Annotated in this window: 36 protein-coding genes (1 of these 36 running past the window's edge); 15 read left to right on the top strand and 21 right to left on the bottom strand. The window is 52.4% G+C overall.

Annotation, left to right across the window (positions count from 1 at the left end; translation table 11 throughout):
* The 4 genes in view from EI42_RS19820 to EI42_RS19805 are tightly spaced (at most 25 nt apart) and all read left to right on the top strand, a layout consistent with a single transcriptional unit that may run on beyond the window.
* Window positions 1-1,263, top strand: partial view of a type I polyketide synthase gene (locus EI42_RS19820; RefSeq protein ID WP_111324377.1) — the 3' end only. 3,405 nt of this gene lie to the left of the window's left edge; the window shows 1,263 of its 4,668 coding nt (coding positions 3,406-4,668); the start codon falls outside the window, past its left edge; its stop codon occupies window positions 1,261-1,263.
* A complete protein-coding gene (locus tag EI42_RS19815; protein ID WP_111324376.1) occupies window positions 1,256-11,947 on the top strand; it encodes a non-ribosomal peptide synthetase in 10,692 nt (3,563 codons plus the stop codon). Before EI42_RS19820 ends, EI42_RS19815 begins: the two co-directional genes overlap by 8 nt.
* Window positions 11,947-20,988 carry a non-ribosomal peptide synthetase gene (locus EI42_RS19810; protein WP_111324375.1) on the top strand — a complete coding sequence of 3,014 codons (9,042 nt, stop codon included), beginning with the start codon at window positions 11,947-11,949 and terminating at the stop codon, window positions 20,986-20,988. The genes EI42_RS19815 and EI42_RS19810 overlap by 1 nt, the downstream gene beginning before the upstream one ends.
* A gap of 25 nt (window positions 20,989-21,013) precedes the next feature.
* Entirely contained in the window at window positions 21,014-27,373 is a 6,360-nt protein-coding gene (locus tag EI42_RS19805) for a type I polyketide synthase (protein ID WP_111324374.1), read from the top strand.
* A 1,006-nt stretch (window positions 27,374-28,379) separates the two neighbouring features.
* On the opposite strand, the gene EI42_RS19795 is transcribed toward EI42_RS19805, so the two are convergent.
* The 5 genes from EI42_RS19795 to EI42_RS19775 form a co-directional block, all read right to left on the bottom strand.
* On the bottom strand, window positions 28,380-29,405 hold the full coding sequence (locus EI42_RS19795) for a zinc-dependent alcohol dehydrogenase family protein (RefSeq protein WP_111324372.1): 1,026 nt from the start codon (window positions 29,403-29,405) through the stop codon (window positions 28,380-28,382).
* A 56-nt stretch (window positions 29,406-29,461) separates the two neighbouring features.
* Window positions 29,462-29,788: a carboxymuconolactone decarboxylase family protein gene (locus EI42_RS19790; RefSeq protein ID WP_111324371.1), complete on the bottom strand. Its 327-nt coding sequence runs from the start codon at window positions 29,786-29,788 to the stop codon at window positions 29,462-29,464.
* A 308-nt stretch (window positions 29,789-30,096) separates the two neighbouring features.
* Entirely contained in the window at window positions 30,097-31,080 is a 984-nt protein-coding gene (locus tag EI42_RS19785; protein ID WP_111324370.1) for an aldo/keto reductase, read from the bottom strand.
* 27 nt (window positions 31,081-31,107) lie between these two features.
* The gene (locus tag EI42_RS19780; RefSeq protein ID WP_111324369.1) at window positions 31,108-31,491 is read right to left on the bottom strand and encodes a DUF2255 family protein; all 384 of its coding nucleotides are present in this window, start codon (window positions 31,489-31,491) and stop codon (window positions 31,108-31,110) included.
* 198 nt (window positions 31,492-31,689) lie between these two features.
* Entirely contained in the window at window positions 31,690-32,091 is a 402-nt protein-coding gene (locus EI42_RS19775; RefSeq protein ID WP_111324368.1) for a (R)-mandelonitrile lyase, read from the bottom strand.
* Between the two features lie 172 nt (window positions 32,092-32,263).
* Between EI42_RS19775 and EI42_RS19770 the strand changes: the two genes are divergently transcribed.
* Window positions 32,264-33,202 (top strand): AraC family transcriptional regulator, encoded by a 939-nt coding sequence (locus EI42_RS19770; RefSeq protein WP_111324367.1) that lies wholly within the window; start codon window positions 32,264-32,266, stop codon window positions 33,200-33,202.
* Between the two features lie 204 nt (window positions 33,203-33,406).
* On the opposite strand, the gene EI42_RS19765 is transcribed toward EI42_RS19770, so the two are convergent.
* Window positions 33,407-33,769 (bottom strand): hypothetical protein, encoded by a 363-nt coding sequence (locus tag EI42_RS19765; RefSeq protein WP_137686432.1) that lies wholly within the window; start codon window positions 33,767-33,769, stop codon window positions 33,407-33,409.
* A 623-nt stretch (window positions 33,770-34,392) separates the two neighbouring features.
* Between EI42_RS19765 and EI42_RS19760 the strand changes: the two genes are divergently transcribed.
* A complete protein-coding gene (locus tag EI42_RS19760) occupies window positions 34,393-36,171 on the top strand; it encodes a cation:proton antiporter (RefSeq protein ID WP_111324365.1) in 1,779 nt (592 codons plus the stop codon).
* Window positions 36,172-36,373: 202 nt separating this feature from the next.
* Here EI42_RS19760 and EI42_RS19755 read toward each other — a convergent pair whose 3' ends face one another.
* The 4 genes from EI42_RS19755 to EI42_RS19740 form a co-directional block, all read right to left on the bottom strand.
* Window positions 36,374-36,880, bottom strand: coding sequence for a DinB family protein (locus EI42_RS19755; protein WP_111324364.1), 507 nt, complete (start codon window positions 36,878-36,880; stop codon window positions 36,374-36,376).
* 132 nt (window positions 36,881-37,012) lie between these two features.
* Window positions 37,013-38,461 carry a DHA2 family efflux MFS transporter permease subunit gene (locus EI42_RS19750; RefSeq protein WP_111324363.1) on the bottom strand — a complete coding sequence of 483 codons (1,449 nt, stop codon included), beginning with the start codon at window positions 38,459-38,461 and terminating at the stop codon, window positions 37,013-37,015.
* Between the two features lie 185 nt (window positions 38,462-38,646).
* Window positions 38,647-39,192 carry a VOC family protein gene (locus tag EI42_RS32665; protein WP_170142764.1) on the bottom strand — a complete coding sequence of 182 codons (546 nt, stop codon included), beginning with the start codon at window positions 39,190-39,192 and terminating at the stop codon, window positions 38,647-38,649.
* A gap of 368 nt (window positions 39,193-39,560) precedes the next feature.
* Window positions 39,561-40,400: a class I SAM-dependent methyltransferase gene (locus tag EI42_RS19740; protein ID WP_111324362.1), complete on the bottom strand. Its 840-nt coding sequence runs from the start codon at window positions 40,398-40,400 to the stop codon at window positions 39,561-39,563.
* A gap of 461 nt (window positions 40,401-40,861) precedes the next feature.
* Between EI42_RS19740 and EI42_RS19735 the strand changes: the two genes are divergently transcribed.
* Window positions 40,862-41,527, top strand: coding sequence for a TetR/AcrR family transcriptional regulator (locus EI42_RS19735; RefSeq protein WP_111324361.1), 666 nt, complete (start codon window positions 40,862-40,864; stop codon window positions 41,525-41,527).
* A 187-nt stretch (window positions 41,528-41,714) separates the two neighbouring features.
* A complete protein-coding gene (locus tag EI42_RS19730; RefSeq protein ID WP_111324360.1) occupies window positions 41,715-42,518 on the top strand; it encodes an alpha/beta fold hydrolase in 804 nt (267 codons plus the stop codon).
* A 456-nt stretch (window positions 42,519-42,974) separates the two neighbouring features.
* Here the strand turns inward: EI42_RS19730 and EI42_RS19725 are convergent, their stop codons facing one another.
* The 6 genes from EI42_RS19725 to EI42_RS19700 all read right to left on the bottom strand — a co-directional run bounded on the left by EI42_RS19725 (window position 42,975) and on the right by EI42_RS19700 (window position 45,266).
* Window positions 42,975-43,502 (bottom strand): helix-turn-helix domain-containing protein, encoded by a 528-nt coding sequence (locus EI42_RS19725; protein ID WP_111324359.1) that lies wholly within the window; start codon window positions 43,500-43,502, stop codon window positions 42,975-42,977.
* Entirely contained in the window at window positions 43,495-43,875 is a 381-nt protein-coding gene (locus EI42_RS19720) for a hypothetical protein (RefSeq protein ID WP_111324358.1), read from the bottom strand. The genes EI42_RS19725 and EI42_RS19720 overlap by 8 nt, the downstream gene beginning before the upstream one ends.
* Window positions 43,875-44,375: a hypothetical protein gene (locus EI42_RS19715; RefSeq protein ID WP_111324357.1), complete on the bottom strand. Its 501-nt coding sequence runs from the start codon at window positions 44,373-44,375 to the stop codon at window positions 43,875-43,877. Before EI42_RS19715 ends, EI42_RS19720 begins: the two co-directional genes overlap by 1 nt.
* Window positions 44,372-44,659, bottom strand: coding sequence for a hypothetical protein (locus EI42_RS19710; protein WP_111324356.1), 288 nt, complete (start codon window positions 44,657-44,659; stop codon window positions 44,372-44,374). The genes EI42_RS19715 and EI42_RS19710 overlap by 4 nt, the downstream gene beginning before the upstream one ends.
* A gap of 117 nt (window positions 44,660-44,776) precedes the next feature.
* Window positions 44,777-45,022: a hypothetical protein gene (locus tag EI42_RS19705; protein WP_111324355.1), complete on the bottom strand. Its 246-nt coding sequence runs from the start codon at window positions 45,020-45,022 to the stop codon at window positions 44,777-44,779.
* Complete coding sequence (locus tag EI42_RS19700) at window positions 44,991-45,266, bottom strand: hypothetical protein (RefSeq protein WP_146505384.1); 276 nt, start codon at window positions 45,264-45,266, stop codon at window positions 44,991-44,993. The genes EI42_RS19705 and EI42_RS19700 overlap by 32 nt, the downstream gene beginning before the upstream one ends.
* Before the next feature lie 616 nt (window positions 45,267-45,882).
* Between EI42_RS19700 and EI42_RS19695 the strand changes: the two genes are divergently transcribed.
* From EI42_RS19695 to EI42_RS19675, 5 genes are all read left to right on the top strand, one after another.
* A complete protein-coding gene (locus tag EI42_RS19695) occupies window positions 45,883-47,868 on the top strand; it encodes an AfsR/SARP family transcriptional regulator (protein ID WP_111324353.1) in 1,986 nt (661 codons plus the stop codon).
* Between the two features lie 70 nt (window positions 47,869-47,938).
* On the top strand, window positions 47,939-48,949 hold the full coding sequence (locus EI42_RS19690; RefSeq protein ID WP_211326263.1) for a hypothetical protein: 1,011 nt from the start codon (window positions 47,939-47,941) through the stop codon (window positions 48,947-48,949).
* Window positions 48,950-49,106: 157 nt separating this feature from the next.
* Window positions 49,107-49,568: an NUDIX domain-containing protein gene (locus EI42_RS19685; protein ID WP_111324351.1), complete on the top strand. Its 462-nt coding sequence runs from the start codon at window positions 49,107-49,109 to the stop codon at window positions 49,566-49,568.
* Between the two features lie 245 nt (window positions 49,569-49,813).
* On the top strand, window positions 49,814-50,419 hold the full coding sequence (locus EI42_RS19680) for a CYTH domain-containing protein (protein ID WP_111324350.1): 606 nt from the start codon (window positions 49,814-49,816) through the stop codon (window positions 50,417-50,419).
* Window positions 50,420-50,579: 160 nt separating this feature from the next.
* Entirely contained in the window at window positions 50,580-51,911 is a 1,332-nt protein-coding gene (locus EI42_RS19675) for a helix-turn-helix transcriptional regulator (protein WP_146505382.1), read from the top strand.
* Between the two features lie 99 nt (window positions 51,912-52,010).
* Here EI42_RS19675 and EI42_RS32660 read toward each other — a convergent pair whose 3' ends face one another.
* The 5 genes from EI42_RS32660 to EI42_RS19655 all read right to left on the bottom strand — a co-directional run bounded on the left by EI42_RS32660 (window position 52,011) and on the right by EI42_RS19655 (window position 56,448).
* On the bottom strand, window positions 52,011-52,187 hold the full coding sequence (locus tag EI42_RS32660) for a hypothetical protein (RefSeq protein ID WP_211326261.1): 177 nt from the start codon (window positions 52,185-52,187) through the stop codon (window positions 52,011-52,013).
* 29 nt (window positions 52,188-52,216) lie between these two features.
* Window positions 52,217-53,467, bottom strand: a complete 1,251-nt coding sequence (locus EI42_RS19670; RefSeq protein WP_111324348.1) for a GAF domain-containing sensor histidine kinase — start codon at window positions 53,465-53,467, stop codon at window positions 52,217-52,219.
* A gap of 514 nt (window positions 53,468-53,981) precedes the next feature.
* Window positions 53,982-54,296: a cupin domain-containing protein gene (locus tag EI42_RS19665; RefSeq protein ID WP_111324347.1), complete on the bottom strand. Its 315-nt coding sequence runs from the start codon at window positions 54,294-54,296 to the stop codon at window positions 53,982-53,984.
* A 72-nt stretch (window positions 54,297-54,368) separates the two neighbouring features.
* Window positions 54,369-54,779 (bottom strand): NUDIX hydrolase, encoded by a 411-nt coding sequence (locus EI42_RS19660; RefSeq protein ID WP_111324346.1) that lies wholly within the window; start codon window positions 54,777-54,779, stop codon window positions 54,369-54,371.
* A gap of 37 nt (window positions 54,780-54,816) precedes the next feature.
* Window positions 54,817-56,448 (bottom strand): AfsR/SARP family transcriptional regulator, encoded by a 1,632-nt coding sequence (locus tag EI42_RS19655; RefSeq protein ID WP_170142762.1) that lies wholly within the window; start codon window positions 56,446-56,448, stop codon window positions 54,817-54,819.
* A gap of 489 nt (window positions 56,449-56,937) precedes the next feature.
* On the opposite strand from EI42_RS19655, the gene EI42_RS34435 reads away from it, so the two are divergent.
* Together EI42_RS34435 and EI42_RS19650 are read left to right on the top strand one after the other, a co-directional pair.
* Window positions 56,938-57,066, top strand: a complete 129-nt coding sequence (locus EI42_RS34435; RefSeq protein WP_281279032.1) for a hypothetical protein — start codon at window positions 56,938-56,940, stop codon at window positions 57,064-57,066.
* 227 nt (window positions 57,067-57,293) lie between these two features.
* A partial coding sequence (locus EI42_RS19650) for a hypothetical protein (protein ID WP_146505380.1) occupies window positions 57,294-57,671 on the top strand: 378 nt, incomplete at its 3' end.

The following is a 57,671-nucleotide window of genomic DNA, read 5'->3' as shown; positions in this document are numbered from 1 at the left end:
GTCAGCAGGCTACGGCCCTATAGCGAGATGCAGCGAGTATCCCTTTCTATCAAAGAACAGAGTGCGTATCTTGTTGCTGGCGGTCTCGGAGGTCTGGGATTAGTGATCGCCGACTGGCTTGTACAGCAGGGAGCACGTCATCTGATTCTGGTAGGGAGGCATGCCCCCGGTGATGACGCGCAGGCGGTTGTTCAAAAACTGCGAAAGGCAGGAGCAGAGCCGCTTGTCTTACAGGCCGATATCACAAATGCAGACGATGTTCGCAGCATTCTCACTACCCTTGAGCAAAAGAAACTTGATCTCAAAGGCGTGATTCACGCTGCCGCTCAGTTAGATGATGCTATTGCGGTTCATACAACTCCTGCGCGGCTCTGGAAGGTGATGGCCCCTAAAATCCAGGGTGCCTGGAACCTGCACCTGAATACAACTCAGTATGCGCTGGATTTCTTTATCCTCTTCTCATCGGTTGCCTCGCTGTTGGGCTCCGCAGGCCAGGGAAGCTATGCAGCAGCAAACGCGTTTCTTGATGCCTTTGCCCATTATCGACGCGCTCAGGGGCTACCAGCTATCGTGATTAACTGGGGTCCCTGGGATACAGTAGGGCAGGTAACAAAGCGGGAAAACCTCGAAACCCAACTGGCGGAACGAGGATTAAAGAGTCTGAAACCGGCCCAGGGATGTGCCATTATTTCCTATCTCCTGGGGCAAGCTCATACACAGGTTGCCGCTATGCATCTCGACATACCACGGTTCCAGACTTTCTACGCCTATCTGTCCCGTTCGTCTCTGCTGGCTGATATCCTGCCGCAGAAAAAAACCGAAGCTGATCAATCGGTGCGCTCACAGATTCTGGCTTTAGATGCATCACAACAGGTACAGGCCATTGAACGAGAACTCAGTTCAATCATCATGGCAAAGACCAAACTGTCCAGTGACGACGTGACGCCACAAAGAACGCTTCTGGATCTGGGGCTAGATTCCCTGACGGCACTTGATATTCAACATACAGTACAAGAACGCCTGGGAGTACGCGTTCCGCTTGTATCCTGGCTCAACAATACAGGGATCGGAACACTGGCAATCCAGATTCAGCAGAGATTACTTGAAGAGACAGCTACAGCGGACACAACAGCTCAGCAAGCTCTCTCATCTCCCGAACAAATAGATGAGCTTCTGGCAAATATAGACTCGCTCTCGGTAGAAGAAATGGACGCCGCCCTGAACAGCTTGTTGCAGCAGAAGAAAGGCGAAAGCTATGAATGACTCTCCCAAGCCACTAACCAATCTTTCTCTCGATGAAAAGCGCCTCTTGCTAAGACGTCTTCTGGAAGAAAAGAAACGGGAGCAAGCAGCGACAGAATTTCATCCGCTCTCCTATGGACAACAGGCGCTCTGGTCCCTGTATCAGTTGGAGCCAGGCAGCACGGCTTATACTATCTTCTGCGCATTGCAATTCACGGCACCGGTGAATAAAACGGCCTTACATCAGGCACTTGAAGCAATCATAACCCGTCACGCCATTCTAAGGACAACCTATGTTGTCAGGGATGGTATCCCCTATCAGCAGATCCATCCTATGCTCAAACCGGCTCTGGAGACCCATTCAGTTGCTTATGTCACGCCGGCATTCCTACGCGAACAGGCAAGTAATCCGTTCGATCTGGAGAAGGGGCCTGTGCTACGCCTGCATCTTTACCACAGCCTTCAGACAGAGCAGGACGTCCTTCTTCTCGTGTTCCACCATATCGCTATTGATCTCTGGTCCCTTGAACTGGTCATACAGGACCTGGAGACAGCATATAAGGCTCTCTCAAGTGGCAGGCAGCCAGCTTTTGCACCGGTCAGAATGTCGTATCTGGACTATACGTATAGACAGCGCAAGCGTATGAGCGAAACGCCCGGGAAGCGGCTAGGAGCATACTGGACCCGGCAACTCCAGGGCGCTCCCCCTGTGTTACAACTGCCTCTTGATTCTCCTCGCCCTCCGATGCAGACCTATCAGGGCGCACGCTACAGCTTCACCCTTGATGCCCATATGACACAACACCTGCGCGAACTGGCAAAAACCGAGAAAACGACCCTCTACACCTTGCTTCTGACAGCCTTTGCGACGTTACTCTATCGGTACACCAATCAAAAAGATATCCTCATTGGCTCCCCGACAGCCGGGCGCGACGAAGCCGAATTAGCAGGGGTCATCGGCTATCTGGTCAATCCTGTGGTCCTGCGAGCGCAATTTTCAGAACATATGGAATTTCGCACCCTTCTCTCTCAGATGCGCGTGACAGTGGCCCAGGCCCTTGAGCATGGAGAATACCCCTTCCCCCTGCTGGTCAAACAACTTCAGATTACAAGAGATCCGGGCCGATCTCCGCTCTTTCAGGTCGCGTTTTCCCTGGAGAAAGAACAGCAAAGAGCAGAGCATGACGCCGCTTTTCATATCCTGTCCGGTGAACAACTGGGAGCCGAGTTTGACCTGACTCTTCAGATCTTTGAGGGTGACGAACATATTACAGCCTGCTGGCGCTACAACAGTGATCTTTTCAGAGAAGCCACGATGGCACGTATGGCAGGCCACTTCCAGGAACTCCTGAAAGCGATATGTGCTTCTCCAAACGCACTGCTGGACTCATATCCGCTGTTGTCCGCCGCAGAGCAGCAACGGATGCTTCGGGATTGGAACAAGACAACATTACCCTATCCCGAAGCGCTCTGTATGCATCATCTCTTTGAGCAACAGGTTGAGCAAACACCGCAGGCTACCGCTCTGATTTGTGGCACAACGCGCCTGACCTACCAGCAATTGAATCAGAGAGCGAATCAACTGGCCCGTTTACTACAGCATCACGGAGTGGGTCCCGAGGTTCCGGTTGGTATCTATCTTCCTCGCACAGAAGATATTGTTGTAGCACTTCTGGCAACCTTGAAAGCGGGCGGCACCTATATTCCTCTCGATCCGGCATACCCTGCTGAACGGATCAGATTTATTCTTCAGGACAGTCGGGCCTCAATAGTGCTGACCAGAAGTGAGCTTGCCCCCATATTCCAGCAGGGGTGTACGCTTATCCGCCTCGATGAAAGACGTGAGCGCTCTCTTCCTATGGAAAACCTGACGGTATCGCTCTCGCCCGAATCGCTCGCGTACAGCATCTATACATCCGGTTCCACCGGGCTTCCGAAAGGAGTTGCGCTGGAACATCGGAATGCAGTCGCTTTCCTTACCTGGGTTTGCCATGCCTTCTCAAAGGAGGATCTGGCAGGCGTTGCAGTCTCAACCTCTATCTGTTTTGATCTCTCTATCTTTGAGATCTTTGCTCCGCTCAGTTGCGGAGGTGCAGCAATCCTGACTGAAAATGCCCTGCAAATTCCAGATGCGGCAGCCCGTGACGAGATCACGCTGATAAATACAGTCCCCTCGGCAATCGCCGCCTTAGTTCAACAGGGTCTGACTCTGGAACGACTACGCATCATTAACCTTGCCGGCGAACCATTGCAGGCCCGGCTCGTCGATCAACTGTATAAAGAGCTGGCGGTTCAGCAGGTAAACGATCTCTATGGCCCTTCGGAATGTACAACATACAGCACCTATACCCTGCGCCGTCAGGGCAAACCACCAACAATTGGGCGCCCGATCTCGAATACGCGCATCTATATTCTCAACGAGCAGCTTCAGGCTGTCCCACCGGGCGTCGTGGGCGAACTCTATATTGGAGGAGCGGGTGTGTCAAGGGGCTATCTCCATCGCCCCGAACTTACAGCGGAACGCTTTCTCCCCGATCCCTACAACGACGGCAAAGAAGGAGCGCGGATGTATCGAACCGGCGATCTGGCGCGCTTTACTGTTGATGGCGAGATCGAGTTTCTGGGACGAGCAGATCTGCAAATCAAGATCAGAGGGTATCGTATCGAACTTGAAGAGATAGAGCATCACCTGTCTACCTTCCCTGGACTCAAGGAAGGGGTCGTCATGGTGAAGGAGCTGGCAGGCGGCAAGCAGCTTGTAGCCTATGTTGTGCCGGAAACGGGTCAGCCACTCGCATCCTCTGACATACGAGCGCACCTGCTTCAATACCTGCCCGATTATATGATTCCGGCCCTCTTTATTCAGCTTCAGGCCCTCCCCCTGACCGCCAATGGGAAAATTGATCGGCAGGCCTTGCCAGAGCCCGAGGCCCACGAATCCGAAAAGCTGTATACGGCCCCGCGAACAAAGAATGAGCAGATACTTGCGGAGATCTGGGCCGAAGTGCTCGGAGTTGAGCGAGTCGGGATCAATGAAACCTTCTTTGAACTGGGAGGTGATTCTATCCTGAGTATGCAGGTCGTCTCGAAGGCGCGCAGCAAAGGACTCCATTTTACTTCGAGGGACATCTTCCGCTACAAAACCATCGCAGAGCTGGCAGTCCATACCAGTGATACGCACATGCTGCAGGCTGAACAGGGCGTTGTGGTGGGACGGGTCCCGCTGACGCCTATTGGCCACTGGTTCTTTGAGCAGCACTTTACCAATCCCCATCACTGGAATCAGGCCCTTTTGCTTCAAGCCAGACAGCCCCTTGATAACAAGAGATTACAAAAAGCCGTGGCCTGCCTTCAAGAGCATCATGATGCGCTTCGCCTGCGCTTCCAGCTTACCGCAAATGGGTGGGAACAAAGCATAGCTGAGGCAAAAGGATTACATGCACCCTATGCCTATGTAGATCTATCCCCTCTCCCCGCTGCTCAACAGGAGAGCATTATGCAGCAGGTGATGGATCAGCTACAAACAAGTATCAATCTGGAAAACGGGCCTCTCTTCTGGGTTGTGCTCTTCCATTTTGGTGAGGGGCAACCTGATAAGCTGTTCTTTACCGCCCATCATCTGGCTGTTGATGGCGTTTCCTGGCGAATTCTGCTTGAGGATATACAAACAGCATACAGCCAGTCTGGTACGGGCACCACACCTTCATTGCCAGCAAAGACAACCTCGCTGAAACAGTGGGCGGAGCGTCTCCAGATCTACGCGCAAGACGCACCGCATGTACCCGAGAATCAGTACTGGTTTGCACAGGTTGGGAACAACCATAGTCATCCACTATTACCGATAGCGCATCCAGGTGGGAGCAATACCGAGGGAGATGCACACACCGTTTCTGTAGCGCTCTCAACCGCTGTAACTCACCACCTGCTTCATACATTGCCTCGGCGCTACCGTATACAACCCGAAGAAGTGCAGATTACAGCGCTTGCTCTGGCTCTGTCCGCTTCTGCTGGCCGAGAGACTATTGTGCTGGACCTTGAGGGGCATGGAAGAGAACACCTGTTTGATGAATGTGATCTCGCTCGAACGGTAGGCTGGTTTACCTCTTTGTATCCTGTCCACCTCTCACTTTCAGAGCGGACACCGGTTCAGGCCCTCAAGCAGGTGAGAGCGCAATTGCAGAAGATCCCTCAGCGCGGTATGACCTATGGCATCTTACGGTATCTCAGCGGCGAAAAGCAGCTTGCACAGCTATCGACTTCCGAAGTTCTCTTTAACTACCTGGGACATTTTGACCTCGCCACCGATACGAATGCCCTTTTTGAGACGGCGCTTTCCTTCCCGGGAAACCTGCGCAGCCCCGATGCCAGAAGAAGCCATATACTGGAAATCAACACCATGCTTCTTCAAGGGCAACTGCATATTCACTGGACATGTAGCAAGCACCAGTTCAGCCATGATGTGATAGCACAACTTGCCCGGGACATGCTTCATTTTATAGAACAGATCGTGTCAGAGCATAGCACGTTCCAAAACATCTATACTCTTGCCGATTTCCCCCTGATCGATCTGAGTCAGCAGCAGCTTGATCATCTCGTGTACAGACTTCAACAGGGCGGGCACGAGCTCGCTGAGTATGCTATTGAAGAGCTTCTTCCCCTTTCTCCATCGCTTCAAGGCATGCTCCTTTCTTCGCTGACAGAGGAAACGGATAAATATAGAGAGCAATTTGTCTGCACGCTGCATGGCTCACTTTCCATAGAGCAATTGCAGCACCGCTGGCACGAGCTTGTGAGCCTGCACGCGGCGCTCCGTTCAAGCTTCGTTTGGGATCCCGCCCCTTTACAGGTTATATGGAGTGATAGGCCTGCATCTCAGAAAGAGCTTCAGTTCTATAACTGGCTCTCACTTCCATCTGCACAGCAGGACGAAGCCCTCCAAAAAGTGCTGGCAACGGAAAGAGAGCGCTGCAACCTGAGTATTGGTCCCTTGATTACCCTGACGCTCTGCCAGTTGGATGAAGCAGCTTTCAAGCTCGTTCTGACCTACCATCACCTTGTTCTTGATGGTTGGAGCCTCTCTTTGTTACTTGATGCTCTGTTTGCTCCTGCCCTTCCCACACAATCCGCTCCTTATAATATATATATGCGTTGGTTGCAAAAACAGGACCTGACAGCCGCCGAACATTTCTGGCGCTCACAACTGGCCCATTTTACACAGCCGACCTGTCTTGGCGTTGAAGCAACTACTCATTGTTACGCAGAACAAACTATACAACTGGATGCCGAAGGAACACACCGGTTACAAACAACATTACAGCGGCAGCATATCACCCTGAACACGCTCTTCCAGGGACTCTGGGCGCTCCTTCTGGCCCATTATCTGGACCGAGATGACATCGCGTTTGGGGTCACAACTGCCGGGCGCCCCGCGGAGATCGCAGGTATCGAAACCATCATCGGTTGTTTTATCAATACGATACTGCTTCGTCTCAATGTCCAGCACAAGCAAGATTTCTGGTCGTGGCTGGCCGAGATACAGGAATCCTTTGCGGAGACACAGCAATTTCAGTATTGCTCAGCAGGTCAGATCCACCAATGGAGCGACGTTCCAGCGACAAAGGCGCTCTATGATAGCATTCTTGTCTTTGAAAATTATCCGCTGGGTGAACGCCACATTACGAGCCGCAACCTCACCCTTCATCTACGAGATGCCTTCTACCAGGGCGCACGTACCGAATACGCTTTGACGCTTATGATCCTGCCCGGCTCGGCACTGCGTGTTCGCGCTATCTATGACAGAGAACGCCTTGATGAAGCCTTTGTAGAACATATCCTTCAGCAATTGACCATGCTGCTGCGCTCTATCGCAGATCGGGGACAGGTTCAGGATCTCTTCTCGCTTCTTCCCGCTGAAACGAGAGGCAGTCGCAAGGTCGTTGTCGCGCATACAGAAAAAGCAGAGGTAGCAACACCACAAACACAGACAGAACGGCGGCTGGCCACAATCTGGCAACAGACGCTTGGTCTGGAAATGGTCGATACCCGGAGCAACTTTTTTATGCTTGGCGGTCATTCCTTGCTGGCAACCGCTCTCATCGACCGCATACAGGATGAGTTTCAAGTGAGCCTGTCTCTGACAAAGCTCTTTGCTGCTCCGACTATTGTAGAACAGGCACAAGAAATTGATTTGCTTCTACGCAGTCAACAGGCCGACAATAGCGTGAACTTGCCCGAGCTTGTACCAGCGCCACAGGAGCGCTTCCAGCCCTTTCCGCTCACTGATGTGCAGTACGCGTACTGGGTTGGACAAAATAATATGTTTGCTCTTGGTAATACAGCAGCGCACCTCTATGCGGAAGTCGATGCGCCAGACCTCGATCTTGAATTGTTCCAACGCTGCTGGCAACGGCTGATTGAGCGGCATGAAATGTTGCGGATGATTGTTACCGAAGATGGACAACAACGCATTCTGGCAGACGTTCCATCCTATAAGATCCAGACTGTGGACCTGCGCGACCATCCAGATCGCGACAGCGAACTGAAGCGTATTCGCGAGGAAATGGCTCATCATATTCTGCCTGCCGAACGTTGGCCACTGTTTGACATCCGAGCGTCTCTGCTGAACGACCATTGTACGCGGCTGCATTTTAGCTTTGACCTGCTGATTTGTGACGCCTTTAGCCTGCAAATTATCAGTCGCGAACTGACACAGTTGTATCAGCATCCGGAGAGCGAACTTCCAGCGCTTGATCTCTCATTCCGTGACTACATTTTGCATGAAAGGGCTCTCCGTTCACTACCGGTATATACACAATCCCTGGCATACTGGCGACAACGGCTCTCCTCACTGCCACCTGCTCCCGTCTTACCTCTGGTAAAGCAGCCCGAGGAGATCGAGCGCCCTCGCTTCCAGCGTCGCAGCACACGCATGAGCCGCACCAATTGGCAGCGCCTCAAAACCTATGCAATGGAAGAGGGACTGACTCCTTCTACACTCCTGCTGGCAGCCTTTGCCAGAACGCTTGCCAGTTGGTGCAATGAAGATCATTTCACGCTGAACCTGACCATCTTTCATCGACTCCCCCTTCACCCACAGGTGAATGAGGTACTTGGAGACTTTACCTCGCTCATTTTGCTAGAGGTCGCACCACAGGAACAGCTCTCCTTCTTGAAATGGGCCAAACAGCTCCAATTGCAGCTCTGGCAAGATCTGGACAATCGCTATGTAAGCGGGGTACAAGTGCTACGTGAACTTGCACAGAAGCAGCAGGAAAGTGGCACTCTCTTCATGCCCGTCGTCTTTACCAGCGTTCTACCACCAACATCCGATACAACAATTGAACCCTGGTTAGGAAAACTGGGAACGCTCACATATAGCATCTCCCAGACACCTCAAGTCTGGCTGGATCATCAGGTAACAGAAGAAAATGGCGAGCTTGTGCTGCTCTGGGATGCCGTAGAAGAGCTTTTCCCACCGGGCCTCCTGGACGATATGTTCAGCTCGTATTGCACCCTTTTACAGACGCTAGGGCAAGCACGCGAAAGCTGGAACAGAAGGACGCCACACACGCTGCTTCCCTTACCACAGCAGGAGATGATTACATCTATCAATACCATCGCCGAACAGCCAGAAAAGGTCCTGTTACATACCCCCTTCCTGCAACAGGTGAGGAAGAGGCCAGAACACGTCTCCTTGATTACAGCTCAACGGAGCTTTTCCTACCTCGATCTCTATACACATGCATATCAGCTCAGCCAACAGCTCAAGCAGCACCAGGTCAGGCCCAATACGCTTATAGCTATTGTCATGGAAAAAGGATGGGAACAGATTGTTGCTACACTGGGCGTTCTCTTTGCAGGAGCCGCTTATCTCCCTATAGATGCGCGGCAGCCTCAGGAGCGGATCCACTATATGCTTGAACACGGAGATGTCCCGGTCGTCCTGACACAGCCACAATTCAAGGATCGGCTATCCTGGCCCGAACAGGTCCATGTGCTTGCTATCACCGATGATCTGGTACAGGCTCCGGTCGCCTGCCAGGAACATGCTGAACAGGAGCCCGAAGATATAGCCTATGTCATTTATACCTCTGGTTCTACCGGTCACCCCAAAGGTGTTGTGATTGATCATCAGGCAGCAATGAATACGATCCTGGATATCAACAGGCGCTTTCAGGTCACGGAACAGGACCGAGTATTCGCGCTCTCTTCACTCAGCTTTGATCTCTCGGTCTATGACATCTTCGGCGCGTTGGCAGCCGGAGCAACCATTGTTCTGCCCCAAGCGACAGAGACACGTGACCCGGCGGCCTGGTGTCGGGCTATTCAGCAGCATCGAGTGACGATCTGGAATTCTGTGCCCGCGCTGATGAGCATGCTGGTTGAGTATGCCCAGGGAAGTGCATACAGCCTGCCACAAACGATCCGCCTTGTGCTGCTCAGTGGCGACTGGATTCCCCTGTCATTGCCTGAACAGATCACGGCCCTGTTTTCCGAAGCCAGTGTTATCAGCCTGGGAGGCGCCACTGAAGCCTCAATCTGGTCTATCTACTACCCGATTACAAGCATCCAGCCAGAATGGAAGAGCATTCCTTATGGGAAGCCACTTACCAATCAGCAGTTTTACGTTTTCAACAAAGCATTCGAGCTTTGCCCCACCTGGGTTCCCGGACAGCTTTATATCGGTGGTCATGGACTGGCTCAGGGATACTGGCGTGACTCGCAAAAAACACATGCCAGTTTCATTCGCCACCCTGTAACCGGGGAACGACTCTACAAAACCGGCGATCTGGGACGCTATCTACCAGATGGCAATATAGAGTTTCTCGGACGTGAAGATTTTCAGGTGAAAGTAGGTGGATATCGCATCGAACCCGGTGAGATCGAAGCAGCTTTAGTTCAGCTCCCCGAAATTGACTCGGCTATTGTCACTGCTGTTGGTGAGCAGTTTGAGCACAAGCGGCTGCTGGCATATGTTATTCCCGCACAGCAGGCAACGGGGAGCGCTTTCGATTGGAACCAGCTTCAGGCTTGCTGGCAGGAACATATACACACCTTCTCTATTCCCTCAGTGACACCAGAGGTCATTGAGACAGAACAAAAACTGGAAGAGGTCCTTGTTCTGGCAGTCTGTAAAGCACTTCGAGATATGGGGGTCTATCATACTGCGGCTGAAAGCTATACGCTTGATGAGCTGATGGAGGTCTGTAAGATCCATCCCCGGTACCGAAAATGGTTGACAAGAAACATGGCTCTTCTCACAAAGAGGGGCCTCCTGGTACAGACTCGTGAGCGCTTTGAGGCCAGAGAACCGCTACCGGCAACCGATATTACCGAAGTCTGGCACCAGTACCATGAGACGGCAGCAAAGGTAACAAATCAGGCGCTGCTACAACTTGGCTGGCTGGAGCACGTTTCCGAAACTCCGCCACCGACTGTAACCAGGCTGAGTGCAATCTTGCGAGAAGATGTCCATTCAGCAGAGATCTACGTCTCTTCAGAGACAGTGGCAAGCTACCGCTTCTTCCACTACTGTAATCTACTTGCCAGGCAAATCACTGCCGATCTGGTACAACACTATCCCGCGCCTCGCAAACTGCGCGTCCTGGAGGTGGGAGCCGGCTTCGGCACAACTACAGAATATATTCTACCGGCATTTCCAGCGGAAAGAACGAATTTTGTCTTTACAGATATCTCACGATACTTTCTGCAAGAAGCCCGTACGAAATTTGCCCATTACCCGTTTATGACCTATGACATTCTCAATATTGAGGAGAATCCACAGGCGCAGGGCTACGATCTGCATAGCTTCGATCTGATCATTGCTTCCAGCGTCTTGCATGCAACAGCCCGCATAGAACAATCCCTTGCGCATATTCGTTCGCTGCTTGCGCCAAATGGTCTGCTGCTCCTTCTCGAAGAAACAGCCTTCCACCCCTCTTTTGATCTGGCAATGGGCTTGCAGCAAGGCTTTGATCGTTTTGAAGATACCGAAATACGGTGGCCTCATCCGCTCCTTTCACGGGCACAATGGGCAGAGATCCTGAAGAAGCAGGGCTTCCAGACATCGATCAACCTGCATCAGCCAGGCTCAATTACAGATTACTTCGGGCTGGATCTCATTCTTGCTCAGGGTCCAAATACCGTAAGGACGTTACAGAGCGAGCATATACTTGAGAGCTTGCGCAAGCGCCTGCCTGAGTATATGCTTCCGACTTCAATTATTCCGTTAGAACGCTTTCCTCTCACGGCGAATGGCAAAGTTGATCGAAAAAGGCTTCCATTACCTGCTCAGCCAGCGAGACAGCAGGAAGTGAGCGAAGCAGTTCCCCGGTCTTGCTCGCCTACAGAGGCCCGGCTTATCGAGATATGGTGCGATTTGCTCGATCTGGAGAGAGTGGCCCTTGACGCAAACTTCTTTCAGCTTGGCGGCGACTCTTTACTTGCAACGCGACTCCTTTCACGTATTCGATCAGTCTTTGATCTGGAACTCCCGCTGCAAAGCATTTTCAGTAATCCGACCATTTCCATGCTGGCTACGAAGCTGGATCAACAGAAGAAGGAGAAAAACGTTCCTTCCTCATCTATTACAACGCTGGCGTCACAAACCAGAAATGACTTGCTCAAACAGATAGATCAGCTCTCGGCTGATGAAGTGCGCTCTTTGCTCAAACAAATGTTAACAGCGAAGGAGGAGAACGAGTAATGGCCCACGAGCAGCAGAATTTTATTGAAATGTTAAGCGGAGAAGAGCAGCGCCAGCTTCTGGTAAAGCTGTTGCAGGAACAGCAGCAAGGAGTGCAGTCTTTTGAGCTTTCCTTTGCGCAGCAGCGACTCTGGTTCATTCACCAATTGCTTCCACAGAGCCCCGCCTATAATGTACCAATGGGCATCCGCCTCTGTGGAGCGCTTGACAGAGCGAGACTGCAAAAGAGTCTTGATCTTATCATAGAGCGACACGCAACCCTGCGTACACGCTTCATCGAGGAAAACGGGCAGCCCCGTCAGTTGCTGCAACCCGCAGAATCTCTTGAGCTTCACTACGAAGACTTCAGCGAGACAGAGGGGCTTTCTTCCGCCCTGGTACAGAAACGTATTCTCCAGGAAGTACATCGCCCTTTTGATTTGCAGCAAGGCCCGCTTCTTCGTGGCAGCCTCTATCGCTTCGGAGAAGAAGAGCACTTCCTGTTGCTCACCATGCACCATATCATCTCAGATGGCTGGTCCCTGCGCGTCATCGAGAAGGAATTAGGCACGCTCTACGAAGCGCTAGGGCGACAGGAAGAGCCTCTTCCGCTTCAAAAGCTCCCCATCCAGTATGTTGATTTCGCTTACTGGCAACGACAGCAACTTCAGGAAGAGGCGTTAACAGAGCATCTGGCTTACTGGCGTGAACAGTTACAGGACCTACAACCGCTCTCTCTACCGACCGATTATCCCCGGCCAGCCCTACCGGGATATCAGGGGAAGCGGGTCCGTATCCAGATCCCATTACATTTGACCCAACAACTGGAAGCCCTGGGACAGCGAGAGGAAGCGACTCTTTTTATGTCTCTCCTCACTGTCTTCCAGATTCTCCTGTCTCGCTATACAGGCCAGCTTGATATTGCGGTTGGCTCGCCCATTGCCAATCGAACGCGTCAGGAGATCGAAGGACTGGTCGGCTTTTTTGTGAACAGCCTGGTTTTACGCACAAAACTGGATGAGCAGGCTTCTTTTCTGGATCTATTACGCCTTGTCAGAGACATCACGCTGGATGCATATGCGCACCAGGATCTCCCATTTGAACGTCTGGTAGAGGAGCTACAACCGGAACGCGCCTTGAACCGAAATCCGCTCTTTCAGATCGTTTTCGCGCTTCAAAGCACCCAGATGGAGACTATTCAGCTTACAGACTTACGCCTGGAGCCGCTGGTAATCGACAATGAAGTGACTCGCTTTGATCTTGAATTCCATATCGGTCGTACTGCGCACGGGCTGGAAGGTGTCTTCATCTACAATACCGACCTCTTCGCCGAAGCCACCATTGAGCGTATGGTCCATCACTATACCAATCTCCTGGAGGAGATCGTCCAGCACCCTCAACAGCCGCTTCAGCATATGCGCATGTTAAGCGACAGCGAATATCAGCAACTGATCTTTCAGTGGAGCCAGTCAGCCTCTACAGGAGACGCCTGGCAGAGCGTGATAGAACAAATTGAGACTCAGGCCGTTCAGCGTCCCGATGCCCTGGCTGTGGAGCAAGGGACGCTTCGGCTGACATATCACGAGCTGAACAAGCAGGCAAACCAGCTAGCGCACTTCTTGCGAGCAGCGGGCATCACCACAGAGAGCCGGATTGGTGTGCTTCTTGAGCGTACTCCCGGGCTTCTCGTTGCCTTGACCGGTATCCTCAAAGCAGGCGGCGCCTATATTCCGCTCGACCCCGAGGCACCAGAGGCGCGAAATCGGCAACTGCTTCAGGAAGCCGAGCCTGACCTTCTCCTGACCCAGCAACATATCTCTTGTCGCTATCTTGAACAGAGCGATACTCACATTGTCGTGCTGGATAGCCAGGAAACACAGGCGGCCCTTGCGCAGATGCCCGTAGATAATCTTTGCCTCTCGCTCGAGCCGGAGACGATTGCATATACGATCTATACTTCTGGCTCGACAGGGAAGCCAAATGGCGTGCAGATTTCACACGGGAGCCTGTTCAACCTTGTTTGCTGGCATTGTCGCAGCTTCGCCGTCACCTCGGATGATCGCACAACGTTGCTGGCAGGCCTGGGATTCGATGCCTCGGTCTGGGAACTCTGGCCGTACCTCTGCCGTGGGGCAAGCTTCCACCTGCCGCCAGATAACGATACTCGCCTTGATCCCTCCACCTTACAACGCTGGTTACAGCAACAACACATCAGCATCTGTTTTGTGCCAACTCCTCTCGCCGAGCAAATCCTCCAGTTACCCTGGGAGCCAAACACGGCCCTTCGGCTTATGCTCACCGGCGGAGATCGCTTACACTCGATCTCTCTGGCGCAGATACCCTTCACTCTGGTGAACAACTATGGTCCAACAGAGAATACAGTTGTCACGACCTCGACGCCTGTCAGTCCTGCCGAGATAGAGCGAGAGATCCTGCCTCCGATAGGCCGCCCTATTGATAACGTTCGCATCTACATTCTGGATAGCGAATTGAGGCCCGTGCCAGTCGGGGTCATCGGGGAATTGTATTGCAGTGGAAAAGGGTTAGCACGGGGCTACCTGCATAGACCCGACCTGACCGCCGAAAAGTTCCTCCCAGACCCTTTCTCAACTGAACCCGGCGCACGCATGTACCGAACAGGTGATCTGGTTCGCTATCGCTCAGATGGGCAGATCGAGTTTAGAGGAAGGCACGATTTTCAGGTAAAGATTCGAGGGTTTCGTATCGAGTTAGGAGAGATCGAAGCGACATTGCGTTTGCAGCCGGGAGTCAGAGAGTGCAGCGTGCAGGCATATGAAGGCCCCGGAAATGAGAAACGCCTGATCGCATATGTTGTTCCCGAGAAGGTAGCAGGAGATGCACAGCAGCACCTCTACCAGCAGGAATTAGTGGAACAATGGCAGGATCTCTATGACGAAACCTATCTTCAAAAGTTGCCAGAGCAGGAAAATGACTTTAATATTATCGGCTGGAACAGTAGCTACACAGGTGAGCCTCTGCCAGCCGAGGAGATGCGCGAGTGGCGCGACAGCACTCTACAGCAGCTCCGAAATCTGCATCCAAGCCGTGTCCTTGAAATCGGGTGCGGAACTGGCCTGCTTCTCTTGCAACTGGCAGGAGAATGCGAGCGCTACGTTGGTACTGACTTCTCCAGGGTCTCATTGCAGCAGGTCAGCGCGCTGGTCCAAGAACGCCACTGGTCGCATGTAAGCCTGCTTCAGCGCCGTGCCGACGAGGAGATAGGATTGAATGATGAGCGCTTCGACCTTGTGATTCTCAATTCTGTTATTCAGTACTTCCCGGACGTTGAGTACCTGCTTCAGGTCTTGAAACAGGCCGTACAACGCCTGTCACCCGGTGGCGTGCTCTTCATTGGCGATGTGCGTGACCTGCGCTTGCTGGAGGTATTCCGCGCCGAAGTTCGGCTTCTGAATGCGGATGCCAGTGCAACAATCGGAGAGCTTCTACAACAGGTTCAACGAGATGTGCGACAGGAAGAAGAGTTCTTACTTCATCCACAATTTTTTGAATGTTTGCCTGCATACCTGTCTCGCATCCACGAGGTCACTATTCGTGTGAAAAAGGGGAAGGCGCACAACGAATTAACGAAATATCGCTACGACGTTCTGCTGAGACTCGACCAACAGGAAGAGATACCCCCGGAGCGAGAAGAACTCTCCTGGCAGAGTGATTGGACACCTGAACAGCTCCGATCGCGCTTGCAGCAAGCCTCTGCACCACTGCTGGTCGTTAAAAACGTCCCCAATGGCCATGTACAGCAGCCTCTACAACAATGGCATAGGCTCAACGAAGCAGAAACATCCCTGACTGTTGGCGAGTTTCGGGCACAGGTCAGCAAGGCTGATACCATAGATCCCGAGGTGTTCCGGTCGCTTGCGCACGATCTCTCCTATGTTTGCGATATTCGGCATACCGGCGTAGCTGACACCCTTGAACTGCTCTTCGCGAAGGAAAATACCCCTGAAGCCGTCGCTCTTCTCAGCGGCAAAGGATCTAGAACCGGCACCCGGTCCGCAGAGTTTCCGCTGAACTGGTCACGCTTCGCGAACAATCCTTTACGGCGTAAGCAGGAAGCGTTGCTTGAGCAGCAAATTCGCGCCTTCCTGAGCGAGCGCTTGCCTGAATATATGCGACCCACCTCAATCATGCAAATAGATACACTTCCTCTCACGGCACATGGGAAGGTTGATCGGAAACGTCTGCCCGTCCCGACGGATTATCCGGCAAATACACAGGGGATATGGGTATCACCACGAACAGAGCTTGAAACGCGTCTTGCTCAGATCTGGGCGGAGGTTCTGGGAGTCAGGCGGCTCAGCATCAAAGACAACTTCTTTGAACTTGGAGGGCACTCGCTGCTTGGCACACAACTTATGACCCGGATTCGCAGCAACTTACAACTGGAACTTCCCTTAAAGCTTCTCTTTGAAGCACCAACAGTTGAAGCGATGGCGGCCAGGCTGGAACAGTATACACAGGAACACTATGAAGCCATTCCCATCTTGAACGAGCGCGAACGTCCCCTTCAGCTTTCTTTTGCCCAACAGAGATTATGGTTTCTGGACCAGCTCGCTCCCGGCAATCCCTTTTATAATGTCCCTATTGCCTTGAAGTTAACCGGTCCCCTGCATCACACAGCTCTGGAACAGAGCATTCGCGAGATATTGCGCCGTCATGAGAGTCTACGTACCGTCTTTCGCGTCTATCAAGGGGAACCACATCAGGTGATCCTTTCGCCAGATACGCTACCAGAACAGCTTCTCCCGCTCATAGATCTTACTTCGTTTTCTCCTGAGGAACAGGCAGAGAGAAGCCGCCAACTGGCAATAGAGGAGGCTCAACGCCATATTGATCTTGCCCGGGACTTGATGTTGAGGGCCGTTCTGTTGCGTCTTGCTCCAGAAAGTCACATTCTTTTGCTCACGCTACATCATATCGCCGCCGATGGCTGGTCCATGCAGGTACTGAGCCGCGAGCTAAGCGCTTGCTACACGGCCTTCTTGAAAGGGGAAACGCCATCATTACCGCCACTTCCCGTGCAGTATGCAGATTTTGCACTCTGGCAACGGCAGCGGCTAACCGAGGATGAGCTTGAGAAACACCTTGCGTACTGGACAAAACAACTGGAAAAGCTCCCCTTCTTCGAGATCCCGACGGACTTCCCGCGATCGCGCACTGAGAGTTTTCGCGGGGCACAGATGCACTTTTCTATTCCTGCCTCCCTTGTTGCCCGCCTTCAGACGCTCAGCCAGAAGGAAGGAGTCACCCTGTTCATGACGCTGCTGACGGCTTTTCAAACCTTGCTCATGCGTCATAGCAGGCAACAAGACATTGTAGTCGGTTCTCCTATCGCAAATCGCCGTCAGGTTGAGCTAGAGCAGCTCATTGGCTTTTTTGTCAATACGCTGGTCCTACGTGTTGACCTGTCCGGGAACCCGTCGTTTCTAGAGGCATTGCACAGAGTGCGTGAGGTCACGCTTGGAGCATATGAACATCAGGATTTGCCGTTTGAGCGACTGGTAGAAGAGCTGCAGCCAGAACGAAATCTGGCCTATAATCCGCTCTGTCAGATCCTTTTCCAGCTTGTTAATACGGCTAGCACCTCTGTCTCCTTACCCGGTATCATTGTTGAATCGATCTGGGAGGATAATAAGACAGCAAAGTTTGACGTACAGCTCTCCTGCGTTCACCAGGGTGAGGATCTGTTCTGTATCTGGGAATATAACACCGACCTGTTCCATGCAGATACTATTGAGCGGTTAACGAAACATTTCTTGCGCCTTCTCACAGAAATCGTTGCCAACCCCCAACAGCGCATTCAGAAGATAGCCTTACTTGAGGAAGATGAGCTGCAACAGCTCTTAGTCACCTGGAATAGGACCCGGCTGGATTACCCACAGGACCAATGTATTCACCAGTTCTTCGAGAGACAGGCCGAGCAAACGCCTGAGGCCCTCGCCCTTGCATATGAGGGACACAATATTCCGTATCAGGTCTTGCAGCAGCGTACGAACCAGCTTGCCCACTACCTTCAGCGGCAGGGAGTACAAAGTGAGAGCCCGGTTGGTATCTGTTTTGACCGGAGTCCAGAACTTATTATCGCAATGCTGGCAATTTTGAAGGCAGGTGGTGCATATATTCCGCTTGATCCTGCCTATCCACCGGAACGTCTGGCGTTTATGATCCAGGATGCAGGCATCTCCATCCTGCTGACGCACTCCAGACTGGTCGGGCTCTTTGCACAATCACAGCTTCCCTCGGTGCTGACGCTGGATACACTTGATGCAACCCTGGCAGAGGAATCAGTTCAACCACCGTCCACAGATGTACAGCCGGACTCGCTCGCCTATATCATCTACACATCGGGATCTACAGGCGCGCCGAAAGGGGTGATGATATCCCATCGCAGCCTGCTGAATCTTGTTCGATGGCATCAACACGCATTTCAAGTTACCTGTCATGATCGGGCAACACTGGTCGCAGGCGTCGCCTTCGATGCCTCAACCTGGGAAATCTGGCCGTATCTGCTCGCGGGAGCCAGTCTGCACATTCCCCCACAAGACCTCCCCAAGGATGCAATACGGCTTCAGCGCTGGCTTATTGAGCACTCAATCACCATCAGCTTTCTCCCAACGCTCCTGGCAGAAGCCATATTGCCGCTCTCATGGCCTTCTGATAGTGCCCTTCGTTTGCTCCTGACCGGCGGCGACAAGTTAAACCATTATCCAGCCCCTTCCCTTCCGTTTCTGCTGATGAATAACTATGGTCCGACAGAGAACGCAGTTGTGACCACATCTGGCAGAGTACTTCCCGAAGAGGCAAATGCAGGCGCTCCCCATATAGGTCGCCCTATCTCTAATACCAGGGTATATGTGCTTGATGAGGAGCTACAGCCTGTTCCGCCCGGCGCTCCGGGAGAACTCTTTATTGGTGGGCAGAGTTTGGCGCGTGGCTATTTCCACCACCCGGACCTGACCGCCGAACGCTTTATCCCCGACCCATTCAGCAACAAGCCCGGAGAGCGATTGTATAGCACCGGAGATCTGGTCCGTTATCGCGCAGATGGCAACATAGAATTCCTCGGGCGACGGGATTTTCAGGTCAAACTACGAGGCTTTCGGATCGAGCTTGAAGAGATTGAAGCGGTTCTTAGACAGCATGAGGGCGTACAGGAAGCCGCTGTTGTTTTACCCGGAAAGACCGCCGAAGAAAAACGTCTGGTTGCCTGCGTTGTTCCCCGCCAGGAAATGCTTTCCTCTTCAACAGGCATGGCGGGAGAACATGTTTCCTCCTGGCAGCACTTCTATGAAGAGTTGTATCACGTACGTGAGGAACTGGCTGATCCTACCTTCAACCGGATCGGATGGATCAGCAACTATACCGGGCTTCCCTTTTCCGAGGAAGAAATGCGAAGTTGGCTTGAAGACACCATCCATGAGATACGTCGTTTACAGCCACGTCGTATTCTTGAGATAGGTTGCGGAACTGGTATGCTGCTTTTTAAGCTGGCCCCGGCGTGTGAGGTGTATTATGGAAGCGACTTCTCAGCCCAATCATTGGCTTATATTGAGCAAACGCTGAAAGAGCTAGATACCCCTCTCCCCCAGGTACATCTGTGGCAACGTTATGCCGACGACTTTCGTAACTGGGAGAACGACTTCTTTGATGTTATTATCCTCAATTCGGTCGTTCAATACTTTCCCGATGTCCATTACCTTCTGCGCGTCTTGCACGGAGCAATCGAGCGGCTGGCACCAGGAGGAGCGATCTTCCTGGGTGATGTCAGAAGCCTTCCGCTCCTGGAAATGTTCCAGCTAGCAGTACAGCTTGAACAGGCACCAGACAGCATTACAAAAGAACAACTACAGCAAAGGGTGATGCATGATCGCCACCTGGAAGAGGAGCTTGTCATTGATCCTGCCCTGTTTGTTGCTCTGGCACAACAGCATCCGCGACTCAAGCAGGCACACATCTTTCCCAAGCGTGGGCCACAGCACAATGAGCTCACCCAGTTCCGTTATCAGGTGGTCTTGTACGCCGATCAGCCAGCAAAAGAGCCTCCCCTTTCCTGCCCCTGGCTTGCCTGGGAAACAGGAATGCTCGCGCACCTGCACACACTGCTGACAGAGCAAAGACCGACGGTGATCGGCATTGAGCATATTCCAAATGCACGCCTGGATCATCTGTTAGCCGCGCAGCAGTGGCTCGAAGCGCCCAATAAGACAAGCACTCTGGAAACCTGGCGACAAATGCCTGTCCAGGCACAAGGTATAGAGCTTCAAGAGCTTGAGGAGATAGCGAAAGCAACAGGATATGCTGCCTTTTTCAGTTGGGCCAGGCAGGAAGAGCGAGGCTGCTATGATGCCCTGTTTGTTCGTCGTGATCAGGCTATATCGGAACAGACCATTCTTGCTGCATTCCCTCGTCCATCCCTTCAAGCGAACTGGCATGACTATGCCAATCAGCCGCTCGAAAAGAAAACAGAGCGTCACCTTCTCACACGACTGCGTAGCTATCTTCAGAAACGGCTGCCCGAATACATGGTGCCCGCTCGTATCATGTTTCTTGATGCCTTACCACTCACGCCAAACGGCAAACTTGATCGAAATGCGCTGACCGAACTGGCCTCACTCGATACTTCGGCGACAAAGGAGAAACAGCAGGCAGCACCTCGTACGCCTGTGGAGCAGACACTTGCCGATATCTGGTGTCAGGTGTTAAAGCTGGAACGGATCGGCATTCATGAGAATTTCTTTGAGCTGGGCGGCCACTCGCTCCTTGCCACACAGGTTGTCTCGCGTATTAACAACGTCTTTCAGATGGAGCTTCCCTTACGGGCGCTCTTTGAAACGCCAACAATCGCGGAAATGGCGCAGTATGTTACTGGTCATCAGCAAACAACTGCACCACAGAACACGCTACAGGGAGAAGATACCTTCAGTTCAGAAGATGCAGACCAACTCCTGGAACAGTTGGATGAGTTGCCAGAAGATGCCCTTGATGAACTGCTCAATACCCTGTTACACAACGACGAGAAATAATAAGCCATAGAAAGGGAGGAGAAAGATGGAGCCTGTAGCAATTGTCGGGATTGGATGTCGGTACCCGGGGAGGGCCAATAACCCCTCTTCTTTATGGCAACTTCTGATACATGGCAAGGATGCAATTTCACAAATCCCGGTTACGCGCTTTGAAACGCGGGGATTGTATCATCCCCAACCCGGGACCGCTGGCAAGATTGCATCTGATAAAGGTGGCTTTCTTGAGGATATTGATCTGTTTGATGCCAATGCCTTTCACATCACACCTCGTGAGGCCCCTTTCATTGATCCACAACAGCGTCTCCTCCTGGAACTTGCCCGGGAGGCGCTGGACGATGCGGGACAGGTCATCAATGATCAGAAGGTAGGGGTCTATGTCGGGATATGGACAGGTGACTATGAGGATCAGATGTTTGCGGCAACCTCTGATATCAACCTCTATATTACGACCGGGGGAGGGCGTTACGCAGCCGCAGGCCGTATCTCCTATGCGCTGAACTTACAGGGACCCAGTATGGCTATCGATACCGCCTGCTCTTCTTCGCTGGTCGCAGTTCATCTAGCCTGTCAGGCGTTGCGTAACGGTGAGTGTGCAATGGCACTTGCGGGCGGAGTCAATGTAATCTTGCAGCCACATATTACCATCGGCTATTCTCGTTCCAGAATGCTCTCACCTGATGGACACTGTAAGTTTGGTGACGCGAGAGCAGATGGGTATGTGCGGAGCGAGGGTGCGGGTATGGTGCTGCTTAAACCCCTTTCGGCTGCGCTTGCAGACAGAGATGACATCTATGCCGTGATACTGGGCAGTGCCATAAACAACGATGGACAACGCGGTCACTCACTGGTTGCTCCCGGAGTCCAGGCGCAGCAGGAGTTATTACGTGAAGCCTATCGTGCAGCAGGGGTCTCTCCTGCCGAAGTCCAATATGTGGAGGCACACGGCACCGGGACAAGCGTTGGCGATGCGACCGAGTTACAGGCCCTGGGCCTGTTTCTGGCCGATGGCCGCAAGCCAGAACAGCCCTGTTATATCGGCTCCATCAAGACAAATATCGGCCACACTGAAGCCGCTTCCGGAATCGCAGGCATTATCAAAGCAGCGCTCAGTCTGAAGCATGGAATCATTCCACCCAGTTTGCACCATCAACAGCCAACTTCTGCCCTTCCCTGGGAAGATTTGCCACTTCGCATTTCAACATCGCCCATCCCATGGACGGGACAGCGTCGCATCGCGGGCGTCAACTCTTTTGGCGTGACCGGTACAAATGCACATGCGGTTCTGGCAGAAGCACCTGTTTCCCCACCGATAGAGCAGCGGTCTCGACGGTTCTTTTTACCCGTCACCGCACATTCCTCGCAGGCTGTTTCAGAGGTTGCAAGGCAGTGGGCGCAATGGCTAACGGAGGATACCGCGCTCTCCCTCGCTGATTTCTGTTATACAGCAAGCCGGAGAAGGACACAGCATGCTTATCGCCAACTGATCACCGGAACCACAAAGGAAGATGTGATCTCAGCTCTGCTTGAGCTTGCCCAACAGCCTCTTGAGCAGGATGAACAGACTACACCCTCTGGAATTGTTTTTGTCTTTCCCGGCCAGGGAGGACAATGGCCCGGCATGGCGCGTTATCTGCTGGAAACAGAGCCAGTATTTAAGCAAGCAATGGAAGCATGCGAGCCTTTTATCCAGAAATACAGCCACTTCTCGCTGTTGGCTGAATGCCTGGCACCGCCAGAACAGCCCACGTCTCAGGCGATCGATATTGTTCAGCCAACTCTTTTCGCGCTAGAATACGCTCTGGCTGCCCTCTGGCGTTCCTGGGGCATCGAGCCAACCGCTGTTATCGGCCATAGCATGGGCGAAGTCGCAGCGGCCTGCTGTAGCAACATTCTGACGCTGGATGACGCTGCCCGAATTATCTGTTTACGGAGCCAGCTGCTCCGCCGAATCAGCGGCAAAGGGGCAATGGCCTTGATCGAAGTCGGCATAGAGCGAGCGCGGCAGGCCTTACAGGGCTATGAAGACCTTGTGGCAATTGCAGCCAGCAACAGCCCAAGCACAACGATACTCTCCGGTGATACAGCGGCACTCAATACCATTGTTCAACAGCTTCAGCAGAAAGGCGTCTTCTGCCGGTTTATCAAGGTAGACGCAGCCTCACATAGTCCACAGGTCGATAGTCTCCGGGAGGACTTGCGGCAAATGCTTGCCCCGCTTCGGCCACGTTCAGCTCAGATCCCTTTCTATTCAACCGTGACAGGAAACCGCTGCCTCGGCTCTGAACTCGATGCAGATTACTGGGTTCACAATCTAAGAAATCCGGTACTCTTTGCGCAGACCGTTCAGAGCTTGAACCAGGTTGAGAACACCATCTTCATTGAAATCAGTCCCCATCCTGTTCTGCTTACCTCGTTGAGGGAAACAACAGGCACCTCTCACACAAGTATCCCCTCTTTCTATCGCGAGAACCCAACAGCGCTCTACCGGTCATTGGGCACACTTTACAGCATGGGCTGCCAGCTCAACTGGCAACAGCTCTATCCCGAGGCAGGGAATCATGTTCACCTCCCGCCCTATCCCTGGCAGCGTCAGCGCTTCTGGTTCAGTGATGTTCTGCCCGCGTCCAATGCATCTATGCAGCAGAGCCATAAACAACATGGTTTGCTCGGTCAGCATTTTGAGGGAGCGCTTCCAGCCAGAAGCCACTACTGGGACATTCCGGTTTCGCCCGAGTTTCCCATCTATCTGCGGGATCATCGGGTACGAGAGAAGGCACTACTACCAGCAACGTTCTATCTGACGCTTGTGATGGAAGCATTAGCCTCATTATCGCAGGCAACACCATATAGCATAGAGCAGATGGAGATCAAAGAAGCGCTCCTGCTATCTGAGGCAGTGACGCGCTCTCTTCAATTGTTGCTGTTACCCACAGGCGAGAAGTGCTATAGCTTTAAGCTTCTCAGTTGTCGGAAGGGTGAGGAAAGAGCGCAATGGGTTTGCCATGTACAGGGAAACATCCGTGTCACAGTACAACATAGCTCCTCATCTGAGCCTTTCACACCACAACGCTCTCATCCGCAGCCAGCAGAAAAACTCTACGATCTTCTACAGAAACATCAGCTCTTCTACGGGCCTGCTTTCCAGACAGTAAAACAGTACTGGCAAGGTGAGCGGTCTACTCTCGCGGAGCTTCACGTTGTCGAGGAGTCACAAACCGCTTCTCCTCACCCGGCCTTACTCGATGCAGGGTTGCAGCTCGCAGTTGCAAGCTTCCTGAAAGCTTCTGATGACGCCACATATCTCCCTGTGAGCTTTGAGCACATACACATCTATCGGACCGATAGTCTACCGCATTGGTGCCGGGTACACTCCAGCAACCATACAAACCATGCCGCCCGCCACGATGGGGCCACCTCTGATACGGAGAAAGGCGATATTACGTTCTATGATGTCCACCGGCAACCGCTCCTTGAAATGAAAAATGTCAGCTTCCAGCGAATTCAAGGGATGCAGAAACATATTCCTCTGGGGTTGCTGTATAATCTTGAGTGGCACCCGTTTACACCCTCTCCTCCTTCAGCGTTGCCTGCCGGGAAGTGGCTGCTTCTGGCAGATAACAGCGCAGTGAGTAGACAACTGTGTACACATCTGGAAGCACAGGGAGAACAGTGCCATATTGTATCGCTGACAGAACACCTCCAGCTTGCAGGTGAGAACCCCGCCGCCTACCGGGATCTCCTGGCAGAGTTCGTTACTCAGGAGCAATGGAGTGGCATTATTCACGCCTGTATCGATGCTTCAGACGAAACAACACAGAGTAGCTACCTGAGTCTCCTTTTCCTGATTCAAGCATTGCATACGCTTTCTCTGGCATCCACACCCCGTCTCTGGGTTTTATCGCAAGGCGTTCCTCTTCTGCCATCAGATTCCGGAAACGCCCTGGCTCAGGCATGCACCTGGGGTTTGACCCGCACGATTCGCCTGGAGTACCCGAATTTACGGGCCAGCCTTATTGATCTCGGCAACAATGCAAAGCTTGAGCTATGCAGCAATCTTCTCCTCTTCAATGCCTCTGAGGATGAATACGCTATTCGCGAGGATACAGTATATGTGCCACGCCTTCAACTAAGCGCAAATACAGCCAGCCCACAGCAACCCATCAGAGCAGATGGACGTCCATTTATGCTCGTTCAGACCAAAGAGGGAACGCTTGACGGGTTAGCGTTGCACGAAACCCGCCGACAGAAGCCGGGCCCGCAGGAAGTAGAAATTGAAGTGCTGGTTGCAGGGCTGAATTTCCGCGACGTGCTAAAGGCTCTTGGTCTGTATCCCGATACCGGGGCCCATACCCTGGGTGATGAATGTGTAGGACGAGTTGTCGCAGTTGGAGAGCATGTAACCGAGATTCAACCCGGTGACGAGGTGCTGGCTGTAGCCAAACATTGTTTCGGTACACATGCACTCGCTGATGCGCGGCTTGTCATTCCCAAACCCGCCCATCTTCTCCCGGAAGAAGCGGCTACCCTACCTGTCGCCTTTATTACAGCCTTCTATGCGTTAAACGTGCTTGCCAGACTCCAGGCAGATGAGCGTATCCTGATTCATTCAGCAGCGGGAGGCGTAGGATTAGCAGCCGTTCAACTCGCACAGTTAGCGGGAGCAGAGATCCTCGCGACTGCCAGTAGTGCTGAAAAGCACTCCTACCTGCAATCACTGGGTATTCGTCATATCCTGGATTCTCGCTCCCTTTCTTTCGTCAACGAGGTAAGGGAGATAACAGGTGGTCAGGGGGTAGACGTTGTATTCAATTCTCTGGCCGGAGATTTTCTTTCTGCCAGCCTCTCGCTCCTTGCTCCAAATGGACGTTTTCTCGAACTGGGCAAGCGCGATGTGTATCAGGACATGAACCTGAACTTGAGCACTCTGAAGGAGAACAAGGCATTTTTTGTTGTCGATATGGAACGGCTCTGGCGCGAAAAGCCCCTTTCTGTCCGTTCGCTCTTGCTGGAACTGAAGCGGCTCGTTGAGGAAAAGCAATTGCATCCTTTGCCTTATCGTGCTATACCCATCAGTCGGGCTACCGATGGCTTCCGCGAAATGGCCCGGGGAAAGCATATCGGCAAATTTGTGCTCACTTTCCAGAATAAAGATGTTATGATCAGCCCGCTCCCACAGAAACTGTTCCGGGCAGATGCCAGCTACTTAATCACGGGAGGCACCGGAGGACTGGGCCTGGCCTTTGCTTCCTGGATGCTCAAAGAGGGGGCACGCACCATTATTCTGGCCAGTAGAAGTGCCGCACAGACAGAAGTACCAGCAGCGCTTCTAACCGAGGCCGAAGCTGTAGGTGGGCGGATTCAGCCCATTCAGACCGATATCACGGTCGAGAAGGAAGTTAGCGCACTCTTCCAGCAGATACAACAACATGCGCCACCACTACGTGGCATAATCCATGCTGCCGGTTTACTTGAGGATCAGACGCTCTCTGGCCTGACCCCTGACCATTTCACTCATGTGATGGGTCCGAAAGTAGCGGGGAGCTGGTTACTTCATCAGCAGACCCACCATCTGACATTAGATTTCTTCGTACTCTGTTCTTCAGTAACCTCTGTTCTGGGTTCTCCCGGTCAGGGGAACTATACAGCAGCAAATAGCTTTCTTGACGCTCTGGCTCATTACAGAAGGGCTCGTGGTTTACCTGCACTCTCCATCAACTGGGGCCCCTGGGCCCACATTGGTCTGGCAGCCGCGGAAAAGAGACGGGGCGAAAGGCTTGCGCAGCAGGGACTTGGAAGTATCCTCCCCGAGGAAGGATTGCAAATCTTGAGGTATCTGCTCGAGCAAAAACCGATCCAGGCCATTGTTATGCCTCTCGATGTGCAGAAATGGGACAGCGGCCATCATCACCCTCTTTTCCAGTTGCTTTTGAGCCAGGGCAAGCAACCAGATCCGGAAGAGCCAGGAGTGCGAGACGTCCTGTTAGCCTCTACAGGGGCGCGAGCCGTCCATATTCTGGAAACACTTATTCGTGAGCAGGTCACGAAGATTCTTCATCTGGATGGGAACCGGCTCGGTAGAGCAGTTTCGTTACGTACGCTTGGGATTGACTCGCTTATGGCACTTGAACTCAAGAATAGTCTGGCAGATATACTGCACCTTCCCCTGCCAGGAACACTCATTTTCAATTATCCGACCATTGCATCACTGGCGCAACACCTGCATACTCTTCTGCTGGCAGAAAAGGAAGCGACGCCTTCACCATCAGAAGGGAGTGTGAAGCCAGAGGAACAGAGCCCCTCAACAATAGATGAGGAGCAGATCAGCCACCTCTCAGATGAGGAGGTAGAAACACTCCTACTTCAGGAGCTAGCTGACCTTGAATAGCGTTCCCGCTCCAGAGAAAAGGTGCTCTTGAGATTACAGGCTATCTCTTCCTTGACGCTCACATCCGAATCGGGACCAAAGCGCACAGGGACCTCTTGCCGGCAGTGTTCCTGTGCGCATCACTTCGTGATCGAGCCTCCTGCCCTTACCCGGCGGCTCAAAGAAAAAGCCCGAATATCATTCAAAAGCAGATCTGATGTGTATGGGCCACAAACGATGTCCAATGCCTTCAGTCATCCAGCGTGATACCGCTCTGTTATCATCCAGACCAGCAGAGCCAATAAGCAACCCTGTCTATTTACCTGTTTTTCCGGTATCTCGCTTCCGTTTCGCGTTCATAGCCAGATGATGGGCGCCCTGGCCTTTCCACGATATGCAGCCGTACCAGACACACAGGAACACCTCGAAAATGATCTTCAAAAACGGGCTAAAAAGCCTCTGCCTTCAGGAAGGGGGATACCAACAATCGCTAAAAGCGAGACAACGACAAGAAGCGGTGGGCTGCTCATCTATTCTGAAAACCGGAAGAAGGAGACAGCCCCCACTGGTTCCCGAAGAGACGCACGCAAAATCAGCCCGTCCCGCTTCCCAGAGCAGTATATGGATGAAGGGGACTTACTCTTTCGCCTATCTGGAGTCTATCGCGAAGAGCAAAGAACAGCATTGGAGTCAGCAGATTCCTACCTATCGCAGCAACACCTACACTCACTTCCTCGGTGCTGAGCAGCAAGACGGGAGCCTCGTCTGTTGCTCAGTCTCATCGTGACGGCCTCCCTGCGATAGGCGTACGCCCGTTTTTCGCTGTTCCTCTCTCTGATGCACATTCAGCGATCGGCCAATCCCATGATCCGGGAATAGAGCGCGATCAATGTAGCTCCTCATACGAGAGAGAGCGCGCGATGAAGATCCATCTCCATTGTTAGTGGTAACAGCAACCGGGGAAACAGGTAGGCGTACGCCAATCACGACCAGGATATGTACGAAAACGATAGCCAGTGCGTCGGCGTCACGGCCAGAGCAGCGCCTTGATGGCTCGACGCTCGTCCATCGCACGGTAAGCCTCAGCAACTTGCGCCAGAGGCAACTGCATATCAAACACCTTGCCGGGATTGATTTGCCTCTTCCAGATTCGGTCAATGAGGTCCGGCAGGAAGCGGCGCACCGGAGCTGGGCCACCATGCAGATGGATCTCTGAGAAGAACAACTCATCTCCATCCAGCTTTACATCATGGGAGACGCCGACATATCCAACAGAGCCCCCGGGCCGCGTGGAGCGGATCGCTTGCAGCATCGCCTCCTGTGTGCCCACCGCCTCGATGACAGAATGTGCACCGAGTCCGTCGGTAAGTTCCTTGATCTTCTCCACACCCGCATCACCACGTTCAGTGACGATCTCGGTCGCGCCGAACTCGCGGGCCAGCTCCTGGCGTTTCGGATGGCGACTCATCGCAATGATCCGCTCAGCGCCCAACTGTTTGGACGCGAGCACGGCAAGCAACCCGACAGCTCCATCACCAATGACCACCACGGTCTTACCCGGCCCCACATCGGCGGCAACGGCTCCAAACCAACCGGTCCCGAGCACGTCGGAGGCGGCCAGCAGTGATGGGATCAAGTTCTCATCAGGCCTGCCCGGCGTGGCAACCAGGGTGCCATCAGCCAGCGGAATACGGGCCAGCTCGGCTTGTGTGCCGATCGTCTGCGACACGAACTCGCCATGGACACAGCGAGACTGATAGCCCGCCCTGCAAATCTCGCAGGTGTTGTCGGAGGTAGCAAACGAGCCAACAACGAAATCACCTGCCTTGATGTTTTTGACCTCGGAACCAACGTCCTCGACAACACCAACGTACTCGTGCCCCATTGGCTGAGGCTGGCTAAACGGCTCAAGACCACGATAGGGCCACAGATCGGACCCACACACGCAGGTCGCTACTATCCGGATAATTGCATCTGTTGGTTCGATGATCTTCGGGTCTTCGCGCTCCTCGAAGCGCACATCCCGAGGACCATAAAGCAACGTTCCTCGCATGACACATCTCCTCCATAAACGACGCTCATCAGCACAGGGTGGGGATAAGCGTCCAGTTAGCTGCTACGAAAGACCTTCCTGGCAACAGCCATCGCAGACATGGCTTTGGGCCAGCCAGCATAGAAGGCAAGGTGAGTGATGACCTCGATGAGTTCCTGTTCACTCGCACCGTTCTCTATCGCAAGTCCAAGATGGTGGACGAGTTGCTCTGTGCTTCCGCTGGTCACCAGGCTTGCGACTGTAATGAGGCTACGATCTCTCGGTGAAAGTTCCCGACGCTTCCAGACCTGCCCGAACAAAACCCCGTCCGTGTACTCCACCAGAGCAGGCGCAAAATCCCCGAACATCTTTTCGGCGCCCGAAGGTTCCTTATTTGCTGTCATTATCCTTTTATCCTTTCTGCTTCATCAGTCGATTTACTCATGCTTTTGAGTATAGCTCTACGCGGGAGAGCAGGATTGGAGATGGAGTGTTTCGCCCTCTGCTCACACCAGATGCTCCCTGGCCGCTTCTCCTCAAGAGGGCCTCAGCACCGCCAGTCACCGCACAATGCCAGACCTATCGCTTGCCCGCGGTAGACTCTTCCTTCTGAAGTCCAGTCGTTATCTTCTCCATAGTAAGCCATTAAAAAACCCTCTACGACTCACGTACCGCCCATGAAAAAGGTAACGATTAGACTGGTGTTTCTGTTCTATTGATGACCGACGATAGAATGCGGCACATACGGATCTTCCAGAAAGGCAACCTCTTCCCCGCTCAGGTGGACATCGAGCGCTCCAACGGCATCCTCCAGATGTGAGATCCTGGTTGCTCCGATGATCGGGGCCGTTACTGGCTGTTTCTGCAATAACCAGGCAAGCGCAATATGCACGCGCGGAACCCCCCGTTTCTCCGCGATGTCTGCCACCCGCGAAACAACCTGTTGATCGGTTTGGGCGGTCGCATCGTACTTGCTTTTCGCGATCTGATCGGTTTGGGAACGAAGCGTACTTGTCCCCGACCAATCACGTGTCAACCTGCCAGACGCCAGAGGGCTATACGGGATCACTCCAATCTTTTCCTCGCGGCACAGCGGCAGCATTTCTCGCTCCTCTTCACGGTAGATGAGGTTGAGGTGATTCTGCATCGAGACGAAGCGAGTCCACCCATGCTTCTCGGCAACATACAGTGCTTTCTGGAACTGCCAGGCGAACATAGCAGAAGCTCCGATATAGCGAGCTTTACCAGCCTTCACCACGTCATGTAGCGCTTCCATCGTCTCCTCAATGGGAGTCTGGTAATCCCAGCGATGAATCTGGTAGAGGTCTACATAATCGGTTCCAAGTCGTTTGAGGCTGTGATCAATCTCGCTGAGAATTGCCTTGCGCGACAGTCCGGCACCATTGGGACCGTCATGCATTTTGCCGTGTACTTTGGTGGCAATGACGACCTCATCCCGATTGGCGAAATCCTTCAAGGCGCGCCCTAGAATCTCCTCACTTCTGCCGATCGAATAGACGTTCGCCGTATCGAAAAAATTGATCCCCAATTCCAGGGCTTTCCTGATAATCGGCCTGCTCTGTTCTTCATCCAGCACCCACTGATGCAGCCACCGGTTTGCGTCCCCGAACCCCATGCACCCCAGGCAGATACGCGACACATCTAACCCGGTATTGCCAAGCTTCGTGTATTCCATATATGCACTTCCTCTCATTCTGCTTCTTTACACAGACGGCATCAATCTCAATGTGGTCTCACGCGCTTGTGGAGCAACCATCGGGTCAACATAGGTCGCACTGTAGCGCCTGTATTTCGCTTGATACGCTACATCTATCGCAGTATTAAGTTTCTTATCACGGCTCGCATCTATACATATCACATTCTTTGTGACGCCCCCAGCCTCAACCCGCCCCTCGGGCCGCCGCTGGAGGTGACGGAACCAGGCTGTTTCACGCCCCCGATACGCCCGCACATACAGATCACCACCCACTCGAACGACCCAGATAGTGACGGGCTTTCTCAATGTTCCATCCTGCTTGAAAGTCGCGAGTTGCAGTTCATCCGCCGCACCAATGTGTTCAAGCTCTTCGGGTATCCAGTTTGTCATAGCAGAACCTCCTTCCGGACACAATAACATCTTTATCAATTGGGGCTCCTCTCATACTGCTTCTCCTTCAGAATGCCCGCTACACGGTACTGGCGAGCATCACCCCCTTTGCTACAGAGGCCCCATCCATTGCGAACAGCCAGGAGAGCAGGCGAGAGAAGCGATCGCCGGGAGCTTCTCATATGGCAGATCCTACCTCTACGCTTCGCCCCGATATTGCTCGTCGCTTACCGGTTCCATCCACTCAACCGTTTTGCCGTCGAGCCGCTCCTGAATAGCGATATGTGTCATGGCGGTCGTAGGTGCAGCCCCATGCCAATGTTTCTCTCCCGGTGGAAACCAGATCACGTCTCCCGGATGAATCTCTTCAATCGGCCCCCCCTCGCGTTGTACCCGACCGGAGCCAGCCGTCACAATCAGCGTCTGACCGAGTGGATGCGTATGCCAGGCCGTTCGCGCACCGGGCTCGAAGGTCACACTGGCCCCGGATACACGTGCCGGATTGGGAGCCTCGAAAAGGGGATCAAGGCGAACCACGCCAGTAAAGTATTCAGCCGGCCCTTTGCCAGATGGTTGCGAGCCGCTTCGTTTGATCTCCATATGTTCCATTCTCCTTCTTGAAGAAAAGTCCAGCTTCTGTGATCCCGGTGGATCCTCTCACTGATTAGTATAGACAGCCTGAAGCAGAGAGTGATAGAATAATTCTTGAAAATGATTGGCTGATTCTCCAAAATGGTCAAACGACAGGGCAAACACCAGAAAAGAGGCAGCAATGACAGTGATCATGAACCGGCAGGAAGAACGCGAGGCGATCATCCTGCAAGCCTATCGCGAGGAACTGGTTGAGCGGATCGAGCGCGTCATCAGTTCTGATGGATCCGTCCAACCACTTCAAGGTCTCCACCTGTACCGGCACTCTGTGCCTCTCGAGCGTGTGTACAGCGTCGTTGATCCGTCGGTGTGTGTGGTTGCTCAGGGAAGCAAAGAATTCCTCCTCGGTGAGAGCCGTTACCGATACGACCCTTTTCACTATCTTCTCGCAACGGTTGAGCTGCCCAGTATCGGCCAGATCCTCGAAGCCTCGAAAGAGCGGCCATTTCTCGGTCTCCGCCTCTCTCTTGATCCCGCTATGGTCAGTTCGGTCTTGCTCGAAGCGGGTTACGTCCCTTCAAGTAAGCCTTCAGGAGTCAGAGCCATTGATGTCAGTGTCCTGGATACGAAGCTGCTGGAAGCGACCCTGCGTCTCACCAGGCTTCTGGACACTCCCGCCGAAGCACCTGTTCTCCAGCCGCTGATCATGCGAGAAATCGTCTATCGGCTCCTGATCGGAGAACAGGGGAGCCGGCTTCGCTACCTGGTAACAACTCTGGGAGAGGGAGCTTCTCCCATCGCGAGAGCGGTTAAGTGGCTCCATCAAAACTTTGACCAACCATTGCGTGTTGAAGAGCTTGCCCACGAACTGGGCATGAGCGTTTCGGGATTTCACCAGCACTTCAAAGCTGTCACTGCGCTGAGCCCCCTGCAATTCCAGAAGCGGCTGCGGCTACAAGAGGCACGACGGCTCATGCTTTCAGAAGATCTCGACGCTGCCAGCGCGGCCTATCGTGTAGGCTACCGGGATCCATCCCACTTCAATCGAGAATACAAAAGCCTCTTCGGAGTGCCTCCAAGGCGCGACGTGCAGCGGCTACGAGAAGCAACCCTCCCTTAAACGTCCCGAGGAGCGGAAAAGCTTCACCTAACGCATCAGTTTCCTATACAATCCGGCATGGCCTCAAGTGCCGATGCTGTGGTCTCGTTTACATGAAATCGTCCCCTATGTCCGTAAGGGCCTCCACTCAAACGCCATCAGGAACGGGACATTCCCGAAGAGCAGCAGAAGGCTCCAGCCAAGCGACACGATAAAACACAGCAGTCAGGGAGCAAAGGGCACTAGTGGCACCATATACTGTAGCGCCACGACAGGATAACTCACCCGAACGTTCCAGAGAGCGCAGAATGTCAGCAACACAACCGCCACTACACTCAAAAAAGGGGACGCTCGTCTCAAACCTCGATAGAAGCGCTCTTCCTCCTCCGGATGGTGTGCATAAGCAAAGCAGAGGCTGACCAGCATGCCCAGAGCAAAATCTTCCCAGAACTTGCCCTCCACGCCAAAGAATAGAGCTCGAATCACCTGTAATCCTATTGAAGTGGTTGCCTCTTCCTGCGTAAACTGTTTTCCCGCAAACCGAATCAGCAGTCCCACAACAATAATCTCGATGCAAGCAATGATCACTCCAATAAGGCACCCGCGAACTATACAATATGTCAAGCTGATCAGCGCATGCCTCTTGCGATGAAGGGGAGCAAGAGAGAACTGTCCTTCAATGGCCAATGTCCAGAAAGGAACATTGATGTGCTGGAAGGTCGCTTGAACAAGCGTCCCGGAATTGACCATCCCTTCGTAACAAAGAGGAGTCCATCCGATACCCACAGCGAGAGCACCGGCACGCTCAGCGATACAGTACCCCTGTCACGTTCCGCGTCGTCTTCTTCTCACTCTTCTTCCCGACGAGACACATCCCATTATTCCTGGCACTCCTTCTTTGTCCACCCCCATATAATGGAAGCAGACTGAGAATCTGGAGGCCCGAAAAAGCAGCGAGTTTCTTCCCTCCCCGCCGCTCCTGTGATCGAGGGAGAGAGAGAACATGGTCCAGTGCTCTTAATAATTGTTATTCTCTGATAATAACATCAGACAGTTCATTACCGCCATTTCAGAAAATACATTCTTTCAATATGCTTCACACTCTAAGACTGGCCAGGTGGTCAACATGCTGCCATTACACCAATATCTATATGGGTAGCCTGTGTGCATAAAGAAAGTGCATTTCCAACGATCGAAGGGGGTTCTCGTCTATGCATGAATTTCCTATCCTTACCAACATCACCGTAGCTCTTCTTATTGCCCTTATAGGAGGATGCATCGCGCGTCTTATCAAACTCCCGCCAATCGTTGGCTATTTGCTGGCAGGGGTCATTATCGGCCCGTTCACGCCGGGCTTTGTTGGTGACATTCACACAATTCAGGAACTGGCAGAACTTGGCGTTATTTTCCTTCTGTTCGGGGTGGGCCTGCATTTCTCTCTTGAAGACTTATGGGCGGTGCGCGACATCGCGATCTGGGGCGCCCTGTTCCAGATGATATTATCAACATTCATGGTCCTGGGGCTAACCACGCTCTGGGGTTGGAGCTGGCCGGCAGGCCTGGTAATTGGCCTTGCCGTCTCTATCGCCAGTACTGTTGTGCTCTTGCGAAACCTGATGGATCATGGCTGGTTGAACACGACGCATGGACAGGTAGCGGTGGGCTGGCTGGTCCTTGAGGATCTGGCAACGGTCCTGATCCTGGTGCTGCTTCCCGCGTTCTTTGCGAAGACAGGCCAACCGGTCTGGCAGGCGGCAGGGCTTGCAATCCTCAAGACTGCGGCATTTGTCATCTTGATTTTGCTGGTCGGAAAGAGAGTGATTCCCTGGTTACTGATACGGATTGCGCACTTTCGCTCGCGGGAGCTGTTCATTGTGACGATCATCGTCCTGACACTGGCGATTGCGGTAGGCGCAGCCTCGTTTTTCGGTGTCTCTCTGGCACTTGGCGCATTCCTTGCCGGTGTCGTCGTCCATGAATCGGCCCTCTCGCATCAGGTAGAGGTTGAAATAGAGCCGTTGCGCGAAATGTTTGCAGTCCTCTTCTTTGTCTCCATCGGGATGCTGGTTAATCCACATATGTTGCTACAACGGCCCTGGGAGGTGCTGGCCCTGACCGCCATGATTATCCTGGGGAAAGGGGTGATAGTGCTGTTCCTGGGCCTTTTCTTCAAGCGTTCGGCGCGCACGGTGCTGGTTGTGGCGGTGGCATTAAGCCAGATCGGTGAGTTCTCGTTCCTGCTCGGGCAAACAGGGATGAGGCTACAATTGATACATCAGGATCAATATTCGCTCCTGCTCACCGGGGCGCTGATCTCGATTACGCTCAATCCGCTGATCTTCCATCAATTGCCGCGAATCGAACAAGTATTGCGCAAGATTGGCCCGCTCTGGTCGCGCCTGGATACGTATGCTCCGATCCAGCAGCCGATCAGCGAGAGCCTGCACGATCATGTGGTGCTGATCGGCTATGGACGCGTGGGCAAGCGAGTGGTCGATGTATTCTCACGTCTGCAAGTGCCTCTCCTGGTCATTGAGCTGGATGCAGGCGCAATCACAGAATTGCAACAGCGAGGCATCCCCTCTCTATTCGGGGACGCGGCGAATTCGGATATTCTGGACGTCGCACGTTTGAAACAGGCCAAAGCGGCAGTGGTCACCATCCCCTCTGGCATAACGATTCTCAGCGTTGTGGCAACCATTCGCCAGATCGCTCCGGAGGTGCCGGTATTGACACGCGCCGCGAATGAGGAGAACGCAAAACAGCTTTTTGAGCTTCAGGCAAATGTGGTCATTTACCCGGAGATCGAGGGCAGTATTCAGCTTATCAATGATACCTTGCTGTACCTGGGGTATACAGAGCAGAGCGTACAAACCTGTATCGAGACTGTCAGAAAAGTATTTGATGATTATGTGGCGAAACGGCCCGTTGAACCAGCACTCGAAAGTCTGGAGAGGCACCACCTTGAGAAGCGCGGGGCAGGGTCATAACATCAGCCACACGCTTCTCTTTTGTGCACAAAAGCATAAAAAACAAGATACGTGGTGATTTTCACATCCTGACAGCATTGCGTGAAGAGGGCCGGGGATGAGTGGCAGGCAATCAATTCGCGAGAAGCAGGGCCCGCTCGTCTATCCGCCTCCCGGAAACGCTCTCTTTATCGGAACTGAGCCGCCTTCTCATCCTCTGAAGCTAGCCAGGAAAATCAACAGGAATTCCATGCATACCGAGCGTAAACGAGATTTCACCGCCATGATGAATATCATGCTCCATCACATGCCCGACGACCCAGGCACGCGACAGGGAGACCTGTTTGCCATCCCACTCATCAGGGAAGGTTTGTTGCATGTCGAGGGGACTCCAACGGGCCAGACAATTTGCAATCAATTGCCAGGTCAGATCAAAACCGTGAGCCAGCTCGGCAGCGGTCAGGACAGGTTCTCCCTGTTGTAACGCATCTCCGTTTCGTTTCAGGTACGCGCCCATCTCCTCGCTGAACTCTTCTCCCAGGGTTTGAGTGAACCAGCCGAGACGGACACCGATAATATGCATGGCATTCTCGCCAACGGAGCGCAGGTGAGGCGCGGCACGCAACGCAAGCTGTTCAGCGTTCAGCGACGAGATCGCCTCTTTGACGTGCTCCTGATACTCTTTCCAGATCGTGTGGTACGTCGTGAGAGCAAAGTTGTCTTCAGCCATAGCAGTATGCTCCTTATTGCGTTTCTCACAGCTTACCACAGAATGCGGATATATTCTGTCCTCATTCAGGAGGTTCCGCTAAAGCAAGCCGGGCCAATTTCTCCTGATAAAAGGCGCGTTACAGAAAACCGGCTATGACTTTTCCCGCAGGAAGACAGCCAGTACCAGAACAAGGAGACTGATGGCGAATAGTACCTGAAACCCTCCTTGTAAGGCCACAGGAAGAGAAACTGAAAGCCGACTCTTGACAACCATTCCCACCAGAGCCACACCAAGCGTCGGACCAAGCTGACCAAGATACCGCATGACTGACATGCCCACGCCAAGTTGTGAGGGAGATAGAGCGTTTTGCGCTGCAAGCGGAGCCATAGAGAAAAACACTCCCAATCCCAGCCCGGCAAGCACCATTATACTGAGAAGAGAAAAGAGGGATGCAGTAAATACAAACTGTGCAAGCAGAAACGTAGCAATACTCATCGCCAACGCCCCACCAATCACAATTCTTCGGTATCCCTTCAGCCCCTTCGCAGCAAAACCGGCCAGCAACGAGGCCAGATTAGAACTGACCAACATTGGTGTGAGAAGAGCACCACTGGTCGTCGCCGATACCTTCAGCACCTCCTGCAAAAAGAGGGGGAGATAGATTGTCAGATTGAACAGAATTACACCCTGCAACAGATTTAAGATTGAGGCAATGGTAAAAATACGGTTGCGGAAAATCCTCGGTGGAATCACTGGATCTTTGGCTCTTCTTTCAACGAACAAAAACAGACCATAGCACACAAGCGCAGCGAGAATCATTCCCGAAGTGAAATGCGTAGAAGTACTCAACCCGACGAGCATACAGACTGTAGCCAGCATGATAAGTAGTGCACCACAAATATCGATCTGCTTCACTGTTGCCGCATTCGAAGATCTGACCTCCTGGTGCGAGAAACGTACAGGCAAGAAGATCAACAACAACACGAGTGCCAGCATCCCTACAGGAAGGTTGATATAGAAAATCCAGCGCCAACGCGTAGAGGGCATCACAACTGAGGGTAACAGCGACCCATGATCGGTAAGCCACCCTCCAAGAGTCGGGCCAAGCAGATTGGCACATCCATAAACACTACCGAAAATAGCCTGCCATCTCCCGCGTTTTTCCGGCGGAAAGATATCGGCCACAACCACTACCACCAGCGCAATTCCCACACCGGCCCCCAGACCTTGTATCACTCTGGCAGCTATCAATTGCTCAATCGTTTGCGCCAGGCCTGCCAGCAACGATCCCAGCAGAAATAGCGTAACACCACTCACAAGAAACCATTTTCGCCCAAATACATCAGAAAGCTTGCCAACCACCGGAATTACAGTTGCTATCGCCACCAGATACCCGTTCACAACCCACGAATAGTATTCAATGCCTCCCAGGCTTGCAACAATTTGTGGCATCGCGGTATCTACAATGCTCTGATCCAGTGCCTCTAACAATAATGTGAGCAACAATGCGACAAGGACACAAACAAACCCTCTCCCCTGTAAACGACACGCAGACATCTGTGAATCCTGCACAGGGACGCATTGCTTCTGAGTTTCCATCCCGATCTCTCCTCTATGATAGGCTCTATCTTCTCCATTCTCTCTTCATCTCGACCTCTTTACATGTAAAAATGGAGACATTTCATCCAGTCAATATGACGACAATATGCCTGTATGCAGATATTCCAAAGCTTTCCGGAGGAGCACAACACTGCACTCCGCTCCGGTCAGCTTTTTCCCGAAAATTATGCATAAAGATCTGGCTCATGATAGTTAATCTGAATATACAGGCCATCTGGATCACGCACCCCAAGTGAGTAGCCATATGCCTCATCGGTAACAAAACGCTCAAGAGGTATTCCCGCAGCGAGCAGGCGTTCCTGCACGATCTCAAGCGGCTCCTGACTCTCAAAGCTCAGATCCACCCGCTGTTTATCGGTATATTCCGGCAGCGTTTCCATTGAGTGCAAAGCAAGGCGCGCAGGCCCCATACGTAACTCTATCCAGTGCCCTGTTCGTTGCCTTTGCACAAGCTCGCAGCCGAGCGCCTGGTAAAACTGCAATGAACGCTCTAGATCACTCACATAGACAATTGGCAGAGGAATCAAGCCTTTTTCCCCTTCCCCAGAAGACGCACCACCTTGAATGTGACAGAAGGTCCGCAATGCCTGCTCTACAAATACCGAAAGCGATACCCCTCGATCGACTGCTGTATGTTTGACTTCGCGAATAAGATCTGGCGGCAAATAAACATTAAACTGTTGCTTCTTTCCATTTCCATCCGGGGCCATGCTTCATCTCCTTCTACTAGTATGCTAGCATGCTAGCATTTTACTATGAAAGTGTCCGCAATGCAAGGCCCTGTCTACACTCTCTATTTGATCGGCACCCCTTCCGTTCATCCTCAGCCCTATACCAACTACCAGATATCGCAGAACAATTACAGGTCCGGCATTGCAGGAAGGTGTTGCAGCGGAGACGGAGCGACTGTACTACCGAGAAAGCGGTATGGAGAGCATTTCCCTTTGTTCTCCATACCGGTCAATTCCTCGTGAGGACCGACGATACACCTCCGCCTCCAAAAAGGGAGAACAGCTCTACACAAGTGGCACATTTCACAACGCTTCCCGCGGCAGGCCTCGAAGCGGCTCAGCCTCAGCTATTTGCGTCCCACCCCAAGCAAGAACTCTGCCGGAGCAACAAAGCCATCAGCGCCCTCAAACTGGCTCACCGCCTGTCTTATCTCCTGTAAGAGTTGTTGCTGCTCCTGTTCGTTCAACTGCGCCATAACACCGGCAGTCAAGCGGCTTGCGGTCGATTGCAGGAAAGCATCGAGCGACGTGTAATGGGTCTGAAATGGAAGAGCACAGGTCAACACGTCGGAAAAGCCAGCTTCCGTCAGTTCTCGTTCAAAGACCGCCGGATCTGAGAGCGAAAAGGGGTCAAGGCGAGGAGAGCGCGCTTCTTTCGTATATTTTGATACGATGGAAAGCGGCAAAGAAAAGAGAGGATTCTTTTCAGGTGCCGACCAGACCAGCGCCGAGACCTTTCCACCCGGCTTGAGAACTCTATGGATCTCTCGCAGCGCTTGCTGAATGCGAGGTATGAGCATCAGGCCAAGACGACAGATCACAGCATCGAAGGCATTATCTTCCAGAACAAGCTGTTCGGCATTCATAACACGCGTGGTGATATTGTTCAGCCCTTCCTGCTGTACCACTCGGGCGGCAACATCGAGCATTTCTGCTGAAATATCAGTTGCCAGAACAGAGCCACCCGGTTCCACTATTCGCGCCGCCAGTATACTCTGATCGCCAGTGCCCGCCGCGATATCAAGGACGTGATCCCCTGGCTTGAGTCCTGCAGCTTCCAGCATGCGCTGTGTTGCCCCCGCGAAGTCTTGCCGACGTCGCTGGATATCCTGCTGCCAGTGCTCTGCTGTCTGGGACGAGCTCCATACGCTACCCTGTGGTTTGTGCCCTTTTTCCTCGTTCACCATATCTTTTCCTTTCTTCTCTTGTTCTTCCCTGCCCTTGCCGCTCCCGACCGAACAGAGGTGCTCTTCTTCTCAAGCCAGAAAGTTTCAAGCAGAAACGATGCACACGATGATCACAAATGGGCATGCCAGACTCGGATGTGCTGCCCGGTTCGGCCAGAAAAGGCGGGAACCAAAACACTCGCAGAAAGCATAGATCCAGTCTACAACAGTATTGAGATAGACGGGCAGGCATTACAAGCCACAATGGAGATGCTTTCCTTTCATACCTGTAGGATCGCCTTTCACGATATATACGCTCAGTTGCCCCTTCCGGTTCGATACATCTCCCTCACAGAACAGGGACGCGCCACAAGAGATCCTGGCAGCAGTGAACAAAAAAGCATGTTCTCCTTGACATCTAGCATTGCCCATTGTATACTTACACCATATATATACACCGTAAGTACGGAGAGGGCAAAGAGATGACCGGAACTGAGAGACGGGAAACGCTTACCCGCCAAAAAGTGTTAGAGACGGCTTTGCAGTTGATTGATCGGGAAGGCCTGGAAGGCCTCAGCATGCGCAAGTTAGGAAACATACTCGGCGTCAATGCAATGTCGCTCTACAACCATGTGAAGAACAAGGAAGATTTGCTCGACGGAGTCATTGAGGTGCTGGTATTGCAGGTCCCCTACCCGGAGATGCCCGACGCAACTCCACGCGAGGAGTTGTGGACGTATATGCATGCCCTCCGCGATGTGTTGCGCGCTCATCCGCGAGCGCTTCCTATCATGGCAACAAGGCCTTTCCGTACCCCTGCCACGCTTGACATTCTAGATCGTCTTCTGGCCACCATTCATCGGGCAAACATCCACGGAGTGCAGGCTGTCTACGCTTTACAGTGCATCGCCATTTTTGCCATTGGCCAGATGTTACTCGAAGCCGGAAAACTGCCTGAAGCCGGTTCTGAACCGGGCGTCAACGGCCCCACCGTGTGGCAGCAATACCCGGCAACGCGCTATCCCACGCTGCACGCAACATTACCGGATATCGCACAGTGGAGCTCCGATGAGGAGTTTGACTTTGGGCTCCAGGCCTTGTTTCAGAGCATCTTCGGGCACGAGAGAAGCGACACCGATGCACGCTGAAGACAAAATAAAATACGTTGGCTTGCATTCTTCCAGGGGAGTGCAGGCTTCAACCAGCACATACTGATGTAGTGTTGTCCTGTAGTTATTCCTTCTGCCAGATGAGGCCGATGGTCCCTTTGCTTTCTGCAAGAAGGGATATCCCGCGGCGCTAAAAACGGGAGCAACATCATCAAGAAAGGACAAAATGATGTCATCAACAAAGACACGATGCTACAAGGTCGCCAATGGACAGGTGAAACTCGCTGTCAGCGAGACAGGCCAGGGGCAAACACTCCTGTTCTTCAACGGGCTTGGCGCAACCCAGGTGTGTTGGAAGCGAATCACCCGGGCACTTGACGGCCAGTATCGCATTGTCACCTTCGACTTTCGCAATCATGGGAGATCGTCCACTGCACACGGCCTCTCCCTTGAGAGCTTTCAGAAAGATGCAGAAGCCATTATGGATCAGGTCGCCGGTCATCGGCCTATCGTGGTTGGCTGGTCGATGGGGGCTGATCTGGCTGTCTGGTATGCTGCCGCGCATCCGGGAAGAATAGCCGGGCTGTTTCTTATTGATGGCGCAGTGCCGGTCAATCTTGTCAGCGATCCCGATGAGATACGACAACGACTCGATACGCCTGCGGTGCGCTTCGGGCCGCTTCTCCTGTACCTGATCGGGATGGGGTATCGACTCTCGGTTGACGATCTGACAAATCTGACCGTTGAGATCAACGCGCGCCGCGAACACGTGCTTACAGCGTATGATCAGCTTGATTGCCCGGTTGAAATGGTACTGGCAACGAAGACCTCCGGAGAAAACGGGGAAAGAGCCGAGCGCAACAATCAATTGTGGAAGACAGGTGGCGAACAGCTTGCCCACCTCCACCCGGAAATATCTCTCAGGTGGTTGGACAACAGCCATCAGCTCCCCTTCAAAGAGCCAACAAAGCTCGCACGCCTTATCGACGACTTTGCCCGACAGATACATCAGCCAAACATTGCGCACTAGTCAGCGCTGTCCGGGGGCTTGAAAAGCAGAACCCCTGCTCTTCAGGCCCGTTCCTGCCTCCAGATAACCAACAGACGATGAACGATCTCGCCAACCGGGAAACGTTCATCTCAGCGGTCCAGGCCTCTCCCGTCTTCAGGCGGCTTCCGCTCTCAAGCGCTCGAAGATCTATCCTCTATGCCTGGAAGTCTGGATAGTGCACCACTTCCTCTATCGTGACTTCCGAAAGCCGGGTTCGAGAGCGTCAGCGCATGCCCGGCCGCCTCTCTTCGAGCCAGACCACACACTTTCAGCTTCAGGTGGTTCAGGCGCGCTCTCTGCATCAAAGAAAACCCCTGTCGAAAAGATGCGCCGTCTTCTCGACAGGAGTTTCTCCGTATTTCCTCTCACCTGATATCTATCGATCCGGGCCTGCTGGCTCCTTCCCTTTCCGCGCTCACCTCCTGAGGAGCAGCCTCATCTCGTGTCGGCAAACAACTCGCGCATAGAGACCCGGAAGACCCCCGCAAGCTTTTCAAGCTCACTGAGCCACGCATCAGTATCGGGGAAAGCTATGAATTGCTCAATGCGCGCCAGCGGGAGCCCACTTTGCTCCGCAAGCGTGGCTGCACTCATGCCTCGGATCCGGGCGAGCTCTTTGATGAAGAGCCTCCAGCGAGGGACAGAAGGCACGAAGGCGCACGTTGGCAGTCTCTCACCAACAGGATAAAAGATGAGCAGCGCACGCTCGTCGGCAATGGCGTATTTCACGGCATGGCGCGCATCTTCCTCCGACGAGAGCGTGAGCGCATATGCACATGCCGGCAAGAGCAGGTGATAACAGTTGTTGTCGGACACAGGAGCATGCTCAAGTTGGATCCCAAGCCGCTGGCACGTTTGCTTCACCTCAAGGTAGGCATGCGCCTTGATCTGCACGGGATAAAGCAGCAGGCGCCCGTCTTCCATCTCCTTCACGGTCACCGGGATGATATTCGTCTCACGCATCTCTTTCCCCTTTCTTCGAGACAAGCATCACATATCCATCTTTGCCAGCACTCACACACCGCTCGGCAAGAAACAGGTGCTGACCAAGCACCAGCCCCCACTGGCTCAAGCACTTTTCGATCTCCGCAAGACGTGCTTGAGCCGCACTCTGGCCTTCCCGGGTCAGGTGAGGAAAGGCCTCCTGTATCTTCTGCACTTCCCGCAAGAGCGCCGCCACCTCCATGAGCGTGGGGGGCACCGGCCTGTCAAGATCCTGCAAAAAGCGCTCATAAGAGGACCGCTCAGCCGCCTTGTTCTCTCCCTGAAGCTGTTGCTCTACGAGCTTTTTGACACTTGCAAGCGTAGCCTCATCAGTCTCAATGCGTCGGATCATCACTCCACCCCGTTCAACTGGATCTGGATCATATCCTCGATGGTGCGCTGCAAGAACCGAAGCGCCTGCACCAGCTCATCACGCTCCTGAGACCGGACTGTGAGCCGTTTAATGAGGGTGAGGAAGGCATCGAGCACCTCGTTCAGCAGTTCCAGATCCTCGAGCGTCAGCAGGATAGCCGCACTCGAGAGGGAATCTTTTTGCTCATGGGCAAGCAAGCCGTGCAAGCGCGCGCGCAGCCCGCTCAGGCGCTGGATTTTGGCACGGTTTGACGGCTTCAAGCGGGATGTATGCTCAAGGTACGAGATGTATGAGCCCACGATGGTTTCAACCACCCGCACATCATTGAAGGAGAGGCAGAGCCGGGGAACCAGAAGCGCCCCATCGCTCTTGCGAAGCTGATCGTAGGCCGGCCAGACCAGATTGGTGGTGGGCAGGGAGTCGTTGGCCTTCGGGAACAAGGGAGTGATGTTCTGTTGCTGCTTTTTCTGTCGTCTCATCGTGTTCCCTGACTTTCTTCTGGATACACCGCAAAGCTGCCTTCATACGACATACCGGTTAAACACAGGAACGCAGACTTGATCGTGTGAGCGTGCTCCTGCGTGACCGGCTCGCCCTGCTGAACGCGCCAGACCACCATGAGCGGGACCCCGGCAACAAAAGCCACGGTGTGGATCGAGAGCCGATGCCGCTTCATGTAGTGTGTTATCTGAGCCCGTTGCACGGCTTTTCTGCTCAAAGGTTGTGTATCGTGGTTCGTGATATCTGCTGTATAGGTACGCATCGGTCATAGACTCCTTTCAATGTCTGCTCGGACGTTTGCCCGGATGAGCGTAACGAAGGGGAAACCTGTTCATTCGTCGTGAATATCTCTCGCTTTGGGGCTCGAGCGCTCATTCTCTCACCCGCCCCCCTCACGCTGCATCCCCTGGTGCCGCTCTTGCTCGATGACCTGTTCTACCTTCATCGTGAACTGCAATAACCCATAGAGCTGTAGCTGTTCTGGCTCCGACAGCAGCTCCGGGTGGCGCGCTACGAGTTCTGTCATCTGGCGCTGCGCCGCCACCAGCGCCGTTGTCAATTCCGTTGACGAGAGCACCACGACATACTGTTTTTCAACAATCCTCGGTTGCCGTTTCTGCTGCATCGGCCCTGCCTCCATTCGGTTCTATCATCCGGAAGTACGTTTGACAGACGAGCGTACTCGCTTGCTCGGCCCCTATCAGCTCTTCCAGCCGCTGCCAGGACGCTTCGAGGGCTGCATACCGTTCATTGATAAAGGCATGGCGTGCCACCATTGCGACGCCCGAGAGGCCCCGGTGCATTGCTTCACACTCCCGGGCAATCCGCATGCGCAGCCGCGCCACCTCACTGCTGATGGTTGTGCTCACATCTTCCTCCTTGTACTCATCTCTGGCATCCTTCCGTCCCCGCATGCTCTCCATCACCCGGCCACAGCGTCGTGATAGAGCGGAACGGGCTGCTATCAACAAGTGAGTAGATAGAGTAGCAGAAGAGAACGAGAAAAAGAATAACACGCTCTCTTATACATGCGTTTTTAGTGTAACATGGCATTTATCTATTTTCAATATAAATTACTCACATTACTATATTAGTAGCATTTGTTATAAATATAACTTTTGCTACTATATGGAAACAGAAAGACAAATGTCTGTTACTTAATACAGAGTGAGTGCTTTGTTCCTTCAGCAAAGAGAGGAAACACGGTGTTCCTCTGCCTCTCCCTGCCTGGGAGATGACATGAAGAGCGATGAGCGGGAACCGCTGACGCATCATTGGCGGTCCCTGGTCATCTTTCTCTCTGCATTTCAAGCATACACCCGCGATCCCTGGAGAGAACATGTTTGCCACCTGTTTCATGCATGGTTGAGAAAAAGCACACGAGATCAGAAGGGACTATACAATGAGGGGAAGAACATGGTATACTTGCTCTCAAGCAGAGAATGCGGAAATCACGAAGGAGATGAGTGAGGAGGTATTGGAGGGATGAACGCAGACATCCACATACGATTGACGACCTTTGGACCTTCGCGCCTGGAACTTGACTGTGCCGAGCAGACCGAGGTGATTTCGCTGCGCCGACGCGAGAAGCTGCGAGGGGTGCTGGCGTTGCTGTTGTGTGCTTCAGAGCGAACCCTGCCACGAGCAGAGCTGGCCAGAGCGCTCTATGATCATGAGCAGGAAGGGCGGGAGCGCTTAGAAGATATACTCAACAATCGCAGTATCAGCCGTGTGCACCCGTGCCTCACGCGGGAGGTCTTCTTTGCGGAGATTGATCATGTGCGGGTAACCTTGCCAGCTCAGGAGCGGTTCTGGTGGGATGCCGACGCCTTTCTTACCCTGGTTGAAGAAGCTGGGTGTTGTGATGAGCCACAGAGAGCGTTGTTGCTCTGGCAGCAGGCCGAGGCCCTGATAGCGCGAGGCACCTTCCTCTCTGATGATGTGGCGGCCCCCTGGAGAGAGCAGCGCATTGTCAGGCGTAAGCAGGAGAAGATCGATCGTGCCCGCCGGCAGATGCTTCGCGGTTTGGGTCTGAGTATGCTTGCGCTCGGAGATGCGGAGAAGGCTCATGAGTATTTTTGTGACTATTTCCAGGAGCTCCCGAGCGATTTTCACACGCTTGAGCAATGTATGGGGGGCCTGGCACGCCTTCAGCGGCCAGACCTTGCCCTCCATCTGTCTCAAGAAGTTGAGTTGCATCTGGCTCGCAAGAAAATACCCCTTGTGTTGCCTCCCTCTCTCCGTTCTCTGGGAAAACAGTTTCATCTCGGGCAGTTCGAGCAAGGAACACATCTCTCCCAATTCAGCTCATCAAAGATAATACTAGGAGATGAAAAAGAACGACAGGCGTTACAGTATCAAAATGGATCATTCTACCCTTCCTCTTTCTTGCAAGATGAGGAGGGAAAAGAGCAAGCAATGATCGAGGGAGATGACACGATGCCATTTTTGACTCGTCGAGACCTCTTCCCATTTTTAGGGTTGGCTGGAATCGCTGCTTCTATGGAGGGAAGCATCTTTGAGCTTCCCGAGTGGGAGCAGGTTTCACAACAGGGCTCCAGAAAAGAGCCCCCGCTTGAAGCGACTGTTCTCGCGCAAGAGCAGGTGATTAACGCATGCTGGCAACTCTGTGATGCCGGACAGTTCTCGCTTGCCCAACGTCTGCTTCAGCCGTTGATTGAAACGCGAGAAGCTGCCTTGAAACATCAGACCCTGGCCCGTTTACAAGCAGAGGCGCTGCGCCTGCAAAGTATTCTTTTTGCTCACTCTCTTCGGATGCAGGAAAAAGTGATTGCCTGTTTGGAGAGCGTTCGCTTCGCGCGTCTTTCCCGAGATCCCAATACGCTGCTTGCCTCGTTGAGACAGTTTGCTACTGCCTTGCGCTACACCGGGCAGGAGAAGCAAATGCTTCCTGTGTTTTTAGAAGCACAGCTCTATTGCAACGAACCCACCGTTGCGCCGACCGTTCGTGCCGGAATCCACGCGGGTACCGCTGTAGCTCTTGCCTATCAGCAACGACACAAGGAGGCGGAGTTTTACCTTCAGCTTGCCTGGGAAACGATCGAGAAAGGAGATGCAGAGCAGTCCAAACCTTCGCTGGCGGAAATAGATCAGGGAAAGGCTCGTATTGCAGGAAACGAAGCCCTGCTGGCTCTGGTACTCGGAGAGCCAAAGCGAGCGTGGACTGTTCTTGTCCCTTATACGAACAATGCGAGTGCGGCGACACCTGAACGCAACCGTCTGGAAATGGTGAATTATCAGAGCAGAGCAGCTCTACTGATGGGAGACAGAGAGTGCTATGTCACTTGTTTGAGGCAGGGGCTTGAAGGGGCAATTGCCCTTCAAAGCAAGAAACGATATGCTGAGGCGATCACGACACTGAAAAAAGAAATTCCACATTCCTGGCACCAGGACGCTCCAATACGCGCAGTTAAAGAAGAGTTTGGTCTATTGCGGGAGGAGGTACAATGACCCCCGTCTTCTCTTTGCTGGCTTTGGTCAGTTGGGAGCCTGCATCCTGGATCTGTTGATGCGAGAAAGCATGCCGCTAGAAATCATCATTGCAGGACGTCATCTCGAAGAGATCCAGCGACGCAGCAACCTTTCGCGGTTAGCTGCCCTTCAGCTTGGTGTCTCTGATCATCCCGTGACCTGTGTACCGCTGGATTTGCTTCAGCAAGAGCAGATCCAACAAGTCTTAGAAGAGACGCAACCGGATATCGTGCTGTTGACTGCCTCGCTGCAACGCTGGGTTGACGTCACATCATTTTTCCCGGTCGCCGTCTGGACAATGGCGCCGCTCCTTCCTTTGTACCTGCCACTTGCACACAACCTGATGCAAGCGGTGAAGCGACAAAAGAAAGCCATGCTTGTGCTCAACCCCATGTATCCTGATGTGGTCCACCCGGTCCTGAATACGATAGGGTTAGCACCAACTGCGGGCGTGGGAGAACTGGCAAACAACCTTCCTGCACTGCGCCTCGTTTGTGCTCAAGAACTTGGTGTAGAATATGAGCGCCTGGAACTTCGTCTGATCATGGCTCGTGCGGTGAGTTATGCTCTTTCTCGTCGGCCTCTCAATAACGCGCCATACCATATAAGTGTGCTCGTTGATGGGATTGATGTGACCGATCAGCTTAACCTTGAAGCCGTGTTCAAGACGTTTCCCGCAGCCTATCCCCGTCCTCGCGGGACTGCTGGATTGCCCATGACAGCCGCCTCAGCGCTTGTAACGATTCGAGCCTTGCTCTCGCCTGTACCTCAGCTTGTTCATGTCCCCGGTCCGCAGGGACTTCCGGGAGGATATCCTGTCTTTCTGAGCAGGAACGAGCTTTCTCTTGCATTGCCTGCATCGCTTTCTCTGGAAGAGGCCCTGCGGATCAATGAAGCTGGCTTGCAGCTTGATGGTATTCGGCAGGTCACTGAAGATGGAACGGTGATCTTCACCGATGAAGCAAGGGAGATGTGCCAACGTCTCTATGGAGAAGATTATTCTTCACTTCGGCTTCAAGATACGGAGAAATGGGCGTGGAAATTGCGGCCCGCTCACTGAGCATCATATGGTTCTCGCATGGTCTTCCTTGCAATATGGAAAGTCTCGACATAAGCTGCGCCAGAAATGAACGCATAGAAGCATCTTCAAGAAGTCAAGGAGCTAGATCAAAGGATCCAGGATTTTTATCGAACGCTACGTACAAAGGGAGCACCTGCTGATGGACTATATACGCTGGATACGAAGTAAAGTAGGACATGACCGTATCTTTCTCAATTTCTCAACAGCCATTGTGCTGAATGAAGAGCGGGAAGTTCTGTTGCAAATGAGAGGCGATAAGCATGCCTGGGGCTTGCCCGGTGGGGCGCTTGAACTGGGAGAATCCGCAGAAGAGACAGTCATCCGAGAGGTCTATGAAGAGACAGGACTGCATATCAAGGTGGAGTATTTCCAGGGAGTCTATACACGCTACAGTGATGACTATCCCAATGGAGATCAAGCACAACCGATCGCTTTCGTCTTTGTGTGCTCGATATGTGGGGGAACGCTCTCTATCGATGGAGAGGAGACGTTAGATCTGCGTTTCTTCCCGGTAACGGCGGCTCCTCCGTTGTTCAATCAGCAGCAACGGGATGCATTCGCTGATTTTCTGCATGGACGACGTGGTATCTCTCGTTAAATCCGCACGTTTGATATGCGTTGCAAATATCCCCTCTAATCAGATGCGAGGAGCACACCTGTCCTTCACGGAGATCATGCGAGAGCAAGATGCATGTTGTGTTGCTTGAGCTATCATCTTCAACAACAAGCCGACGAGGGAGCTCATCCGTCGCGAGAGCCCATCCGAGCTCGCATTGAGCACAACAAGCCCATCGAGAAAGCAACAAGCGCAGGACCAAAGCTGCGCCAGAAAGGGATATAAATATGATCGAAGTAGAATATAAAGGGCGGCTGACTCCGGAAATGCTGAATACAGTCCACTATAAGCTGCAAACGTCGAGCGCACCAAAAACCATACACAACACTGATATCTATTATGATACTGCCAATTGGGATTTATTACGTCAAGCTGTTTTTGTTCGCATTCGTAATCAACATGTTCTTGAATTCAAGTTTAATGAGCACAAAGATCGAAGCCACATACAAAGCACAGAACATACATTCTTTCTAGCAGATATGAATGCATCATGGAACAATCTCTTCGCATCGTTTCTTCCCGATTGGCAACCAGCATCAACCATTGAAGAGGCTATAGCCCGAAATGCCTTATCTCCTCTTGCAACGATTCAAAATACGCGACAGATCTACACCTACCAGGCAATGAAGATCAGCATCGATCATGTAGAAGAGCTTGGTGACTTTCTGGAGATAGAAATACAATGTGAAAGCACCGCTGAGCTTCCCCTTGCACACCAACGCATCTCATCATTTCTCGAAGATCTCCCATTTCAACGTCTCAAAGTGGGCTATGTTGAATTATGGCTTCAGAAATTCAATCATAAAGCGTATGAAGTTGGGCACTATCAATAGTATTATAATGACACGCTTATAAGCATGCTTTTTGCTGATAGAACATCAACGTAAAAATTTTCATACTCTGTAAGTGTTTTCTATTGTAGCAAGCAAGCAAGCATAAACGTGATATTTATATTTGAATTCAGTACACTTAAGAGGTATAATAGAAAGGAGTGTGGTTGTTTCGTCAGGAGGAGACGCACTATTGGAAAAATCGGGCCAATATACACGCTACTCCCCGGGAAAGTATGGGCTTCCTCATATGGGGGAGGTGATAGCTGATTATCGCGTTCGGGCGGGCTGGAAAACAAGAGAGGCGTTTGCTATAGCCTGTGGGGTTGACGTCCAAACAGTGACCTATTGGGAACAACAACAATATCTGGAGGATATGGATAGGCGCATCTTTTTATGCAAAGTCCTCACCATTCCCCCTGGACTTCTTGGCCTCACCTGGAGAAGTGTGATAGACGAGCAGGAAGAAGAAGCATACTTCGCAAGCATAGCGTCCGTTACCGAATACTTAAAGTCGAGTATGTTTGGTTTATATGAAGATTATCTTCATCTTGCGTATGCCAGTAACAGTAAATACACACCTGGTACAGCAAATACATTTTTAAAACACCAACAGGAGCTAGAAGAACTCGTAAAGCACGCCCCGGAAGCCGAGAAAAGCGCCTGGATAGACTTGCTCAGTCGATACTATCAGCATGCTACATTCATAGCGCAACACCATAAACAGAACGAGCAAGCCCTTTCGTACGCAAATCAGGCTGTTGATCTTGCAATGAAGCGTGATCGAGAACTATTCAGCCTTGCACTGTATCGACGCTCTCGGGTGCACCTCATTCAGGGACGCATCGGACAGGCGAAAGACGATATTGATACAGCAATAAAGCACACAAAAGACGTACGCAGCAATGCACTCAAAGGTAGTTGCCACCTGCTTTCTGCTGAGCTCAATGCTTACTATATACGAGGGGATAAGCAGCTCGAAACACAATGTCAGAGATTGCATCAGCAGGCGATGAAGCTGGCGTATAACGAAGACTTTGAGGAAGATAATACGTTTCTCACTTTTAATATGTATGCAGTGCATCACGAAAAAGCGAAGATGCTTTTACGGTTCGCGTTGTACCACACTTCGGACGAAGAGCTTGTAGAAGCCTTAAAATCCCCATATACGCGAGCGAATAAGAGCCATTTGCAAGCCGCACAAACGTCCCTTGTCGCAGCAGAAAAATACCTCGAAATGCAGCATCACCCGAAAGGGATGTATCTCCCAATCACAGAGGCAAAATGGTTTCTTATCGCAAGAGAGTTCGAGGAGAGCGCAAAGTCAGCAAAAACTGCATTGAAAGCAGCGAGGGAAAAGCACTCGCTGCAGGGAGCAGAAGATGTAAAATCGCTTTACACCATGCTCAACAAGCTTGACCCAACTAACCCGTACATACGGAATTTAGGCGTTGAGTTGGGTATATATGGCAAGGGAGCAGTAGCTAGCGAATAGCCCCACTCCCTTCACATTGCCTGGCTTCAGACATGGGGAGTGCCAACGCAGCGACAGGCACATGTTCTCGTTTCTACGCATTCATCAACATCAATGCAGCTAGCGCCACAATGCCTGCAATCCCTCCCACACAAGCAGGGCTCCAAGCAGCAGAAGAAAGAGCCCGCTTCCGCGTAAAGCCAGGCGATACCAGGACTCGGTCAGCACTTTTTGTCCCCGGCTGATAAGCAATGCCAGCATCATCTTCGTGCCGATAATCATCGCGTAGAGACTCAAAGTGAAGGCACAGAATAACCTTCATGCATTTACGTCCTCTCAGGCAACGAAAGCAGAAATTCAGTTCCGCTACCTTCCTTTGAGGTCACGTTCAGCGTTCCATGATGCGCATGGGCAATCATCCGCGCCAGATAGAGCCCCAGGCCCACTCCCTGCGAGCGAGCACCGGCAACGAAGGGCTGAAAGAGGTGGGTCAGGAGCGCCGATGAAATGGGTATTCCATCATTATGCACCGAGATATGAACCCACGTGCCCCCATCACGCTTCTCACGCCCCACCTTCACGAGCACAGGTGTGTGCGCCGCCGCATGCTTGACGGCATTTGCGAGCAAATTTTCTATGATCTGCTGGATACGATCGGGATCAGCGAAAAGGAGCACCTGTTCCGGGCCGTCGATGTGGATCGGCGTTTCTGCTGTACTAAGAGCAACAGCCATCTCCTGCAGCATCTCCATACCATTAAATGTCTGCCGATTCAGCGCAAACAGCCCCTGATCCAGACGAGCAACATCAAGCAAACGCTCAACCAGACGCTCAAGGCGATACATGGTTGTAAGCGCTGCCTGAATATCTCGAAGATCTTTTTCTTGGCCATCCTTCTTCATACGACGATGTATCATCTCAAGTCTGGTTTTGAGCGGCGTCAGATAGTTTTTGAGGTCATGGGCCATCACCGTCAGCAGTTCTTCCGCACCCCGGTGTCGCCCTCGCTCAGTTGCTTCCTGGGTCTGCTGTTCCACCAGCTCGGCCCGATGGGCAATAACACCAAGCCAGCGAGCGATTGCTTCCAGAAAAAGCAGATCGAGGTCTGTAAAAAAGTCGGGCTCGCTTGAAGCAGCCATCAACACGCCTTCAGGCTTTCCTTCCTTCTCAATACGCACAATAATCTGAGAGACGGCCCCCATTCCTTCTGGTGGTGGTGTACGAACACCGGGCAGTTCTGCCTCATCCCGATCAACATGTCCATCCCGAAAGGATTTCCCGGTAAGAAACACCTCAACCGCACGCCCACGGTTGGCAATGGGATACCGATCAAGGCCAAGGCGTCGCTGCCGCTGACTCATAGGAGATTCGTTTGACTCAACCACGAAGAGGCTGCGCGTCTCCGTTTCATAAAAGAGCACATCTACTTTTTCCGCTTTCAGAGCCTCACCGATCAATTGTGCAGCCTGATGCAACGCAGGTTTGAGCTGGATCGTCCGGATAGCAAGGATCCTTTCAAGCGTTGTTAAGAGGCGCTCAGACTGTACTGTGATATTTTGCGGCTTGTTCTGGTTCATATGTTGCCTTGCTTTCTTCGTGGGACCCTCTTCCCCCAGGCTATAGAAACAAGCGAAAACAGATATGTCTCCACTCTCACAGGCAAAAGGAAAGCAACAAGTACACCGGGGATCCTCTTCTCTTCCCTCACCACTCCACCTCAAGCATTCTGCTTCTTTCCTCCCCTATTATATCATAGCACATATCTTCTTTTGCCTCTGGCTCTTCCCGGCAAGAAAACAAAATGCACTCCTGAAATGATCTAGAAATAGTCTAAGAGAGCGCTGGCTTGCGCAAAAGCAGCCTGCTCGCCTCCATCACCCTCCTGCTGTCACGCTCAAAAAGAGCCACCGGGCAGCTTCCCGATAGCTCTTCCGTAGAAACGTGAGTCTTATGCTACCTCTCTCTTCTACTGACCATGCAGTGTTTCACATAACGACATATTTGATTCGCTAACATTTATACAAGCAAATCTCGCAGATCAGCTTACTCTTCAGAGAAGCCTGACAATCCAGAGGGAGGGAGCGCCTCCCTTCATTGCACAACCTTGACCCCAAAACAAAGAAATCGCATGTGCTTGTTCCCTGTATTTTGCAGGACATGCAGGTTCCTGTGAGGGACAATCACGCGATCTCCCGCCGTGACTGGCCGCGTTTCGTCCTCTATCTGCATCGTCCCCTCTCCTTCCAGAAAATAGAACACCTCCTCCATATCCTCGTGCTGATGCGCTGCTATGACTTCGCCTGGCCGGACAGAGACCTCATTGAGAAACATCAACGGAGAATTGACGTCCTCATGACGTACGAGCACTCGTTTCAAGGCGCCGTGCCGGGTTGGCTCTACGGGCACATCCCCCGATAGAAAGCTTCTTAAAAGATGACTTCTCTTGAAACATACCTTCTCTTTTCCCTTTCTCTTTGCTTAACGAACGACATCAAAAGGCCTTTTCCTGAAAAAATCATCCAGAATAGCATTATCCTCATAAATCAAATGCATAGCTTGTATTTGCTCATAGGTGAACCACTGAACTTTTTGTCCCTCTGAGAGTCTGATCTGATCAAGGCGAAAAGATGCTTTCGCCCAATAGGTGTATTCGGTTCCATATGCACGTTCGGCGGCAACAAACAGAGTTGCCTCATGAAGTTCTATTCCCAGTTCCTCCTTTGCTTCACGCACGATACATTCAAAAGGAGATTCCCCTGCATCTATATGTCCTCCAGGGAGGGCCCACATATTCGGATAGGGAATGGCCGGGTTATCGTCGCGCAACTGCAAAAGAACTTGTTCTTTTTCGTTCAAGAAAATAATATTCGTCCCTTTTATTTTCGCCATAGTCGGCCTTTCCTTCTGTTCTTGAAGAAAGAAAACATCAGAGGATATTCCTTCCCATGCGATATGCAGCTAGAGAAGCATCTTGAAAAAGGTGTGAGAAAGCACTGCTACTCAAGTGTAATCTTTGTTGCGCCAAATAAAGAACACGATGGATCTTATCCAGCAGCGAGGGATAATACTGTTCAGCATGCTTTTCTAATTGTCTGGCCAAAGAAACGGCTTCATCTGCATCAACAAGAATGAGACATTGAGCTTTTGAGACCTGCGAGACCAGGTCCTCAAAACCAGGAAGTTCGATCGTCATTCCCTGCCATTGGGTAAAATAGTCAAGTGCATAACGTGCATATTTTCCCCTGATAGACATCGGGAAATCTTTTTGCATATGAAAAGCGAAGCGCTTATATCCTTCTCCTTGTATATACTCAACTTGTTTGAGTGCTCGTTCATAATCGGCAGGTTTTAGGTGAAGAATACCCTTTCTTGCTTCCTCAAGTTTACGCATCCATACCAACTCATCACCACGAGTTGCTTCGATATGAGCACGCTCACAGAAAAAATGGGTTTGGAGCGAAGGATCATCTCTATCCTGGAGCGAGGTAAGTCCATCCTCACATGCTTTAATAGCTGCTTCAAACTGCCACAACACTCGATTATGCCGCCCCCGTTTCGCCATTAACCGGGCATATTCATGACGAAACGGGTTGCTTCCATCAACTCTGCGGAGGACGGTGTCTTCTATGTGGTTATAGGTCTGTAGTACGATTTGATCTCGTTGGTACCACGGGAGGAGATATTCCTGAGCGGCTCCAACAAGCATACCAAGACGAAATAGGGCATCTATGAGGTGCATATCTTTTGAAGTGGGATATTCCTGTAAGAGTTTGTTATAGAGAGAGAGGGACGAACGGAGAACAAAATGCACTTCTCCTTTGGCTAGTAGCCTTCTCAGAGATTCAATAGAGTTTTCTATCACATCATAATAGAGATATTTTTCAGCCTCTGTTGAAGGCATTTCTGTTATAGTTAATGACACTATTGATGAAGTATGCCGTTTGTATTTGAAGAATGTAGAGCAGCTATTCACCTCCGTTACGCTTGCCTTCAGTCTATTTCGCTGTATCTGCTGATAGACAGCTTCAATCTCTTCAGGGATGGGAAGGCCTTGTTGCTGATAGAGGTTCTTTGCTTCCTGATAAGCCCGCACCGCTTCCCGCCGGAGCCCTTGCCGATGCAAGGAGAGCAGCAGGATCCTTCTTCCGGTTTCATCCAGCGGATCATCTCGCAACAGAAGGTTTGCAATGGCTTCTGCTGCTTTGTCGTCCTTTGCTGCCAGGTACGCGTCTGCCAACCAGTGTTGGCACCGGGAGGCAAGTCGCTCGATTTCCCCGCGCCTTCCCAGGCACCATGTTCCATCCTCCTGCTCCAAAAACCTCCCCCGTTGGAACAGGTCAGACGCTTCTTCGAGCAGCGGGATTGCAGCTGGTTGCGTCGGGCCGATGGTTTCCGCTTCTTTGACAAGCGCTTCGGCGTGGTCGGCATCGACCCAGATAGATGCCTGATCCGCAACTGTGAAACGCTCGCCAGTTGTCAGCAGGCTTTGCTTGTCCGGTGTCGAGAGAAGAGCACGAAGCCTCGCTGTTGCTCGGTACAAAGGGGTTTCGGAAGCCATATGAGGCCAAAGCCGCTGCAACAGCGTTGCGCGTGTCGCTGTTCGTTTGTGGTACGTGAGCAAGAACCCCAGGAGGCTTTTAGTGTAACCTGCGTAGGTCTGGATACTCCCCCATTCTTTCTCGTCGACAGGTTCCCAGACATCAGTAGAGAGCCGTCTTTCAACACAAAACGGGCCCAGGATCCAGACCCGGAACAAGACGGAGTCGTGATCGTTCAAGTCTCTCATAACCACCTCTTCACTCTTCTCTGCAACATCTTCTATCAGAGAGGAGATGTGATCGTTTGATCTCTGAAAAGCATATGGCAGTGAACATAGCACAAAACGGTACATCTTGTTTGACACTTCCATATATTACCATAAAAGGTGGCTCTCGTGAAGAACGTATTCCGATGGTACTACAAGCGAACGATGTTCTTTTGCCTGCATGCTTTGCTGGCGTCACTGGATTCGCTTTGAGGAGACAGAGGCAGGCATGGAGGCGAGCGTATGCAGAAAACAGAATGTGACTTCTTGATGAAGTGCGTCTCCCTGACGTGTGTCCAGCTTCGCGACCTTCAAAATCAGATGGTATATGCTCAGGGGCATTTGCGAGCTCTGGTTGCAGAGCTTGATTAAAAAGAGGAAAAGAGACAACTGATACGCTGATAGCGGCTCTCTGCCTCAAACTGGATCTGATGCCGGCGTGGTTGCAGTTGTCTCAAGATGAATATCAGGGAAGTGTCGTATTGCAGGGACGAAAAACAACACTCTACGAGTTACGAGTAAAGAATCAATCAAGTAATTTATTGTTTTAAGATCACCGATTCACTGACAAGAGTTTATAGTTTATGGGGGTTGGTAAGATGAAACAGCATGAAGAAGACTACACGCAATTCACAGCCTGCAAAGACGAGGTTGCTGCTGCTCTGAATGTTCTTCAACAGTTCCTCAGCTATGCACGCTCACATCCCCCTAAAGACGAGAAAGGGGTGAACCATGTGGAGGCGGTGCGGCGCCTTGTCGAGCGGCTGAAACAGGGGCCTGCTGGTCCTCTGTATTCTCAGGTTGTCTATCACGTACAGGCACTGAATCGCGCACAACGCGAGGTCGATAACGGGGCGTGGAACCCACTGCTCTATCAGTCAGCAGTGAATCGCGTAGCCAGACACAAAGAATGGTTACAGTCACATGGCGTCCCAGTCTATCTCGACACGACGGCACGATGCTGGTGTCTTTGGATT

The sequence above is a fragment of the Thermosporothrix hazakensis genome (assembly GCF_003253565.1).
Taxonomy (GTDB): Bacteria; Chloroflexota; Ktedonobacteria; order Ktedonobacterales; family Ktedonobacteraceae; genus Thermosporothrix; species Thermosporothrix hazakensis.
The sequence above is the reverse complement of the archived record's forward strand: the minus strand, read 5'-3'. Positions and strand labels throughout refer to the sequence as shown.

Bases quoted from the DNA above. Each gene is read 5' to 3' on its own strand.
- EI42_RS19815 (WP_111324376.1), top strand. From the start codon at position 1,256: ATGAATGACTCTCCCAAGCCACTAACCAATCTTTCTCTCGATGAAAAG.
- EI42_RS19810 (WP_111324375.1), top strand. From the start codon at position 11,947: ATGGCCCACGAGCAGCAGAATTTTATTGAAATGTTAAGCGGAGAAGAG.
- EI42_RS19805 (WP_111324374.1), top strand. From the start codon at position 21,014: ATGGAGCCTGTAGCAATTGTCGGGATTGGATGTCGGTACCCGGGGAGG.
- EI42_RS19795 (WP_111324372.1), bottom strand. From the start codon at position 29,405: ATGCGAGGAACGTTGCTTTATGGTCCTCGGGATGTGCGCTTCGAGGAG.
- EI42_RS19790 (WP_111324371.1), bottom strand. From the start codon at position 29,788: ATGACAGCAAATAAGGAACCTTCGGGCGCCGAAAAGATGTTCGGGGAT.
- EI42_RS19785 (WP_111324370.1), bottom strand. From the start codon at position 31,080: ATGGAATACACGAAGCTTGGCAATACCGGGTTAGATGTGTCGCGTATC.
- EI42_RS19780 (WP_111324369.1), bottom strand. From the start codon at position 31,491: ATGACAAACTGGATACCCGAAGAGCTTGAACACATTGGTGCGGCGGAT.
- EI42_RS19775 (WP_111324368.1), bottom strand. From the start codon at position 32,091: ATGGAGATCAAACGAAGCGGCTCGCAACCATCTGGCAAAGGGCCGGCT.
- EI42_RS19770 (WP_111324367.1), top strand. From the start codon at position 32,264: ATGACAGTGATCATGAACCGGCAGGAAGAACGCGAGGCGATCATCCTG.
- EI42_RS19760 (WP_111324365.1), top strand. From the start codon at position 34,393: ATGCATGAATTTCCTATCCTTACCAACATCACCGTAGCTCTTCTTATT.
- EI42_RS19755 (WP_111324364.1), bottom strand. From the start codon at position 36,880: ATGGCTGAAGACAACTTTGCTCTCACGACGTACCACACGATCTGGAAA.
- EI42_RS19750 (WP_111324363.1), bottom strand. From the start codon at position 38,461: ATGGAAACTCAGAAGCAATGCGTCCCTGTGCAGGATTCACAGATGTCT.
- EI42_RS32665 (WP_170142764.1), bottom strand. From the start codon at position 39,192: ATGGCCCCGGATGGAAATGGAAAGAAGCAACAGTTTAATGTTTATTTG.
- EI42_RS19740 (WP_111324362.1), bottom strand. From the start codon at position 40,400: ATGGTGAACGAGGAAAAAGGGCACAAACCACAGGGTAGCGTATGGAGC.
- EI42_RS19735 (WP_111324361.1), top strand. From the start codon at position 40,862: ATGACCGGAACTGAGAGACGGGAAACGCTTACCCGCCAAAAAGTGTTA.
- EI42_RS19730 (WP_111324360.1), top strand. From the start codon at position 41,715: ATGATGTCATCAACAAAGACACGATGCTACAAGGTCGCCAATGGACAG.
- EI42_RS19725 (WP_111324359.1), bottom strand. From the start codon at position 43,502: ATGCGTGAGACGAATATCATCCCGGTGACCGTGAAGGAGATGGAAGAC.
- EI42_RS19720 (WP_111324358.1), bottom strand. From the start codon at position 43,875: ATGATCCGACGCATTGAGACTGATGAGGCTACGCTTGCAAGTGTCAAA.
- EI42_RS19715 (WP_111324357.1), bottom strand. From the start codon at position 44,375: ATGAGACGACAGAAAAAGCAGCAACAGAACATCACTCCCTTGTTCCCG.
- EI42_RS19710 (WP_111324356.1), bottom strand. From the start codon at position 44,659: ATGCGTACCTATACAGCAGATATCACGAACCACGATACACAACCTTTG.
- EI42_RS19705 (WP_111324355.1), bottom strand. From the start codon at position 45,022: ATGCAGCAGAAACGGCAACCGAGGATTGTTGAAAAACAGTATGTCGTG.
- EI42_RS19695 (WP_111324353.1), top strand. From the start codon at position 45,883: ATGAACGCAGACATCCACATACGATTGACGACCTTTGGACCTTCGCGC.
- EI42_RS19690 (WP_211326263.1), top strand. From the start codon at position 47,939: ATGCCGCTAGAAATCATCATTGCAGGACGTCATCTCGAAGAGATCCAG.
- EI42_RS19680 (WP_111324350.1), top strand. From the start codon at position 49,814: ATGATCGAAGTAGAATATAAAGGGCGGCTGACTCCGGAAATGCTGAAT.
- EI42_RS19670 (WP_111324348.1), bottom strand. From the start codon at position 53,467: ATGAACCAGAACAAGCCGCAAAATATCACAGTACAGTCTGAGCGCCTC.
- EI42_RS19660 (WP_111324346.1), bottom strand. From the start codon at position 54,779: ATGGCGAAAATAAAAGGGACGAATATTATTTTCTTGAACGAAAAAGAA.
- EI42_RS19655 (WP_170142762.1), bottom strand. From the start codon at position 56,448: ATGGCTTCCGAAACCCCTTTGTACCGAGCAACAGCGAGGCTTCGTGCT.
- EI42_RS34435 (WP_281279032.1), top strand. From the start codon at position 56,938: ATGCAGAAAACAGAATGTGACTTCTTGATGAAGTGCGTCTCCCTGACG.